Genomic DNA, 54,835 nt, shown 5'->3' with positions numbered 1-54,835 from the left:
GCCAGGGATGGCCCTTCGCGGCGGGCCCCTGAAACTTCGCTTCAACGAGGGAATTTTTCGCCTAAGCGAAAAACCGGATGTCCGGGGCAAGCCTTTTGGTTACTTTTCGGCGTTTGGAAAAGTAACTCGCCCGAGGGGGCGAAACCGAATGCATCCGCGCACGCCGAAGCGGCGCAAAACTCCTAACCCGAAGCAAAAGCATCGCGGACAAAGTCCGCTCCTACGCAACCATGAACTCCGTCACCGACCTGTAGGAGCGAGCGGGACGCCATCGTTATTGCTCGCAAACCGCCAGCCGGCCACGCCGGCATCGCCAGCACAAACGCTGATCACCACGGCGCCGGCCCGCCAAACAGCTGCCCCTGCACGCCCTGGATCCCCATCTCCTTCAGCACGCGGAACTCCCCCGCCGTCTCCACGCGCTCGGCGATCAGCGGCAGGTCGATGCTGTGCGCCGCGCGCTGCATGGCCTCGATGAACAGCCGCTTGTCGTTCTCCTGATCGATATGGCGGATATGGCTGCCATCGACCTTGAGGTACGCCAGCCCCAGCCGCGCCAGGTTGCCGATCATGCTGAAGCGCCCGCCGAAATGCTGCAGGCTGAGGCGATAACCCAGCTCGCCAAGGCGGCGGGTCAGCGCTTCGAGCACCGGTTGCGCCGGCAACTGGTCTTCTTCCAGCTCCAGGGTCAGGCGCCCGGCGAATTGCGGGTGCTGGCGCAGCAGGTCGAACACACGGGTGGTCGCCCATTCATCGCGCAGCAGCGCAGCGGACAGGTTCAGCGCCAGCGGGCGGTTGTGTTTGGCCATGTCGGCCAGCACGCTTTCGAGCATCAGCAGGTCCAGCCGCGCGGTCCAGCCGAAGCGGTCCAGCCAGGGCAGGAAGCGCCCGGCGGCGATGCTGCCGCCCTGCCCGTCCGGCAGGCGCGAAAGCACCTTGTAATGCAGCACCACCTGCGGGTCGGCGCAGGACACCACCGCCTGGAAGTGCAACTGGAAACGCTTGTGCATCAGCGCCTCGTCCAGCAGTTGGTGCCAGCTGTGGCGCTCCTCGGCAACCGGCTTGGCGCCACCCTGGAGGAAAGCCCAGCAGCTGTCGTTCTGCCGCTCGGCCTGCACCAGCGCCTCGTCCGCGCGCTGCAACAGCACCTGCGCCGACTCACCGGAAACGAACGGCACCAGCCCCAGGCAGGCCACCGGGCTGACATCGCTGGCACCGGTGGTGACCAGCGCAGCAAGCATGCCTTCAAGGCGCATTGCCAGCGCTGGCGCGTCCTCGGGCATCAGCCCCGGCGCCAGCATCACGAACTCGCCGCCACGGCTGCGCGCCAGGGTCAGACCGGCGCCCAGGCCCTGCCCGGACAGGCGCAGCTGGTCGGCCACCGCCTTGAGCAACTGGTCGACGCGCTGGCCACCCAGGCGCTGGTTCAACCCGGCCAGATCGTTGACCCGCAGCACCAGCAGCACGCCGCTGCTGACCTGGTCCTCGGCACTCAGCCGGTTGTTCAGCTGCATGTCGAAGAAGCGTCGGTTGCCCAGCCCGGTCAGGCTGTCCTGGTAGGCCTCGTCGCGCAGGCGTTCGCTGCGCTGGGCCTGCTCCTGGAACAGCGCCTTGAGTTTCTCCACCATCTGGTTCATGGCCTGCACCACGCGGCGCAGCTCGGGGGTGCGCGGCAGTTCCGGCAGGCTGAGGAATTCGCGACGGGCGATGGCGTGGGACTGCTCCACCATATAGTCCAGCGGCTTGAGCTGGCGGCGCAGCAGGAAGGCGCCGAGCACGGCGCTGGCGATGCCGCACAGCACCAGCCAGAGCAGGCTGCCCAGGGCACTCTGCCAGAGCTTGGCGATGGCGAACATCGGGTGGCTGAGCACCTCGACCCGCGCTGCCTGGGTCCAGCCGCGGCTGACAATGGCGTCGCCACCGGCCGAGTGCAGGTTGATCAGCGCGATGAACCACTGCGGCACCTTGGCCGCCACCGCGTCGGGCACCCCGGTGCGCTCCACCATGACCTTGCCGGTGGCCAGGTCGATCACCCGGATGCTCTCGAAGTAGCCGCTGTCGAAGATCGAGCTGACCATCAGCTCGACCATCGCCGGGTCATCGATGTTCGGCGTCAACGACAGGCCCAGCGCGGTGGCCGCGTCCTGAGCGTGGGAGCGCAGCTGGTTGCCGTACTGCTCGCGCGAGCTTTCCAGGCCGACCATGAAGCTGCCGCTGAAGGCGACCACCAGGAACAGGCAGATGGCGATCAACAACTGTTTGAACAGGGACATCGTGTCTCCAGGCTCCCCCCGCGGGAGCTATGCGTGTCGGTGCAGCTATGGATTCCGCGGCTACTCGTCCAGAGGGAAGCCTTCGGCCTTCATCTTCTTCAGCAGGTCCTGCCAGCGCGACAGGCGCTTGCTGTCGCCCACCTGCTTGCCGCCGCCCGCGCCATTGCCGGCGAGCCACAGGCCCTCGCCGTTGAACGCGTAGACCGGCTGCAGGTCGCTGCGCTGGCTGGCCGGCAGGATGCTGCCGATCAGGTTGTCCAGCACCAGCGGCACGGCGTCGGGCCGTGGGTAATACGTGAGCACCATGTGCGCCTGGTTCAGGCGCAGCGCCTTGACGTAGGTAATGCGCAGCTTCTGTGCCGGCACGCCCAGGTGTCGCAGGCTGATGTACTTGGCGATGGCGAAATCCTCGCAATCGCCGGCCCCCTTGAGCAGCGCCTCCACCGGCGTGGCCCAGTAATCCACTTCGTGCCAGAGGCTCAGGTCATCGGTGAAGCGCAGCTGGTCGTTGAAGAAGCGATTGACCGCCTGCAGCTGGTCGCGTTCCGAAGAAGCGGACTGCTGCGCGAGCAGCTTCTGCCAGGCATCGATGCGCACCTGGCCATCCCCCAGCGGCCCGTAAAGCCGAGTGGATTGCTGGCTGATCAGGTTGAAGTCCCACTCGACCTGCTGCGCCCCCGCCAGGACGCCGAGCGACGTCACCAGCACCAGGACCAACGGCCCCGGCCAGCAACGACGCAACACCCTGGAACAACGGCTGAGCACGATCGCGACTACTCGACTGCGAGCGCCGGCAACCAGCTGCGGGCGCAGGGGTGGCATGGTGCAGACTGAGCGCGAAAAAAACAATGGCACAATGCAATCATCGCATTGTGCCATCCAGGAGAAACGCGGTCTGGCGGGGACAGGCCGCGCGGGTCAGGAAGGGATCAGCTCTTCTGCGGCGGGGTGACGATGTCGAACCAGAAGTTGAAGTCTTCCAGCATGCCGAACAGCTTGGCCAGCAGCAGCGGGTTGCCCGAGCTCTTGAGCTTGCCCTCGAACACCAGACGCACCGGCGAGACCTGCTTGAGCATCAGGCGGTTGAGGTCGGCGCGGTCGATGGTCACGGTCTGCCCGGCGTTCTCGCTCTGCACGCCCCTGATGTTGTTCAGGTGCGAGTTCTTCAGCTCCAGCAGGTACTGCTCGTTCTTGTCCGGCAGCACCAGGTTGATGGCGAAGTCCTCGCCCTCGGCCTTCTCGGCGTTCAGGCGCACGCCGAGGTAGTCGAACAGCAGGCCGGTATCCATCGCCGCCAGCGCATCGGGGCTGCCCGATTTCATGGTCGGCATGTCGCGCGGCACGCCATTGCGCAGTTCCTGCGCGGCCGTCAGGTAGCTGTTGCGCCAGCCGGCGTTCTCCGCCTGGTAGCCGAGCTGCTCCAGGGCATCGGCCTGCAGGTTGCGCGCGGCCTGGTTACCCGGATCGGCAAAGACCAGCTTGTTGACCACTTCCACCACCCAGCGGTACTCGCCCTTGTCGAACGAAGCCCTGGCCATCTGCAGCAGGTGATCGGCGCCGCCCATGAACTCGACGTACTTCACCGCCGAGTCCTCCGGCGCCAGCGGGTTCAGGGTCGCCGGGTTGCTGTCGTAGTAGCCCAGGTACTTGTTCACCACCGCGCGCACGTTGTGGCTGACACTGCCGTGGTAGCCGCGGTTGAACCACTCGTTGGCCAGCTCCGGCGGCACTTTCAGGCGCTCGTGGATCTGATTGATGGTCACCCCGTTGTTGGCCAGGTGCAGGGTCTGGTCGTTCAGGTAGCCGTACATGTCACGCTGCTTTTCCAGGGTGCGGACGATGTCCTCGTGCCCCCAGCGCGGCCAGTTGTGCACGGCGAACATCACCTCGGCCTTGTCACCGAAACGGTGCAGCGCCTCGTTGATGTACTTGCTCCAACCCAGCGGGTCGCGGGTCTCGGCGCCGCGCAGGGTGTAGAGGTTGTGCAGGGTGGCGGTGACGTTCTCGGCCATCAGCAGCGCCTTCTGCTGCGGCAGCCAGACGTTCATCTCCGCCGGCGATTCGGTGCCCGGGGTGTTCTGGAAGGTGAAGGGCACGCCATCGATGTCCATCTCCACCAGCGAACCGTCGACGGTCTTGGTCGGCGCGATGATGGTCATCGGGCCCTTGGCGACGGCCTTGCCGATGGCCATGTCGACGTGGCCTTCCGCGCCCTGCGGCAGCATGGTGCCGTACTGGTAGGTGGCGCGACGCAGCATGGCGTTGCCGGCCAGCACGTTCTCCTTGATCGCCGCCTCCATGAAGCCCTTGGGCGCGATGATCTGCACCTCGCCCTTGTCGACCTGCTCCTGGGTCACCAGCCCCTTCACCCCACCGAAATGGTCGATGTGCGCGTGGCTGTAGATGATCGCGCGGATCGGCTTCTGCCCCAGTTCCTGGCTGACCAGGGCGTAGGCAGCCTTGGAGGTCGCCGGGGTGGTCAGGGTGTCGATGACGATCCAGCCGGTCTTGCCTTCGATGAAGGTGGTGTTGGCCAGGTCAAAGCCGCGCACCTGGTAAATGCCGTCGGTGACCTTGAACAGACCGTAGCTCAGGTTCAGCTGGGCCTGGCGCATCAGGCTCGGGTTGACGCTGGCGACGTCCCTGGCGGCCTTGAGGAAGTCGTAGCCGCCCAGTTGCCAGGCGACGCTGCCGTCCTCGTTCTTGATCACCAGGTTCTCGGGGCGCTTGATCAGGCCCTTCTCCACCCGCTCGAAATCGGCGCGGTCACTGAACGGCAGCGACTGACGCACCTGCTCCTGGGCGGTCTGGGTGAAGGAAGTCGGCGGCTTGGGCTGTTCGGCGGCGAGCAGCAGGCCAGGGCAGAGGCTGGCGAGCAGCACAGCAGCGGAAAGACGGGACATCGGAGAGCTCCGGTAATTGTAGTTGTGCTCGCACTATGCCGGCCGTCGCGCTAATAATTCCAATGCATTCCAATTTCACAATCAATGCAGGAAGCGCATGAGCGATCTCCGTCAGCTACGCCACTTCGTCGCCCTTGCCGAGCACGGTCACTTCGCCCGCGCCGCCGATGCGGTGAATCTCAGTCAACCCGCTCTGTCACGCAGCATCCAGGCGCTGGAAGGCCAGCTGAACTGCCAGCTGGTGGACCGCAACCCGCGCGGCGTCACCCTTACCGCCCACGGCCGGCTGGTGCTGGAGCATGCGCGCCGGTTGCTGGCCGGTGACCGTGCGCTGAAGAATGCGGTGCTGCAACTGGCCGACCTGGAAACCGGCGAACTGCGCCTGGGCGCCGGCCCCTTCCCCGGCGCGCGGCTGATGCCGCAGGTGCTCGCGCGCTACAGCAGCGCGCACCCGCGAGTGTCGATCCTGCTGTCGATCGAGAACTGGAGCGAGCTGCACCAGCGCCTGCTGGACGACGAGCTGGAACTGTTCATCGCCGACTACCGCGAACTCGAAGGCGACAGTCGCCTCGACATCCTGCCGCTGCGGGTGCACCGCGGCGTGCTGTTCTGCCGGCCAGGGCATCCGCTGATCGGCAGCGTACCGTCGGTGGAGCGCGTGCTCGACTATCCGCTGGCCGGACCGCGCCTGCCTCGCGACGCCCACCAGGGGCTGGCGCGCACCCTCGGCCGCGAGCAGCCGCTGAGCGTGCAATGCGATGACGTGCTGATGCTCAAGGAGCTGGTCAAGGGCAGCGACGTGCTCTGTCTGGCCACCTGGGATGTGGTGGCCGCGGAGGTGCAGGCCGGCAGCCTGGCAGTACTGCCCTGGCCGGGCAGCGGCGAAATCGCCGGGCGCGGCTCCGCCTATGCCCTGGTTCGCCATGCCAGCCGCAGCCTGTCGCCTGCGGCCAGCCAGTTCGTCGAGTTGTTGCTGGAGGAAGACGCGGCGTTCAACGCCGCGTCGTGAGCGCTTTGGGTGGGCTGGCGTGGAGCCAGGCGATATCCATCAGGACCCTGCCTCAACGGCGCCAGCCCTGGTACGGGCCACCGTAATAGGCCGGCGGCGGCGCCGGACGGTAGTAGTGCGGCCGGTCGTGCCAGCCACGATCGTGGTCATGCTCGTAGACCACGCAGCCGGTCAACGGAAGGATCATCAGTACAGCAGCGAAGAAACGACGCATGGCGCCTCCATCAGGCGAGCCGGCCGCCCCGCCGGGATGCGGGGCGTACATTCTTCCGGTCTCACAAGATCAGACACATCTGTCAGACAGCGGTGCCGCGTCGAAAGGTAAAGCTTGGGTAAATCAGCCGTTTACCGTGGCCAGCCGGCGAACCTTGCGGCTCTGCAGGTGCAGCACGCCGAACAGCAGTACCTGCACCTGCTCCAGCCAGGAGCGCCGGCGCGCCAGCAGCAGCACCTCGCCCACGTGCACCACCAGCAGGATTGCGGACAGCCACAGCAGCGGGCGATGCAGCTCGCCGAAGGGATAGATCAGGTTGAGCACGGCGGCGACCCAGAACATGGACAGCGCGCCCTTGGCGAAGCTCAGCAACTCGGACATGGCGATGGATTCCTCGAGGATGAAGGTCGCTGCAGTCTGCCGCCCGGCGCGTCCGGCACGCTCCTGCCTTTCGACTGGCCCCGCGCACCAGGATGCGGCGTGACGCTTCATTTGAGGGCGGACGAACGCCCCGGCATGCAGCGAATTATCCGCCGCGATCCAGCGCAGCCCTTCTGTCCCGGCACTTTCGCCAACTTGGCACGCCGCTCGCTTTGCAAGTGCTGTGCAGGAGAGATCCGAACCATTCGGACAGCGGCACCACAATCTGACAATGGATGACTAGGGTTCCGGCTCGCGCAGCGAGTGACTGGTCCGAGAGTCATCGACCTCCAGCGAGGTTACACGGCGGGACAAAAGCCCGGGAGACGAGAGCGACAAGTGCCGCCCGACTCCTGCCTGCCCGCCAATCGACTGGAGATGCTCCATGCGCAAGCCCCTTCTGACCGCCCTGTTCGCCGCCGGCCTCGCCGCCTTCAGCCTCTCCGCCCCTGCCGCCGCGAAGAACAGCTTCAACCTATGCTGGACCCTCTACGCCGGCTGGATGCCCTGGGAGTACGCGGCCAGCCACGGCATCGTCGACAAGTGGGCGAAGAAGTACGGCATCGAGATCAAGGTCACCCAGCTCAACGACTACATCGAGTCGATCAACCAGTACACCGCGGGCCAGTTCGACGGCTGCACCATGACCAACATGGACGCCCTGACCATCCCCGCCGCCGGCGGCGTCGACTCCACCGCACTGATCGTCAGCGACTTCTCCAACGGCAACGACGGCATCGTCATCAAGGGCGAAGGCAAGACCCTGGCCGACCTCAAGGGCATGAACGTCAACCTGGTGGAGCTGTCCGTCTCCCACTACCTGCTCGCCCGCGCCCTGGAGAGCGCCCGCCTCAGCGAGAAGGACGTGAAGACGGTGAACACCTCCGACGCCGACATCGCCGCCGCCTTCAACACCGACGACGTGCAGGCCGTGACCACATGGAACCCGATGCTCGCCGAGGCCCGCGCCAAGCCGGGCACCACCGAGGTGTTCAACTCCAGCCAGATCCCCGGCGAGATCATGGACATGATGGTGGTCAACAGCGCTGTCCTGAAGGACAACCCCGCCCTGGGCAAGGCGCTGACCGGCGCCTGGTTCGAGACCGTGGCGCTGATGCAGGGCGAAAGCGCCGAGACCCGCGCCGCGCTGGAACACATGGCCAAGGCCTCGGGCACCGACCTGGCCGGCTACCAGAGCCAGCTCGCCACTACCAAGCTGTTTGCCACGCCCAAGGAAGCACTGGCCTTCGCCACCAGCCCGAAACTGCCGGCGACCATGGACAAGGTCGCGGCCTTCTCCTTCGCCCACGGCCTGCTCGGCGAGGGCGCGAAAAGCGCCGAAGCGGTCGGCATGAGCTTCGCCGCCGGCCTCACCACCGGTGACGCGCAGAACCTCAAGCTGCGCTTCGACCCGACCTACGTGCAGATGGCGGCGGACGGCAAGCTCTGAGGCGCCTTCATATGGCATCTCATTTCACTCCTGAAGCCCCTCTCCCCCGCCCTCTCCCTGAAGGGAGAGGGAGCTGTCCGTGCCGGCTGACGCCATGGTTTCAACCTGCACAGAACGGTCCCCTCGCCCTTCAGGGAGAGGGTTAGGGAGAGGGCGCTTCACACGGAAAACCACTGGTACGACCCATGCGCCTGATCAACCGAACCCCCGACCGCAGCGGCCGCCTGTTCCTGGTGCTGCTGCCCTTCGCCCTGCTGCTGTTCGCCTACTTCGCAGGCTCCACCTCGCGGCTGGCGGAGAACCCCAACGACAAGCTGCTGCCCAGCGCCGCGCAGATGGCCGACGCGGTGAACCGCCTGGCCTTCAGCGAAGACAAGCGCACCGGCGAAGTGCTGTTCTGGCAGGACACCGGTGCCAGCCTGCAACGCCTTGGCATGGGCCTGTCCATCGCCGCCCTGCTCGGCCTGGTGCTGGGCATCGCCGCCGGCAGCGTGCCGCTGTTCGGCGCGCCGCTCTCGCCGCTGCTCACCGTGCTGTCGATGATCCCGCCGCTGGCGATCCTGCCGGTGCTGTTCATCGTCTTCGGTCTCGGCGAGCTGTCCAAGGTGGTGCTGATCGTCATCGGCGTCGCCCCCTGCATCGCCCGCGACATCGAACAGCGCGCCCGGGAAATCCCCCGCGAACTGCTGATCAAGGCGCAGACCCTGGGCGCCAGCACCTGGACGCTGATCCTGCGCGTGGTGCTGCCGCAGCTGATGCCGCGCCTGCTGATCTCCCTGCGCCTGATGCTCGGCTCGGCCTGGCTGTTCCTCATCGCCGCCGAGGCCATCGCTTCCACCGACGGCCTGGGCTACCGCATCTTCCTGGTGCGCCGCTACCTGGCCATGGACGTGATCCTGCCCTACGTGGTGTGGATCACCGCGCTGGCCTGGCTGATGGACTGGGCGCTGCGCGCGCTCACCCGGCGCGCCTTCCCCTGGTATGAAGGAGGCAGGGCATGAGCTTCATCCAGGTGAAGAACGTCTGGCAGGAATACGACGGCAACGTGGTGCTCGAACGCCTGAACCTCGACGTGAAGGAAGGCGAGTTCTGCACCCTGGTCGGCGCCTCCGGCTGCGGCAAGTCCACCTTCCTGCGCCTGCTGCTCGGCCAGGAGCGTCCCAGCCGCGGGGAGTTGTTGCTCGAAGGTCAGCCGCTGGCCGCCGAGCCCGACCCTAGCCGTGGCGTGGTGTTCCAGCGCTACTCGGTGTTCCCGCATCTATCCGTGCTCGACAACGTCGCCCTCGGCCTGGAATTGCCACGCTCGCCGCTACTCGGCCGGCTGTTCGGCAGCGCCAAGCGCGAGGCCCGCGAGCAGGCCGCCGAGCTGCTCCAACGCGTCGGCCTTGGCCATGCACTGCAGCAGTACCCGAGCGCCCTGTCCGGCGGCATGCAGCAACGCCTGGCGATTGCCCAGGCGCTGGTGATGAAGCCACGCGTGCTGCTGCTCGACGAACCCTTCGGCGCGCTGGACCCGGGCATCCGCAAGGACATGCACGCCCTGCTGCTGGAGCTGTGGCAGGAAACCCGGCTCACCGTGTTCATGGTCACCCACGACCTCGCCGAGGGCTTCAGCCTGGGCACCCGCCTGCTGGTCTTCGACAAGGTCCGCCACGACCCGCAGGCGCCCACTGCCTACGGCGCCCGCATCACCTACGACATCCCGCTCAACGCCGACCGCCGCGCTGCCCGCGCCGCCCTGCCGGCCACGCTCGCCGCGCGCCTGCAACCGGCCGCCGAGCCCGCGATCACGCCGGCCTACCAAGGAGCCCGCCATGAACGAACTGCGCACCACCCTCTATGAAGAAACCGTCCCCGGCGGCGGCCACACGTCCTTCGTCCTCAAGCGCGGGCAACTCCTGCGCCTGACCGACCTGGAAGGCGGCGGCAATGTCAGCGTGCTGCTGTTCAACGCCGCCGAGAAAAGCGAGCGGCTGAACCTGCCCGACAGCCTCAAGTGCCAGCACACCGCACGCCTCGGCGCCGGCCACTGCCTGTACTCGGACATGGGCCGCGTGCTGGCCGCCATCACCGCCGACACCTGCGGCTGGCACGACAGCTTCGGCGGCGTGCTCAACGCCGCTGAAGTGCAGGAGAAATACGGCGCCGGCCGCTACCAGGAACTGCGCAACGGCTTCCACCGCAACGGCGTGGACAACCTGCTGGTGGAAATGGGCAAGTGGGACATGCGCCTGCAGGACCTGCTGATGTGCCTGAACCTGTTCAGCCGCGTGGACGTCGACGCCGACGGCTGCTTCCGCTTCGCCCAGGGCAACTCGAAGGCCGGCGACTACGTCGAGCTCTACGCGCCGATGGACACCCTCGTCGTGCTCACCGCCCTGCAGCACCCACTGGACCCGAACCCGCAATACGCGCCCAAGCCCATCGGCCTGACCTGGCAGCAGGTCGCCGCCGATGGCATCAGCGTGCTCTGCCGCACCTCGCGCGCGGAGAACGGCCGCGGCTTCCACAACACCGAACGCCAGTACCTGTAAGGAGCGCGAGCATGCCCATCGTCCCCAGCGACAAACACCCCGAAGCCTGCGTCTCGCGCACCCTGATCCCCGCCGGCGAACCCAGCCTCACCGAGCTGAAGGCCGGGCAGACCCTGCGCATCCTCGACCTGGAAGGCAACCAGGCGGTGGACACGCTGTTCTTCAGCGCCGCCAACCCGCGCGAGCGCTACGACGTGCAGCGCACCCTGCGCAAGCAGGGGCAGGTCTACCTCAGCGCCGGCAGCGTGCTCTGGTCCAACCTCGGCAACCCGATGCTGACCCTCACTGCCGACACCTGCGGCCGCCACGACACCCTCGGCGGCGCCTGCGCCCAGGAGAGCAACACCGTGCGCTACGCCCTGGACAAGCGCTACATGCACAGCTGCCGCGACAACTTCCTGCGCGCCAGCCTGCACGACGGCCGCCTGACCAAGGCCGACATCAGCCACAACATCAACTTCTTCATGAATGTGCCGGTCACCGCCGAAGGCGGCCTGACCTTCGAGGACGGCATCTCCGGCGCCGGCAAGTACGTCGAGCTACTCGCGCACATGGACGTCATCGTCCTGATCTCCAACTGCCCGCAGCTCAACAACCCCTGCAACGGCTGGAACCCGACCCCGGCGGAGTTGCTGGTATGGGACTGACCTTACGCGTGCGCCAGTGGCTGTTCGCGCTCTGCCAGAGCCGCAGCGCCCAGTGCAGCCCGACGCTCCGAACAGCCCCCTCTCCCGCTTGCGGGAGAGGGCGGGGGGAGAGGGAACGCCCAGCGCCATAGCAAGGGCCCCTCTCCCCAACCCTCTCCCTGAAGGGAGAGGGAGCAGTACGCAGCAGGGCCCAGGCCCCGGCGGTGGACGGCCACCGCCAGATACGAATTCGACAGGACGACCTGTCCCGCATGGGGAAGCCTCCATGTTCGACAAACTGCTCATCGCCAACCGCGGCGCCATCGCCTGCCGCATCCTGCGCACCCTGCGAGAGCTGCACGTAGACGGCGTGGCCGTCTACTCCGAAGCCGACGCCGCCAGCCTGCATATCCAGCAAGCCGCCCAGGCCATCAGCCTTGGTGAAGGCCCGGCGTCGAGCACCTACCTGGTGGTCGAGAATATCCTCGCGGCCGCCCGCGACAGCGGCGCGAAAGCGATCCATCCCGGCTACGGTTTCCTCTCCGAGAACGCCGCCTTCGCCGAAGCCTGCGAGGCTGCCGGCATCGCCTTCGTCGGCCCGACGCCGGAACAGCTGCGCCTGTTCGGCCTCAAGCACACCGCCCGCGCGCTGGCCCGCGAACAGGGCGTGCCGATGCTCGAAGGCACCGACCTGCTGGAAGACCTCGACGCCGCCCTGCGTGCCGGCGAGCAGGTCGGCTACCCGGTGATGCTCAAGAGCACCGCTGGCGGCGGTGGCATCGGCATGCGCGTGTGCCGCTCGGCGGACGAACTGCGCGACGCCTTCGACGCCGTGAAGCGCCTGGGGCAGAACAACTTCAGCGACTCCGGCGTGTTCATCGAGAAGTACATCCAGCGCGCCCGCCACCTGGAAGTGCAGGTGTTTGGCGATGGCCAGGGCGAGGTGATCGCCCTCGGCGTGCGCGACTGCTCGGTGCAGCGGCGCAACCAGAAAGTGCTGGAGGAAACCCCGGCGCCCAACCTGCCCGCCGGCATGGCCGAGGCTCTCTGCGCAGCGGCGATCCAGCTGGCGAAAGCGGTCAGCTACCGCAGCGCCGGCACCGTGGAATTCGTCTACGACAGCGAAGCGCAGCGCTTCTATTTCCTCGAAGTGAATACCCGCCTGCAAGTCGAACACGGCGTCACCGAGCAGGTCTGGGGCGTCGACCTGGTGCGCTGGATGATCGAACTGGCCGCCGGCGACCTGCCGCCCCTGGGCGAGCTGGCAGCCTCGCTGAAACCCAGCGGCCACGCCATCCAGGCGCGCCTCTATGCCGAAGACCCGGGCCGCGACTTCCAGCCCTGCCCCGGCCTGCTCACCGCCGTGCGGTTCCCGCCGGCCGACGGCAAGGCGCTGCGCATCGATACCTGGGTCGAGGCCGGCTGCGAGATCCCGCCCTACTTCGACCCGATGATCGCCAAGCTCATAGCCTGGGCGCCGACCCGCGAGCAGGCCAGCGCCGACCTCGACCGCGCCCTCGGCGAAAGCCAGCTCTACGGGGTGGAATGCAACCGCGACTACCTGCGGCAGATTCTCACGGACACTCCCTTCGCCAGCGGCTCGCCCTGGACCCGCTGCCTGGAGGGCCTGCGCTACCACGCGCAGACCTTCGAAGTACTCAGCGCCGGCACCCAGACCAGCGTGCAGGACTACCCCGGCCGCCTCGGCTACTGGGCCGTGGGCGTGCCGCCGTCCGGGCCGATGGACGACCGCGCACTGCGCCTGGGCAATCAGTTGCTGGGCAACCCCGAAGGCGCCGCCGCGCTGGAAATCACCATGAGCGGCCCGACCCTGCGCTTCAACACCGACGCAGTGGTCGCCATTACCGGCGCGGCGCTGCCGATCAGCCTGGATGGCGTCGAGCAGCCGATGGACACCTCGCTGTTCATCGCCGCCGGCTCCACCCTCAGCCTCGGCACCGTTGGCGGCGCCGGCACACGCAGCTACCTGTGCCTGCGCGGCGGCCTGCAGGTGCCGGACTACCTGGGCAGCAAGAGCACCTTCACCCTCGGCCAGTTCGGCGGCCACGGCGGCCGCGCCCTGCGCGCCGGCGATGTGCTGCACCTGGTCGAACTGGCAGACGACAGCCACGGCGCCAGCCTGCCTGCCGAACTGCGCACCGAGCTACCGGCCGTGCGGCAAATCCGCGTGGTCTACGGCCCCCACGGCGCGCCGGAATACTTCACCCCGGCCTACATCGAGACCTTCTTCGCCACCGATTGGGAAGTGCACTTCAACTCCAGCCGCACCGGCGTGCGCCTGATCGGCCCGAAGCCGGAATGGGTGCGCGAGAGCGGCGGCGAGGCCGGCCTGCACCCGTCGAACATCCACGACAATCCCTATGCCATCGGCGCGGTGGACTTTACCGGCGACATGCCGGTGATCCTCGGCCCGGACGGTCCCAGCCTGGGCGGCTTCGTCTGCCCGGTGACAGTGATCGAAGCCGATCTCTGGCAACTCGGCCAGCTCAAGGCCGGGGACAAGGTGCGGTTCCTGCCCGTCGACATCTCCACCGCCCGCGCGCTAGCGGCTCTTCGTAGGACCGAGGGGGGCGCCTCAGCCCTTGCTCGCGAACCGCATGCCACCAGAATGCCAAGCGAAACTCCGTTCGCGAGCAAGCTCGCTCCTACAGGTGTACAAGCCAGCTCTGCAGCCACTGGACTCACCTCCCCCATCGTCCTCGACCTCGGCCAGGACGACACCCGCCTGGTCGCGCGCCTCTCCGGCGACACCCACCTGCTGCTGGAAATCGGCCAGCCCGAACTGGACCTGGTCCTGCGCTTCCGTGCCCACGCGCTGATGCAGGCGCTGGAGGCGAAGGACTTGGCCGGGGTGATCGACCTCACCCCCGGCATCCGCTCGCTGCAGGTCCACTACCAGCCGGAAACCCTGCCGCTGCAGAGCCTGCTGGAAACCGTCGGCGGCCTGTGGGACGCCGTCTGCGCCGCGCAGGACCTCAAGGTACCGTCGCGCATCGTGCACCTGCCGCTGTCCTGGGACGACCCGGCCTGCCAGCTGGCCATCGAGAAATACATGACCACTGTGCGCAAGGACGCGCCCTGGTGCCCGAGCAACCTGGAGTTCATCCGCCGCATCAACGAGCTGCCCGACCTGGAGGCGGTGTACCGCACCGTGTTCGAGGCCAGCTACCTGGTGATGGGCCTGGGCGACGTCTACCTCGGCGCGCCGGTGGCCACGCCGCTGGACCCGCGCCACCGCCTGGTGACCACCAAGTACAACCCGGCGCGCACCTGGACCGCGGAAAACTCCGTGGGCATCGGCGGCGCCTACATGTGCGTCTACGGCATGGAGGGCCCCGGTGGCTACCAGTTCGTCGGCCGCACCCTGCAGATGTGGAACCGCTACCGCGAGGTCGCCGCGTTCGACGGCAAGCCCTGGCTGCTGCGTTTCTTCGACCAGGTGCGGTTCTACCCGGTGTCCGCCGAGGAGCTGTTGCGCATCCGCCGCGACTTCCCGCTCGGCCGCTACCCGCTGCGCATCGAGCACAGCGAACTGCGCCTGGCCGACTACCAGCAGTTCCTCGCCGAGGAAGCGCAGAGCATCGCCGCCTTCCGCAGCCATCAGCGCGCCGCCTTCGATGCCGAGCGCGAACGCTGGATCGCCTCCGGCCAGGCGCACTTCGAGAGCGAGGAAGCTGCCGTCGACACAGGCGAGGACGCCCCGCTCAGCGCCGGCCAGCACGCCGTCGAAAGCCACATCGCCGGCAACCTCTGGCAGGTGCAGGTGGAAGCCGGCGCCAGCGTGAAGGCCGGCGACATCCTGGTGATCCTCGAATCCATGAAGATGGAAATCCCCCTCACCGCCCCGCGCGACGGCGTGGTGCGCGAGGTCCGCGTGCAGCCCGGCTCGCCGGTGCGCGCCGGGCAGCGGGTGGTGGTGATGGAGGAGGCATGAGCATATCTGCCAAGAACACAGAGCCCCTCACCCCAACCCTCTCCCGCAAGCGGGAGAGGGAGTCGTTCGGAGCGAGAGGCAACTTCCGACTTCTCCTGAAAACTCATCGTTAGACCGCGCGCCGGACCGCTCTTCCCCCTCTCCCTTCAGGAAGAGGGCCGGGGAGAGGGCAGCCGCCCAGCACAGGAATCCCAACCATGCCCAGCACCTTCGACCTCCGCCTCGCCAGCCTGCGCACCGCCTACCGCGAAGGCCGCGCCACGCCGCGCCAGCTGATCGCCGAGCTGCGCAACAAGGCCGCCGCGCTGAACCCCGACTACCACCTGTTCATCCACCTGCTCAGCCTGGAAGAACTGGAGCCTTACTTCGCCGCGCTGGAGGAGAAGTCCCCCGAAGCGCTGCCGCTCTACGGCATCCCCTTCGCCATCAAGGACAACATCGACCTCGCCGGCATCCCCACCACCGCCGCCTGCCCGGCCTTCGCCTACACACCGGAGGTCTCGGCGACGCTGGTGCAGCAGCTGGTCGACCTGGGTGCCATCCCGCTGGGCAAGACCAACCTCGACCAGTTCGCCACCGGCCTCAACGGCACCCGCTCGCCCTATGGCGAATGCCGCAACAGCGTGCTGCCGGAGTACCCCTCGGGCGGCTCCAGCGCCGGCTCTTCGCTGGCCGTGGCGCTGGGCGTCGCGAGCTTCGCCCTGGGCACCGACACCGCCGGCTCCGGCCGCGTGCCAGCGGCGCTCAACGGCCTGCTGGGGCTCAAGCCGAGCAAGGGCCTGCTGTCCAATACCGGTCTGGTGCCGGCCTGCCGCACCCTGGACTGCATCACCTACTTCACCGCCAGCGCCGCCGAGGCCAGCGAGCTGCTGGGGCTCACTGCCCGGCTCGACCCGCTGGACGGCTACAGCCGCGCCAATCCCGCCTGGAACGACGCCAGCGCCTTCGGTGCGCCCAAGTCCTTGCGCTTCGGCGTGCCCCGTGCCGACCAGCTGGAATTCTTCGGCTGCCACGAAGGCCCGGTGCTGTTCACCGACGCCCTCGACCAACTCAAGGCGCTGGGCGGCGAGGCTCGGGAGATCGACTTCGCCCCCTTCCTCGAAGCCGCGCGCCTGCTCTATGAAGGCCCATGGGTAGCCGAGCGCTACAGCGTGGCGGGCGAGCTGATCGAGCGCGACCCGCAAGCCGTGCTGCCGGTAATCCGCGACGTGCTGGCGAAGGCTCCCGGCGCCACCGCCGTGCAGGCGTTCCGCGCGCAGTACCGGTTGCAGGAACTCAAGGCGCAGTGCGACGCGATACTCGCCGACCTCGACTGCGTGCTGACGCCCACCATCGGCCGCCCGGTGACCCTCGACGAACTGCACGCCGAACCGGTGCAGCGCAATGCCGAGCTGGGCTACTACACCAACTTCATGAACCTGCTGGACTACGCCGCCGTCGCCGTGCCCAGCGCGATCATGGTCAACGGCCTGCCTTGGGGCGTGACGCTGTTCGGCCGCGCCTTCACCGACCAGTACCTGCTCGGCGTGGCCGACGCCCTGCAGCGCCGGCACAACCTGCCGCTTACCGGCGGCAATGCGATCGTCCCGTCTTCCTCCGCCACCCCGGCGCGCAACGACCGTGCACGCCTGGTGGTGTGCGGCGCGCACCTCGATGGCCTGGCGCTGAACTGGCAGCTACGCCAGCGCGGTGCGCGCCTGCTGCGCGCCACCCGGAGCGCCCCGGCCTACAAGCTCTACGCCCTGGCCGGCGGCCCGCCGCTGCGCCCCGGCATGCTGCGCGTGGCCGACGGCGGCGTGAGCATCGAAGTGGAAGTCTGGGAGCTGCCCAGCGCCGAACTGGGCTCCTTCCTCACCGGTATCCCGGCGCCGTTGGGGCTGGGCAAGGTGCAGCTGGGGGACGGCAGCTGGGAGACCGGTTTCATCTGCGACGCCTGGGGCCTGGACGACGCCGAGGACATCAGCCATTTCGGCGGCTGGCGCGCCTGGCTGCAGAGCCGGAGCTGATTGTTGCAGGGTCTCGTAGGGCGCATAACGCGCCAGCGTTATCCGCCGCGCAAGGTCGGCGGATAACCTGTTCCAGGTTATTCGCCCTACGTATCTGCGACGCGCCGCAACCCGATCCACGCGCAGGAGCGGACTCCGTCCGCGATGGCCCGTCCCGGCGCAAATGGTTATCGGGATACCCATGGAACCCCGCCCCGCCACCAGCTAGAGTCGAAGCATCACCCGCCGCAAGGACCGGTCATGCCCGACCTCAGCCACCAGCAGGCGCAGCACCGCGTCGACGATATCCTGGCCTTCGACCGCGAGCTGCGCCGCCTGCACGACGAAGGCGCCCTCGTCCTCGATACCAACCAGCGCGACCGCCTGCATGACCATCAGCAACGCCTGCTCGCCGACTACCGCGCGCGCTTCGACATCGACCGCGACAGCCAGGACCACCGCCTTTCCCTGGGGATGCGCATCGCCTCATTCCTTGGTGCGCTGGCCCTGGCGGCGAGCCTGTTCTTCCTGTTCTACCAGTTCTGGGGGCTGTTCGCGGAAACCGCCCAGGTCGTCACGCTCATCGCCGCCTCACTGATCAGCCTGCTGCTGACCCTGTTCCTGCAACGCCGCGATGCCTCCGGCTACTTCGCCAAGCTCGGTGCCATGCTGGCCTTCGCCTGCCTGGTGCTGAACGTCGTGATGATCGGGCAGATCTTCAACCTCACGCCCTCGGACAAGGCCCTGCTGCCCTGGGCCGCCTATGCCCTGCTGCTGGCCTACACCTGCAATACCCGCCTGCTGCTGGCCACGGCGCTGATCTGCGTGATGGGCTACGTCGCCGCGCGGGTCGGCACCTGGAGCGGCGTCTACTGGCTGGATGTGGGCGAGCGCCCGGAGAACTTCTTCCCCGCCGCGCTGCTGATCTTCCTCGTCCCCTCGTTCATCACGCAGCAGCGCTTCGACGGTTTCGCCGCGATCTACCGGGTATTCGGCCTGCTCGGGCTGTTCCTGCCGATGCTGGTGCTGGCCAACTGGGGCGGCAGCAGCTACCTGCCGCTGGGCTTCGCCACGGTGGAGAACCTCTACCAGGTGCTCGGCTTCATTGCCTCGGCGCTGGTCATCTGGCTGGGCGCGCGCCGCGAGTGGCCGGAAGTGGTGAACACCGGGCTGACCTTCTTCGTGATCTTCCTCTACACCAAGTTCTTCGACTGGTGGTGGGAGGTGATGCCCAAGTACCTGTTCTTCCTCGTGCTGGGCCTTTGCGCCGTGCTGATCCTGCTGGTGCTGCGGCGCCTGCGCCGTGCCCACGGCCTGCTGGGAGGGACCTCGTCATGAACTGGACGCGCCCCCATGCCCTGGTCGGCGGCGTCGGCCTGATCCTGCTGGTCAACGCCGTGGCCCTGGGCGGCGTCGCCTGGAACCGTTCGGCCGAGCCCGAGAGCAGACTGCCCCTGAGCCAGCGCGAGCTGATCCGCAACACCACCTGGCACAACGAGAACAGCGGCCTGAGCCTGCGGTTGCGCTGGCGCACCCCCACCCGTGATGAAGGCACCCGGCACAACCGCGGCTGGCTGCCGGCCATCGACGGGCAGAAGATGGCCAGCCTGGGCTTCAGCATGCCCGCGCAGGTGGACGACGACAGCGCCCGGCGCTTCGGCCGCCAGCAGTCGCGCGACGCCCTGCTGGTGCTGGAACTGGCCGGCCCGCTGTACGAGCGCGAAGTGCAACTGACACGCAAGCGCCTCGACGAGGCCCGCCAGGCCGCCGACGCCGCGCCGCAGAATGCGCGCCTGGCGGACGAGCGCGACTTCATCCGCCGCGAACTGGACAGCGAAGAGAAGAGCGACACGCGCCTGCTGCTCAAGGACGTCGGCCTGGACCTCCAGGCTCTGCGCAGCCGCTATCCCGACCGCGAGCGCTACCTGATCATCCATGGCCGCGTGCGCCCCATCGCCAACTACTACCAGCACATCTGGACGCTGGGCGGCACCGCCAGCGACATCGGCTCCGACAGCATCAACGTGCCCTACCAATGGCGTGAACGCCTGGACGAGATCACCGCGCAGCCGCACCGGACGGCGGATGGCCTGCCCCAGCCCTTCGTCGCCGACGTCGCCTTCGGCCGGCGCCTGGAGCCCTGGATCGAACGCATCGACATCCCCTGACCGGCAACCGCCGCGCCGATCCGAATCCGCTTGCGCGATACGGGTCGGCGCTGCACCCTGTGCGCCCGCCTCACCGCCGACATCCGCCCTGACCGGCCATGAACGACATCACTCCCGACCCCAGCCGCTGCCCGCTCTGCGGCCAGTCCAACCGCTGCACCCAGGCCGATACGACGCTGCAGGGCCAGGACTGCTGGTGCTTCAGCGCGCCCATCGAACGTGCGGCGCTGGAGCGCATCCCGCCGGAGCTGGTCGACCGCGCCTGCCTGTGCCCGCGCTGCGCCGCCGGGCTGAAGGACGCCGGAAACGCCTGATGCGTCTGGACCGTTTCATCGCCAACCTGCCTCACCTGAACCGCCAGCAGGCCCGCCAGCTGCTTGCCGAGGGCCGCCTGCGGGTGGATGGCCAGGTGGTACGCGATGGCCGCCACGAGGTGCGCGAGTTCTCCCGCGTGGAGTTGGACGATGACCTGCTGCAGGCCGGCAAGCCGGCGCGCTACTTCATGCTGCACAAGCCCGCCGGCTGCGTCAGTGCCACCCGCGACGCCGAGCACCGCACCGTGCTCGACCTGCTGGACGAGCCGGACAAGCACGAACTGCACATCGGCGGCCGCCTGGACTACAACACCACCGGCCTGCTGCTGATCACCAACGACGGGCAATGGTCGCGGCGCATGACGCTGCCGGGACGCAAGCTGCCCAAGGTCTACTACGTCGAGACCGAAGACCCGATCGAGGAGCGCTACATCGCGACCTTCGAGCAGGGCCTGTACTTCGCCTTCGAAGACCTCACCACCCTGCCCGCACAACTGCAGATCCTCGACACCCATGCCGCGCGCCTGACCCTGCACGAAGGCCGCTACCACCAGGTCAAGCGCATGTTCGGCCACTTCCAGAACAGGGTGACGCGGCTGCACCGCGAAAGCATGGGCAGCCTCGCCCTCGATCCGGACCTGCAGCCCGGCGAATACCGCGCACTGAGCGCCAGCGAAATCACCGAGCTCGACCTGTAGGAGCGGACTCCGTCCGCGCTTGGCATCCGCGCTGAAGAAATCGCGGATGAATGCGCTCCTACAATCCACGCCTCATCCAACGTTCCGAAAAGTCCTACGCGCGCCGTTCAGCCCGGCGGTTTGCAGCCTTCGTCACCGCTTGGCTAAGCTCCCAGCCATGCCGCTTTCCAAGGAGAGGTAATGAAGAAGCTGTCGGTTGCCCTGCTGATCGCCCTGAGCGCCAGCGTCGCCTTTGCCAATCCGGGCAAGCCCTCGCCGCTCTCGGACCTGCAGGCCGCGCTGAAGACACTCAAGCCCGGCCAGTTCCTCTGGTACCCGGAGATCTCCCCGGCGGGCCCGGTGACCCTGGTGGTCAGCCTCACCGAGCAGCGCGCCTACGTGTACCGCAACGGCATCGCCATCGGCGTGGCCACGGTGAGCACCGGCAAGAAAGGCAAGGAAACCCCCACCGGCGTGTTCTCCATCCTGCAGAAGAAGGTCGAGTACCACTCCGACCTCTACAACAGCGCACCCATGCCCTACATGCAGCGCCTGACCTGGGACGGCATCGCCCTGCACGCCGGCAACCTGCCGGGCTACCCGGCCTCCCACGGCTGCATCCGCCTGCCCATGGCGTTCGCCAAGAAGCTCTACGAAGTCACCGGTTTCACCTCCACCACGGTGATCATCTCCGACGCCAAGAGCTCCCCCGTGGAGGTCTACCACCCCGGCCTGCTCGCGCCCATCGTCAGCGATGGCCGCCCCGCCGGCCCGCACGACGACAGCGGCATGGTGGTGCCCTTCTGGAGCGACCCGGGGGCGGAAAAAGGCCCGGTCTCCGTACTGGTCAGCCGTGCCGACCGCCGCCTCTACGTCTACCGCGGCGGCCTGCAGATCGGCACCGCACCGGTGGCTTTCGAACACCCGGAGGAAAAGACCGGCGTCGCCGCCTTCTCCCTGATGGAGAAACCCTCCCAGGCCGAGATCGACAGCGAAAACCCTAACCTGCGCTGGACCAGCGTGCAGGTCAGCGACCCGCAGCGTGGCCTTTCACCCGCCGAGCAACTGGGCAAGTTCAGCCTCGACCGCGAGTTCCTGCGCAACCTGCTGGCCAGCATGGACGTGGGCAGCACCCTGGTGATCACCGACCTGCCCTCCACCCGCGACATGCGCAGCAGCGACCCCGGCTTTACCGTGATCACCACCAACGACCGCAAGGCCGAACAGAAACCGGTGAAGAACCAATCGCTGGAATGAGCAGGGCCTGCGTAAGACAGATTCCGCCCCTCCGGATTTCCCCTACAACGCCCTCATCTTTCTATGGCATCCCGCGGATGCCTTCCTCGCTAATCTGTGGTCCTCACCAGCGGACAGACGGTCTCAAGCCAACCGTGCAAGCCGCCGAAGAATCTCGCAACACGAAGAGTCAAGGCGCCTGTCCGCGGTGAGATCTCTTCGGCGTCCTTCCCCCGACACCGGCGCTGAGCAGCAGTTTATCGCGCCGGAAAGTTCGTATTTACCGACGGGCGGAACCATACTTGATTAAAAAACAGACACATCACTGGTCAAAAATCGCGCACAATGCGGCGTTTCCCAGAAAAAACCATATCGATTCAACGGGAATGTTGTATTCATGCTGACTTTTTTGAAGTTACGGGGGTTCTTCCGGATTTCGCTCGCCAGTGCCGCGCTCTTCGCGATCGGTAGCTGGCAGGCCGTGTCCGCTGCCGCCCTGCCCAGCGCCGAGGAACTGCACCGCCTCGCGCCGGCTACCAACACCGAAACCCTGCGCCTGGCGCTCAGCGCATTGCAGTGCGCCAGCACCCAGTTGGGTGGCCAGAACCGCCTGCTGACGGTGATCGACTATTCCAAACCGTCCCGCGACAAGCGCCTCTGGGTCTTCGACCTGAAGCAGCGCAAGCTGCTCTTCGAGGAGTGGGTCGCGCACGGCAAGAAGAGTGGCGACGACATGGCCACCTCCTTCTCCAACCGCCCCGAGAGCTTCCAGTCCTCGATCGGCCTGTACCAGACCGGCCAGACCTACAACGGCAAGCACGGCCGCTCCCTGCGCCTGCTGGGCCTGGAGCCGGGCTTCAATGACAACAGCGAAGAGCGCGCCATCGTCATGCACGCCGCCGCCTACGCCGACCCCAAGGTCGTCCCCGGCCTCGGCCGCCTCGGCCGCAGCCTGGGCTGTCCCGCCGTGCGCCCGCAGGTAGCGCAGAAGCTGATCGACACGGTAAAGAACGGCAGCTACGTGTTCGCCTACTACCCGCAGCAGCGGTACCTGAAGACCTCGCAGTTCCTCGCCGGGCAGAGCTGCACCGTGGCCAGGAATCCGCAGATCAACCGCTACGCCACCAACCTCGCCAAGCGCTGATCGCAACCCGCAAACGCAAACGCAAACCGCCGGCATCAGCCGGCGGTTTGCGTTTCAGAGCCCTGTGCAGCCCAGCTAGGCCTTCACCCCGTCGAGAATTTCCAGAATCGCCCGCACGTCCACGGTATCCATCTGCTCCGGATTGAGGAAGCGCTCGCCGTACTCGCGGTACACACCCTGGCTGATGAACAGGCGGAACAGGTCGGCGTCGATGTGCTGGTCGCGGGCCATGAAGGCGAGGATCTTCAGCGATTCGGACAGCGTCTTCGGTGCCTTGTACGGGCGGTCCGCAGCGGTCAGCGCCTCGAAAATATCGGCTATCGCCATCACCCGCTCGGGGATGCTCATCTGCTCGCGGGAGAGTTTGCGCGGGTAGCCGGTGCCGTCCATTTTCTCATGGTGGTTGGCCGCGATGGTCGGCACGCGGCGCAGGTTGCGCGGCAGCGGCAGGGTAGTAAGCATCATCAGCGTCTGCACGATGTGCTCGTTGATCTTGAAGCGCTCCTCGTCGTTCAGCGTGCCGCGGCGGATGCCCAGGTTGTACAGCTCGCCATAGTTGCTCGCATAGGGCGGCAGGCGCATGTCGAAGCCCCAGATATTGCGCGGGTCGTCCTTCGTCACCGGTGGTTTGCGCTCGCCCCACATTACGCGGTGCTCGGCCTTGTCGGCGAGGAGGAACTCCTCGGCCGGCAGCGGTTGCGCCGGTCGCCCCTGCAGGCGCTCGGCCTCGTCGTGGGATATGCCCAGGCGGTCGTCGAAATAGCGCAGCCAGCGGCGCTCGCCGATCTGCCTGAGGCGTTCGATGTCCTCGTCCTTCATGAACTCACCGCCGACGTTGGCCTGGGCGACGAAGGCATAGTCGTCGCGCAGCGATTCGTGCAGTGCGTCGCGGCGGGCGGCGAGCAGGCCGATGTCGCTGCCTTCGGCGATGCCGCGCCAGTAGTCCAGTTCGATGTCGCGCCAGATCACCTCGAAGCGCGTGCGCACTTCGTGCAGGCGGTTGTACAGGGTCTCCAGCTTGGTCGCCTTGTCCACCACGTACTCGGGGCTGGTGATCTTGCCGCAGTCGTGCAGCCAGGCGGCGATCTGGAACTCGTAGCGCTCCGCATCGCTCATGGTGAAACCGGCGTACTCGCCATCGTGCGATTCGATGACCTTCTGCAGCAGCAGGTCGGCCAGTTGCGGCACGCGCTCGCAGTGGCCGCCGGTATAGGGGCTCTTGGCGTCGATGGCGTCGGCCAGCAGCTTGATGATCGCGTCCAGCAACCGCTGCTGGGCTTCGATCAGCTGGCGGGTCTCGATGGCCACGGCGGCGGCGCCGGATAGCTCTTCGACGAAGCGCTTGAACGGCTTGCGCGGCTGGCGGCTGTGGACGCCTTCCTGGGCCAGTTGCAGGACCAGGATGCCCAGCAGCTCGTCCGAACGGTTGCGCAGGGAAACCTCCAGGTACTGCCCGCGATTGGCCAGCGCAAGGTCTACCCGCTCGGCCAGCTCCGCCTCGGTGAAGCCTTCGATCAGCATGGATTGCGGGTACTGCTCACCGTTCACCGAGCAGGCCAGGCGCAGGCGGCACTCCTCGTCGTCGAGCAGGTAGACCGCGCCCCCCATCACACCCGTGGCTTCCACCAGACGCGAGAGCACGCCTTCGAGCATGCTCTCCAGGCGCGTTTCGCGGCTCAGGGTCAGGGTGATCGCCTGGAAGTTGTGGATGGTGCGCGACATGCTGCCCATCACGCTGCTCAAATCGCGAACCTCGGCGATCTTCGACTCCACGCCCACCGGCCGTGCGAAGTCGAAGGCCGCCAGCGCGCCGACCTGATCGGCCAATGCGGTCAGCGGGCGGGCGATGCGCCGGCCGATGTACCAGCCGATCAGCAGCAGGACCAGCAGCAGGGTGCCGCTCCACAAAGCCTGGTTGAACAGCAGCTGCCGTGCGCCGGCCAGCAACTCAACCGCGGGAATGGCGATCAGTACCTTCACCTCGTTGCTGGTGAAGTTCGACAGCGGCACCCAGATGCCGTACCAGTCATCACCATTCACCCGGTAAGACTGAGGCGTACCGGAGGGCACCTTCTCGGCGTTGAGCTCGCTCAGGGCCGGCACCTTCAACTCGGCCAGCGTGGCCAGGCGCAACTCCTTGCCCTCGTGGATCATCAGCCGGGCCAGGTCCGGGTAGGCGATCACCGTACCCTTGCCGTCGACCACCGCCAGTTCCGTATTGGCGGTCTGGCGCAGGTCGCCCATCTCGCCACCCAGGTCGTTGACCGAGGCATCCATGCCGATCACCGCAGCGCCGTCGACGCTGCGGTGTGCCAGGGTCAGGCCGATCTCGCGGGTGGTGAAGAACACGTAGGGCTGGGTCAGCACTGTCTTGCTGGTGAGGCGCGCCTCGTTGTACCAGGGCCGCTGACGGGGGTCGTAGTTGTAGTCGGGCCGTTCCTGCACACGCAGCAGGCGCAACTCGCTGTCATAGAAACGCCACTCGCCGAGCAGCCCGCCCTGACCATTGAGGGTCTGGCTCTGCACCAGGTACTTGGCTGCGTCCGGCGCTTGCAGGGTCTGCCGCACCTCCGGCACGCGCAGCGCGCGGATCAGCAGGAACTCACCGTTCGGGTAGCCGATGTACACCGCGCTCAGAGTGCGATTGGCGCGTAGGTTCTCCACCAGCATCGGCAGACGGTCGAGGCGCGCGGGCAGATTATCGGTCTGCGAGATGGGGTCGTGAGTCAGCAGGCGCAGCGCACTTTCCGCCGGGTCGATCAAGCGCCGGATACGTTCGTTGATGGTCGCCCCCAACTGGCTGGCCGACTCCCCGGCCGCCGTCACCAGCGCGCCTTCCACACCGCGATATCCCTGGATCAGCAACGCCCCCGCCAGCACCAGCATGCTGGCGATGATGGCTCCGGCCACCAGCAGTTGCAGCGGAATACCCCGTTCGAATGCCTTCATCCTTTACCAGCCTCTGTCCGTGGAGCTGTAGCGATAGCCGCTGTCGAGCAGTCCTTCCGCCTGTTGCTGCGGTGCATTCCTACGCATGATCCGGGCCAGGGTGCCATCCAGCCACAATGTCTCCATCAGGCGCATCCATTCGGCGCTTTGCGCCGGGGTGAAGCGCTTGCGCGAGAGCATCAGGTTGTGGGGGGTCGCCGGGCCCGGCATCACATCTATCACATGAAAGCGTTCCCGTTGACGACGATCGCTCACCGCGCCCTCGAGATTCATCTCGTGGCCGATCACCCCCTCCACGTCACCGTTGAGCAACGCGCTGAAACGGGCCGCGTCATCCTTGTATTCCACGACCCGGCCTTCGGCCCTGAGGATGCGCAACATGCCGTCGATGTAGGCGCCATGGCGGTAGCCGGCGATCACTCCCAGGCGCGCACCGGGCATGTCGTGGAAGGTATCCAGGCTGGTCATCTCGCCCAGGTCGTCGCGCACGATCAGCTTGTTGCGCATGTACAGATAGGGCAGCAGATAGGTGTAGCTGCGCCGCTGCGGCGTGGCGACGCCACTGGTGCCCATCTGCAGCTCGCCGCTCTCCAGCCTGCTCCATATCTCGTCGCGCGAGCGGACGGACGTCTCGAACTGGCAGCCAGTGCGCTTGCCCAGCTCGGCGATCAGGTCCGGATCGATGCCGGCATCATCATGGAAAAACACCACGTTGCGGGTGTAGGCGACAGAGATCGGCTGGTCGCAGCCGTAGCGATCCTCGGCCATGGCTTCCGCACACGGCCAGGCGGCCGGAGCCAGGACCAGCAGGGAGACGAACTGTCGGTGAAGTGCCATGGACCCGCTCCGCACGCGGTATCGGCCTCAGGGGGAGCACGGCAGGATCGCTCGTCTTCGGCAGGGGGCTTTACAGCTATCACAAGAGTGTAATCCGGCTTCACCAAAGCGCCGGACAATCGCGCAGAGAAATGTCATTTCGTCGGAATCCGCATCGCCGATGTGACTCAGGCGCCCAGTGGCGGTTGCGCCGCCTGAACGGTGCTGCTTAACTCTGGCTCAAGCGTGACCCATGAGTCACACGCTGCATCCAAGAGAGCTTTTCGCGGCGCGCAGTTCCCCAAGCCGCCCCTTCCCCGCCTGATCAAAAGTCCGAATCCGCGCCTGAAACGGTGCCGGAAATCGTGCCTATTGATGCTCCAACTAGTTGAAAATTAAGAGATTGTTAACTTTCGTCGAGTGACATGAAGCTGTCACGTCAAGACGCTTTCCTCTGCCTGGGTACCTTCTTCGCATCCGATGGTGGATGCGCACCATGACCTGCGTCTGGAGGAATACGACATGAGGCCGGAAACCGCCGTCGTCGAGATTCAGCAACATCGGGTACACACGGAGTTTCACGCCAACAGGGAAGCTCGCCAGACCATCATCCTGGTCAACGGCTCGCTGGCAACCACCGCCTCCTTCGCGCAAACGGTGAAATACCTGCAACCGCACTTCAACGTGGTGTGCTACGACCAGCCCTACGCCGGCCGGTCGAAGGCCCACAACGACTGCCGCGAGTTCATCACCAAGGAATACGAGGCGCAGCTGCTGCTTGGCCTGATCGAGCACTACCGCGCCGACGTGGTGATGTCCTTCTCCTGGGGCGGTGTCGCCACCCTGCTGGCCCTGGCCGAGCGCCCGGCGCGGATCCAGAAGGCCGTGATCAACTCCTTCTCGCCGCTGCTCAACGCCTCGATGCTCGACTACCTGCACCGCGGCCTGGACTACCTGTCCGCCTGCGACCGCACCAACATCGGCAACCTGGTCAACGACACCATCGGCCGCTACCTGCCGCAGTTGTTCAAGCGCTACAACTTCCGCCACGTCAGCGGCCTCGACGAGCACGAATACCAGCAGATGCACTTCCACATCTGCCAGGTGCTCAAGCTCAGCGCGGAAAGCTACATGGAGAAATTCGCGGCCATCGACATCCCGCTGCTGTTCATGAACGGCGAGCTGGACATCTACACCACCCCGGCCGAGGCGAAGCTGTTCCAGCAACTGATCCGCGACTGCGAATTCCGCACCATCCGCAACGCCGGCCACTTCATCGACGTGGAGCACAAGAAGGCCTGGCAGGATACCCAGGACGCCCTCCTGACCTTCCTCCAGCCCCAGCGCCACCCGGTCCTGGCCAACCCCTACCTGCCCAGCAGCCAGGGCGTACCCATCGCCGCCATGGTGGGCTGATGCAGCCAGCGCACACAGCCGGGGGCCGGCCCCAGACCTTCCGCCCCCGGTTTTTCATTGCGCAGATTTCGTAGCAGAAGCGGCACCACCCGCGCAGCTCGCCGGTCAAGGCTTCACTAAGCCCCGCCCTTCTGGTAAAAAGGCACCCCCAAGCGGGCGTCGTATAATGGCATTACCTGAGCTTCCCAAGCTCATGACGAGGGTTCGATTCCCTTCGCCCGCTCCATATCACACCCTGAAACCGCTCTATCTCGCGGGTTTCAGGGCGATCATGGTGGGGGTTCTGATTAGGTCAGTCACGAAATCAACCATTTCGAGGACTGCCCCATGTCACAGCGTACCGCTAACACCCCCCACATGATCTTCAGCCGCGACCGCGGCTTCCAGTACGTCCGTAGCCTCCCCAGGGCTCTCCTCACGGACTCTCGCCTTCCCAAACAGATCCGCTGGCCTCTCGGCCAGAACCATGAGATCGCGCGGGATATTGCGCGCCAACTCAATGAGGCATTCGACGATTTGCTGCAGTTGATCGCCCAGCGCCACCTCGGCGCCGATTACCTGCTGCAGTCACTCGGCCAGATGTATTTGCAACACCAGCGTGTGATGCAAGACATGCGCTTGCCTCTGGGAACCTTGATTACCCCCAACGCCCTGGCAAAGGAGTCTCTGGAGCTGGGTTATGAACGCTTGGCCGATCAAGAGGCTTTGGCCACCGTTCTCTTCGCCGACGCTCAGGGGAATTACACCTTCGCCTTGCTCAACAAAGGGTATGCGGAACGACTGGACATGTTGCCGTTCGATCGCTACGACATCGCCTTGGGAACCAGCGATCTCGCGGCAGCGCGCTGGAAAGCGGCGTTCTTGCTGGAGGCGCTGGAACGTCTCAAGCATTGGAAGCGCGATGGCTATATGCATGTGCTGCATCCGTTGCTTACTCGTACCTTGGCGTGGGAACAGTTTGTTCGCTTCGGCACTGGCGATGCCCTTGTTGCAACTCGGCTGGCACTGGCTTGCCGGTATAGCCGCCCTTCTGGCGCTCATTGCCTTGGCTCTCGGCCAGATACGCAGTAACTAACCGCGGAGATACAAACATGACTACCCAGCTTCCCGCATTGCGTGACAAGCACATCGTCATCCTTGGCGGCTCATCCGGCATCGGCCTAGAAGTGGCCCGGCAGGCTCTGACCGAGGGTGCCAGCGTGACCATCGCTTCAAGCAACCCATTGCGCCTTGAAAGTGCCCTGGCCCGACTTGGCAAAGGTGCCTGTGGCCGCTTGCTTGATCTCGCCGATCATCAAGCCATTGCGGCTTTCTTCACGGAAGTCGGGGCAATTGACCATCTGGTCTACAGTGCCGGCGACCGCTTGCTGTTGAGCCCGCTGGCCGAACTGGATTCAGTGAATGCCCGGCACGCCTTCGAACTGCGTTTCTGGTCGGCACTCGTGGCGATACGTCATGCCGTGAGGTGGATTCGTCCTAATGGGTCAATCGTGCTTTCGGGCGGTATCGCCGGCATCCGACCCAGTTCAGGTTGGAGCCTGGCCGCCAGCGTTTGCGGCGCCATCGACTCGCTCGTGAGGGCCCTGGCCTTAGAGCTAGCACCGTTACGCATCAACGCCGTGGCGCCCGGTCTGGTGCGTACCGAGTTGTGGCGCGACATGGGAGAGAGCGAACGGCAGGCGCTTTACCAAAGCGTTGCCGCTCGCCTGCCGGTCGGGCGAATAGGCGAAGTGGAGGACGTCGCCGCTGCCTACCTGTTCCTCATGCGCAGTGGCTGCGCCAATGGCCAATCGCTGGTGGTGGATGGCGGCAATGTGCTGGTGTGATGGCTCAGGCTTGTAGCGCCTCACCAATCGCGTGGTAATGCCCGCCCGCCACGTGATGCAGGCTGCGCAGGCTCGGGTCGAGCTGCGGTTGAGCAGACAGTGTTCCTTGAACTCCCAGCCAGCGCCGTCGAAACCAAGTAGGGCGGAAGTGTCTGCTTTTGGCCGATTGCAGCCCCTGGGCAAAGGCAGCTTCCGGCCAGAAACAGATATCGATCTCGATGAATAAACGATACCGCCCCATAGCAGCCGATAGCCGAAGCGCTCAATCGTATTATTAAGCCGTTGCGGCATGCTTGAATCTGGCGGTGAAACACCTTAATTCAAGTCGGTGGCAAATGGCCCCTATCCCCGGAGGGGTTAGAGCAGCGCTGGAGGAGCGCGCCCACATCCCGTGCGCTTACTCTTGAGATGCTGATCTGTTTTGAAAGGTGGTGTAGCGTCATCAAATGACGTTACAAAATTTGTCATTTGAGGTGCTGGACATGAACCCTTCGATTGAGTTGACGGCTGCGCCGGGGAAGCGCGAGCGGGAGGGCTATGAAGCTTTCTACCGTTTGGCGCATAGCCTGAGCGAGAAGTCCGAAGCGGATCGCATAGAGGCCATGACGGCGGGCTTCAATACGCAATGGCTGTTTGCGGTGCAGCGTGCCTTCGACGTCAACAAGATTGGCTTAGCCAGGCTGCTTGAGGTTTCGCCCTCAACGATCGACCGTACCGTTAAGGGGGGGAGCACGCTTGGTGTCGTGGCGTCAGAGCGCCTGGACAGGTTGGCGGAGGTCTCGTTGCTTGCCGAGTCGGTGTTCGAGGACAAGGGCGTGGCGACGCGCTGGATGTCGACACCTAACAGTGCCCTAGGGGGCTCAACACCGTTTCAGCGTTGCCTGACCGAACTCGGCGCCCGCCAGGTTCGGCGAATTCTGCATGCCATCGAATGGGGCGGTGTGGCCTGATGCGAGCTTGGCGGATCTGCAAGACATCGCGGGCAAATGACCTATGACACCAGGATGTTTACGCTGAAGAAGTGATGGGTTGCGAGTTCGTAGTTTGTCGTGGTGAGTGGCCGGATGCCTGATGCCGGAGTTCAAGAGCATCGCCAACTTCCCCAAGGACAACGGCAAAGCCATTCGTGGTGTCTGCCGGCAGTTCGTGGTGCAGTGCCTGCAGCTCGATTTGTTCTCCGAAGCGCTGGTGGTTATGGGATCGGGAGGACAGGCACCAGATGATCGTTGTTCTCCATAGTTTTTAACATGGGTATGGGGAGGGAGCTGTCTCCTATGAGAGGCAGCTATTGGCCGATTGCGGATCCAGGTTTGTCTTGCTAAGACGAACCAGGATCATGGTTAGCAGCTTATCCATTATCGGCTGCCCACGGTCGCCAGCATCAGACGCGCTCTTGCCGTAGCTCGATGACCACGGGGGAGAATGCCAATGTGAAACGATGATGAAAGCCGCATGTTTGGCCGCAACTAAAGACCCCCTTAATGCCAATCGCCGCCGTGTGTGTCACTCCGTGGTCTGACCGAACAATGCCTTTTGCCAGTGCTGCTCGCTGATAATCGCAAGCGGCGAACCACCCTCTCTCAACTCCACAGCTTTTTTGATTTTTGTGCCGTAGGTGCTGTGAAGCCATTGGTCGTTACCGATCTCACCCACTACCAGATAGTGAATTTTTTTGCTGATACCGGGAGCTATCTCTCCTCCCCGATCGAGCACCAACGCCTCGCAGTCCTTCCTAGGTCCGTAAGCCATAACGCCAGTGAATACGAACAGTCGCCCCGCCCACACCATCTCCGGTGCCGGGTAACTCAGAGGCAGCCCGTTTGGACGCACAAAACTGTTATCACTCGCCTTCGGCTTAGCTGCGGAGAGCCCTGCGAACGACCGGAGCATCTCGAGCAAGTCTTTAGACTCCTCAGCGTCCAACACGCCGTCAGCAAGCATGTCAGACAGCCGTCGATACAACAGGTTGATCACTGGATCGTCGAGATGAGCGAGGTTTGTCGCGATCCAATTTTGGAGGAATTCAGCCTCCATCTGATTAATGTGCCCATCAGCTGTAATTCCTGCGGCCAGCCCCACCAAAGCGTCCGCAGCTCTGCGGTCGATACGAGCCTCGTGATAGAAGCGGCTTCCCTCAAATTCCCGGTGCAAATCAACCATCAGATCCATCCTCATCTTCAGTGCTTCCAGGGCCTGCGAGCTTCGAAAGGTCAGCCGTGAAGATCACGGTCATTTCTGTCTTGGAGCAGACCAACCTCAGCTCCTAGGAAATGTCGAGATCGAGATCTTCTCCACGTAGCCCCTGCCATTCCGCCAAGTACCTGAACGAGCCGTACTTCTCGAGCTTCTTCAGGCGTTTTGCGACACCTCCTTTCCAACCAAGCGGGGGCAGCTCGCCCAGCAAACATTTAGCTGCGAGCTCCTCTTCAGCAACGGCTCGACGTCGACCAATCTCCCAGCAGTGGATCAAGCCCTTGTCTTCCTGTAACCAGGCTTCTTCACGCGTTAGATTGGGACGTAAAGGCTCTTCTATCGATCGTTTGAGCGGTTTCATCTGCAGACCATCCTTGTTGCGTTATTGGGGCTAACAGGTTCGCTACTCGCTTTCTTGCCCCAGTCTCGCAGCGACCTTCCGAGCGCTTTCAACATCGAGATAGGTTGAGGCGTATGAAGCGGCGAGCAGCTCTGGAGGAAGCACCCAGTCCCATTTCTCGCACATCATGTTTTGCACGTCAGATAGCAGCTCCGGGAACGGCGGAACAGGTGCCTCAGCTATGAGGCGCAACGCCTCTTGGACACGCCCCACACTGCCATCAACCTCAAGCACCAGCCCTGCTCTCTCGCATTTCAAACCTTGCCGTTCGAGCAGTATTGCCAGGGCGTCATTCGTCCAATCGCCGTGCCAAGTAAACACCGCGGTTTCGGCGCCAGCATCAACCAGTCCACGACTCGCAAGTCCAAGATCACTGAAGTAACAGCGCGCCTCGCCCAAAAGGAGCTGTCCCGTCGTATCCACGAACGGACAGGGAGCTTCTTCGCTTAGGAGTTGCCTCATCTCTTGGCGAACATGGTCGTGAACGCGCGCTCCGATACCGTCAAATACGGGAGGGGCGCCTCCTGGTGATGGCCGTACAACTACCACTTTTGCGTTTGCGTCGACATCCGTCACTTGCCACCTGCGTCCCGCAAAAATAATGCGTTGCTCAACAGTCAGCGGACGGGAGACAGGTAAAGACCCAAGCGCCTTACCGTCGCAGATGAGCCGGAACTCCTCATCGCTGATAAAGGCACTGTAGAAGTCATAGTGATTGATGAACCGCTCTCCTGACTCTCCAGGTAGGAGCAGGCCAGAGGACTCTTGGACGACGAGATCGTGTTCACCCATGGCCCGCAGCAGCATCAGGAAGTCGGGCTGAGCTACCGTCGAGAATGGCCCTGTAGCGACGAGGCTGCGCCAGAGTTCACCTGCTGTTGCCCCTCCGCGTTGAGCAATGATCGACAGGATCTGCTGAACGAGAGTCGAGTAATGGCAGCCCTGCACTTTGGGAGGCTCAAACCAGTTAGCCATGAGCAGACGTATCATCGCGACGCTCTGCACTAGCCCCTGACGCAACCGATCAGACAGTGACGAGTCATCGCTCAATGAGCGCTCTTTGCAGTAGCTACGAAGGATGGCTGACTCGCCCTGCCGACGCCCTGAGCGGCCTAGCCGCTGACGCAGGCTTGCCACGCTCGGTGGCGATCCAATTTGCCCGACAGTGCGAATGCTCCCGATATCAATACCCAGCTCAAGGGTCGTGGTGCATACCGCCGTTGCCGGGAGATTGCCAGCTTTCAGGGCCTTCTCGGTCTCCTCTCGGACATCCTTGGAGAGGTTGCCGTGGTGGGGCCAAAACTCGTTCGGAACCCCGTCTCTTTCGCACAACCGACGCAACTGGTCGGCGTACCACTCAACGTTTCCGCGGCTGTTGGGGAAGACGAGATTGTTACTCCCTCGAAGCACTTGGTACAGGTGCGCAGCGATCGCCTGCCCTACGCCCGAGACATCGTCCTGCTGTGTCTCTTCACTATTTGCTGTCTCTTGCTGCGAGAGCGCCTCAACGTACCCTCTGACCTGAACTTTAAGTACCTGCCCAGAAGTCTTTGATTCGATGATCTCAACGCCCTGCTCTTTTCCAGGGCGCAGGAAAGAAGATGCCAACGCCATGTCGCCCAACGTTGCCGAGAGCCCCACTCGGGGCACGGTTCGCTCCACAACCAGTTCAACCCTATGGAGCAGCGACTGAAGCTGCTTACCTCGCTCGCTTCCGATAAATGCATGCAGCTCATCAACGACTAGATACCGCAGGTTGGCGAAAACGCCTGCGAGACCCGTCCCTCGATTCACAAACATCGCCTCGAGCGATTCGGGCGTGATCAAGAGGACGCCGCGAGGAGACTTCAAGAAGCGTTGCTTACGACTCGCAGAGATGTCGCCGTGCCAGGCAATGACAGGGATATCCAGCTCTTGGCAGAGGGCCTCAAGCCGGCCCCATTGATCGTTGATCAGCGCTTTCAAAGGACTGACGTAGATAACAGAGCCTGCAGGGTCATCATGCTTCAGCAGGTTCGTGAGGATCGGAAGGAACGCTGCTTCGGTTTTACCTGCCGCAGTCGAAGCCGCAATGATCACATCGCGATCAGCGTCCAGAAGCGCAGGAATAGCTCGCTCCTGCGCATCTCGCAGTGACGTCCACCCCTCTCGCCAGACCCAACGTTGAATCGCTGGATCTAGCAGACCGAAGCCAGCAGAGTCAGAGTTTGAAGGTGGCAAGCTCATCGTCGGGATCTACCTGCGTGTCAGCTGCACCGCCCTCGTCAGTAGCTACCTCGATCGCACCGAGGAGACTCCTCCAATCCGCGCCTGGGTTTTGTTCCAGTACCGCAAGAAGGTTGATGAAGGCTGTGATCGTCGTCCGCGGCGTACGGAAGTAAGCGTCACCGAGCCGCTGATTGCAGTGAGCCATGAACGCGGGCAGAGCCTCGTCAGGCAGCAGATATCGCGACTGCTCACCGCCAGCGTAAACATGCCGCAACTTCTGCAGCAGAACGTAGAAATCCTCTGGCGACAGACTGGCCAGCCGGATGACTGGCCCGGACAGGTCGACCAGGCCGGATTTCGCGAAAGAGTTCTCGGCTAGGCGCGACTGCAGCGCAGGATAGCTGTAGAGCCCGCGCCGGGTATCCATCAGGAACTCTGGCGTGCCGCCAAGCACGAACCCAAGACCTTCTGCAGCGCCCTGGAGGGAGTCATTCAGGATCCGCAGGATCTGCTCGTAGTTGGCGTTTCGCGCCTGCGTATTCGAGAGCTTGTACAGGTTCACAAGCTCATCCAGGCAAACCATCAAGCCGCTAAATCCCGCGAGCCTCACAAAGCGCGAAAGGAGCTTGAGCTGATCATAAACGGATGCGTCATCGATGATCGTGCGAACGCCGAGGGCAGCCCGGGCATCTGTTTTCGTGGTGAACTCACCGCGCAGCCAACGAATGGCATCGGCTTTAAGTTGCTCGTTCCCTTCTTCAAAGCCTCTGCAGTAAGCCGCGATCACATCGGCAAAATCGTAGCCATTTACCATTTCGGTGAGCTCGTCGAGATGCGCGCGAATGACCTCTTCGCTGCTCTTTCCTGAGCTCTTCGCCTCTGTCTTTGCCTGAGCGATGAACTTCTCCACGATGCCCTGCAGTGCACCACCGTCGGGTTTGGTGCGCGTGGACATGTTCTTGGCGAGCTCGGCGTAGAGCGAACGCGCCTGGCCTCCAGTGGCGTGCAGACGCCGATCAGGGTTGAGATCCGCGTGCATCGTCACGAGCTTCCGCTCCATCGCAATGGCGCGAACCAGGTTCAGGAAGAACGTCTTACCTGCACCGTACTCCCCTATTACGACTCTGAAGGCAGAGCCCCCATCCGATAGTCGTTCGACGTCGCGGATCAGCGATTCAAGCTCACCGACACGCCCTACCTGGATGAGATGCTGGCCGACGCGGGGAACCACGCCAGCACGAAGAGACTGAATGACTGCGTCACGATCTTTAGCTCTGATGGTGCTCATACAGTTAGCTTTTCCCTGATCTCTGAGTTGATCTCGACAGGCTCCTCACCTTCCGTGAGCGGCATGTCAAACAAGTCGAATGCTGCGTCGTTGACGTGCTCTAAAGCACCATCAAGCATCAGCTCCATGTCCGCGGCCGCGGCTTCAAGTTCGTCTCGACTCCACTCGCTGCGCGAGACAAGCAAGCGAAGGAATGCAGAGTGCTCGGCGTCGAGGTTCCAAAGACTTGTATCGCCCGAAGACTCCTCCTCCACCGTAGGTTCCTCGGGCTCGACAACTTGCTCCTCGACGAACACCTGAGCGAGGAGCTTGGAGACTTGCTCCGTCTCCCTCTGCAGTGCAGCAATTCGATCCTGGTCGAGAACAAAACCACCTCCTGCTGTCGGCGCCGGCTCAACTGCTTGAGGCGACGGTGCAGTAGACGGAGTGCTACCAGGCTGGCTGCTTGCTGCGATATGCAAGTCGCTATAGAGCAACTGGGCATCTAGCTGCAGAGATTTATAGACACGCTCTAGCAGCTTCACTTCCGCCGGACTCACTTCCCCATCGGCCTGAGCAAGGTGCGCTAGGAAAGCAACAATCGCTCGTTTCGCCGACGTGTCTAAAGGATCCAGGCGTTTCTTGAGGCTCTGCAGAGTCGGCGGCTGATTCAATTGGAGGCGCAGGTGCGCTTTCAGACGCTTGCGATGAGCGCTGCTCAAGTGGCTCCAGGAATCGATGTGGCGCGAGAGCAGCATGATCTCTTGAGGCGATGTCTCGCCATCAGCGGCGGCAACAGCACAGGCAAGATCAAGGGTTACCGATGCGGCACCGTACGCAGGAGATGATCGCAGGTCACCGTCCTCAGGCTGCGTAGCAAACAGCGCAATCGAGTCTTCTGACTTGGGAATTCGGCTCCCCACGAGAACGTCGGGTTGTAGGCCTATGTGCAGAGACTCAAGCGCCCGCGCAAACGCTAAGACTTTGTCCCTTGAAAGCGCGCCTGCGCTCTTGAGACGGCCAGACAACTCACCAAAACTCATGACGAGCAGTCCATCACCGATCCGTTCCTTCAGCGACTCAAGCTCAGCACGGGAGGTCTCCGGCCACAGTGCAATCGGAAGCTGAAGCACGCCCTCCAGCGCATCAGGATAGTCGGGATTTCGCCCCAGGTACCGACTGTACGAATCCAGTTCCGCCGTGCACTCATCAGTGATCTTCTGCAGCTTATTTCGAGGGCCACTCACCGCAGTCACGTCGGGAAGATTTTCGGTACCGGGAACCTTCAGCGGCTGCAAAGTGCCGGACGCGGGCCGGTACTCGACTTTCACTCGAGTCTTGTTCTGAGGCAGAACGATCCCAGCACCGTGGGCCTCCTCGTACCTCATCTTGAACAGCTTGGCGAACTCCGACTGGCAACGAGTAGCAGGTGTGCGTAGGCCAATGTTGACGTCAGAGAGCACCCAAGCGAGAGCCCATTCTGCCGGCACTGGCTGCTTATCCATCGCCAGCTGGCCTAGCCCCACTCGGAGCTCCATCGCCATGTCGTAAGACGACCGATCTACCTCCGGAGGCTTCTCCAGGTAACGCTTCTCTCGGAAGCCTTCTGTCGTCAGGAACTCCAAGAACCTTCGGGCATACCCCTGGAACGAGTAGTTGTCCTGATAGATGGCCCGTAGCCGTTCAACTTCAGCAATGATTGCCGGTATTTCTGCTGCGGCTTCCGGATCGCTTTTCGCATCAACGAAGGCGCGCCGCTCCAGCCCATAGAAGAAGATGAACACGTAGCCAATGTTCGCGTGTGGCGCCTTCCTACCACTGGACAGCCACTGCAGATATGCGCGCCTCGCCTCGGGCGAAAGGCTGTCGTACCTCGGCCAGTAATAGGTCAGGCGCTCGGCGATATCGACGATTCGACGCGCTACAGGAAGGCTTGGATCGATCATCGACGGCTCGGTCTCGCCGTACGACAGCCCCGTGGTAGTTCCCAGGTAGAACATCCCTCCAGGAATCTTCTCACCCGCAATTTCCATCGCTTCGCCTGCCGGCACCCAATGGGGCTCTATGTCCTCAATCTCTGCTGGACGATCAGGAATCTGGTACGACGACGGCTTGCTGGACCCAATCGATATCGTGAAGAAGTGCGATAGGTCTTTCTCCGGCGGCGGTGGCGGATCAAACCGTGCGGACGTTGAAGCAGCCCGAACGTTAGGTCGAGGCGTCACAGTGTTCGGAGTTTCACGCTTGCTAATCTCACTCCGAGGAATTTCGGCCGCCTGACCTAGGGAAGTTGCAGCAACTGGTGTATCGGTTTTGATTGGGCTGGTGGCGAGCTGAGGCTGGGCTTTCTCGGCCGGCGCCGGCGAACTAACCCGTACTGGTACAGAAGCAGCTTGAACGACACCAGGAGGCGCCTCAGAAATGGTGTCGTCAACCTTTTGGGATCCGTTTTTAGTGCTCTCGGCTACTGCAGCTTGCGGAGTCTCAGGAGCAGGCTCCGGCTCATCAAGCGACAGATTGAAAAACGCCGAAAGGTCAATTTCAGTACGAGGAGCTACTTGCGCCTTCTTAACTGCAGGGGTTGGCTTCGTGACACGAGGGTCTGCAGCAACCGGAGTAGCAGGCTTAGTTGGCTTGGCAGACTTGGAAGGCCTCGCAAGCTTTGCGGGCTTAGTGGGCGCAACCTGATCAACCTTGGCTTTAGGCGCGCGACTAGCGAGAGGCTTCGAGTCAGCGACAAGCTTGGCAATTAGCCAAATGATTCCCCCAAATACCAGCGCGATGCCGATGAGAAACCATACGGTCTTGGGAATCGATGCAATGATCACGACGAAGACGGCGGCTAAAACTAAACCGCCAGAGACGTTCGTCTTCTTCCCTCTGCGCTTCCTTGCCATGAGCCCTAACCCATCCTAGATCCGATACTGGCAGATCGTCAGTATCGGCAATTTGAACTCAGTCGCCAACCATCAGGAGACGCCCGGCAAATTGATCTTGATCGCTTATGAAACGAGCCGAATAGGACCGGCTTGGGAGGCTTTCGGAGATATCAACACGACATCCTCGTCTTGGCCCTCTCCATCGGGTCGCGGCCTTCAATCGGGGAGCGCCGCGACTGATCGGTGGGCATAGCCACAAGGATTGGCTACCTACGTTGCACGCGATGATGTCAATATGATGACGCGCATGGAATCAAAGACGCTCGAAGCAGGCAATGAGGCGCAGCCGGATGCCGTGCTTCTACAAAAAAGGATGTATGGTTTTGGTTTCGATTCAGGTGCGTGGTGAGGACAAGACCGCAGAGATCACCAATTGGTGGATCTGGAGCGATAAGCACGAAGGTCTGCAACTGAGGTGCTCTTATCTTAAAAAGGGCAAGGCGGCACACGCATACGCACTTAATGATTGCATTATCTCGCCCTGCCGTGAGCTCGGCAAAATGTTGCTGATCGAACCCGGTAGCACGATTGTCACTCCCGCCGCCAAGGCGACTATCTACGGCGAACGCTATGCCGTGGTGTTTTATCAAGACTCGGGGCAGCCTTACGTCCGCAAGATGGACGGCATCAGCTTTGCCGAACCGACGGCGATGAAGGATGCACCGGTCTTTCACTATTTCTCAGCGGTAGCCAAAGCCCGACAGGATCGTGCCGAATCGGAGAGTGACCGTAAGATCGCCGCCAATATCGTGCTCCAATTGGAAAAGCTGCCCGCTAGTGCCGACACAGCCTTACAAGCCTATTGCACTGGGCGCATCGGCACGTTAACGCCGGGACAGGGACTGATCTATCCGTTCGGGTTGAACGAGAGCCAGCTCGCTGCAGTCGAGCAAGCCTTCCATGCGCAAGTCAGTGTGATTGAAGGCCCGCCGGGGACCGGTAAGACCCAGACCATTCTCAATATCCTCGCCAATATCCTGTTGCGTAGACAGACGGTTGCGGTGCTATCCAACAACAATGCGGCGGTGGAAAACGTCTACGAGAAGCTGGAGAAATGCGGGCTGGGGCACCTGATCGCCAAGCTCGGCAATAAGGACAACCGCGAGGACTTCTTCGCTGACCTACCTCCCTGGCCATCGAGCGAGTCTGAGCCCGCACCGACGCTGGACGAAATTCAAACCTTGCTGGCCCGTTTGAAGCAACACTTGCACAACCACAATCGGGCGGCACAACTGCAAGTCGAACTCGACGAGCTAATCATCGAGCGGCGTTACCTGCAGCAGTGGCAGGCAGACAACGGCATACAGGCTGCCACCTCGCTGGAGAGGTACGGCTTGTCGCCGCGCAAAACTGCGGACCTGATGGCCTACTTGGCTCATCTAGGTGAGCAGCGCATTCGTCTCAAGGACCGCATCGAGCTGCTGTTCAACTTCAGGATTTTCCGCACCAAAGCATTTGCGCAGGGTGATGCGCGCTTGTCTGTCTTTCATGCCCTACAGATGCACTACTACGACAAGGCGTTGCAAGACACGGAAGCCGAGTTGCAGGCGTGCCGCGATTCGTTGGAGCGCGGCAACTTTATGGCGTTGCTGGATGAGCTGAAAACGGCATCGATGCGCCATCTGAAGCAGCAATTACAGCGCCAGGCGCCGCCGTCGGTCAGCTTCGATGTCAAAACGTACCGTCAACAGTTCGATGCCTTCCTCCAACGCTTTCCGATTCTCGGCAGCGGCACTCACTCCATCGTCAATTCGATCGCGCCAGGAGCAATCCTCGATTACGTGATCATCGACGAAGCCTCGCAGCAGGACATCGTGCCGGGCATTTTAGCCTTGGGCTGCGCGAGAAATCTGATCGTCGTCGGCGACAACCGCCAATTGCCGCATATACCCGTGATACTGGGCCTGCCGGCGCCCGCCGAGGCCTACGAGTGCGAGCGCTACAGTCTGCTCGATTCATGCATCGAAGTGTTCCAGGATGCACTGCCCAAAACGCTGCTGAAAGAGCATTACCGCTGCCATCCTAGAATTATCCAGTTTTGCAATCAGCAGTTCTACGAGAATGCACTGGTGCCTATGACGGAGGACAAGGGCGAAGCTCCACTGCGCCTGGTGGTGACTGCCAAAGGCAACCACGCTCGCCAGAACACCAACCTGCGAGAGCTGGACTCCCTGCTCAAGTTGCTCAACGACGAGGAAGAGGAGAAGCCGGTCGCGCTGCACGATGACGGACGGGGCTTCATCGCACCGTTCAGGGCACAAGTCAACCTCTCCGGAACGCAACTGCCACCGGATTTTGTCAGGGACACAGTGCATAAGTTCCAGGGCAGAGAGTGTGACGAGATCGTATTCTCCACCGTGCTGGACAAGAAGCGCTACAACCAAGTGCGTAAACGCCTAGATTTCGTCGATGACCCAAGCATGATCAACGTGGCGGTGTCGCGGGCCAAGCACCGCTTCACACTAGTAACAGGCGACGAGGTATTCACGGGTAACAACGGACACATCGCGGCTCTGATGCGCTACATCACCTATTACGCGCCGGAGGAGCAGATCGTGCGCGCCCCCGTGGTGTCGGCATTCGACTTGCTGTATCGGGAGTTCAACCTGTCCCTGGCGAGCCTGGACGCCCGTCTGCGGCCTGAAGATTCCCGCTACAAGTCCGAGCAGATAGTGGCGCAACTGCTGCGCGATGCACTGTCCATCCCAGCGTGCCACTCTCTGATGTCCCACTCGCAGATAAAACTAGATCAGATCGCTTCGCCGAATAACCCAGCCTGGACAAACATCGAACGGACCTTCATGGCGCGCGCCAGTTGCGATTTCGTGATCTATTACAAGGTAGGTAAGACCCCCGTGGGGGTGATCGAGGTCGATGGTGGCTCCCATGACCGCCCCGACCAGGCGGCGCGGGACGCCTTGAAAAATGGCATTCTAGAGAAAAGCGGCATTCCCATTCTGCGCCTGCGCACGGTCGAGAGCCGGATCGAGGAAAGAATCGACAGTTTTATCGCTCAGTGGGTTAGTCCTAGGCCTGGGTATAAGGCGGAAGCGCAATGACCGGGGCATGCCCCGCGTTGGCGAAGATACGTTCAGCCTTGAACAGACCGGCCACCGTGCAGTGGCGCAATACCTCATTGCACAGCCTGCGGAACAAATCGATAGCCGACAACGGCCCGCAGCCCGACCTGTCAGTACAATCAGGAGGAGCTAAGGCAGTGCCCGTCGATCCGGCAGCTCCACGATTTCAGCGCCATTTTCTCGCACTTCTCGCATGACGCGAATCCAATGTTCTGGGCATTGTCCTCGATATAAGATCGAGAGCAATTGTAAAGGTGGATGAAAGACTATGACGCGTGCAGATACTGCAGACACCGACTCCACACTTGGAGAGTTCTTAGATCTTCTGGCTGCGGATATCGCTAGCCATCCCGACCGATTGCAAGTCGTTTACACTGAGATAAGAAAGCACGCGCAGTGCTTGGTTGAAGGCATTGAGGTAGATCTTGACTTGCCACTTAGTGAGGATGATGAGTGAGTTGAGTGCAGTTCAGCATTACTGCAGCAGACTTCGCAAATTGCTTCGCTGTGCCATTTTTACCAAGCCAATGGCTGGATGATTGCTTACGGAAGCCGGGAGACCAACCTCAGCGAGCAGGTCAGGTAGCGACATCAAACGATGTGCTTCCTCTCTTAGTTGTTCAAATGCCTCATCTGCAGAAATCCATCGTGATACGGCTGTGCAGACCTGTCGCCAATCAATAACTCCACCTCGCTCAATCGGTTGAGACCAGCGCGTCGATCGACTAATGCCCTCTTCGTCCATAACCATCGGGGCTAAGTCATAGATGGGGGCTAGGCGTAGTACTGGGGCGCGAATCACCGATGTGTTGCGGCCATGGTTGTCGCTGTTCCCTAAAACAACGTTGATCAGATCGCGCCGCACATACTCGAAGACAAGTTTTGGAATCTGCGCTGCTTGTCCTGCCGCAAGCCAAAGCTCTGCTAGCGAATCGAGTACCGAGACATGATCCAGACGGGTGCCTGGAACTGTCACGCCCATGATGGAGTAGATCGACTCGACTGGATGCCTGAGAACTTGCCCCGCTGTCGCATTTCGATCAAAGCGCCTCATCCACAGGCTGGGCTCAGGGCCTTCCTCTAGCCGCATATCGTCAGTGTAAGCCGTTTCTATTCCGAGCTGATGCAGGGCTTTGTAGTAGCAGTACTCCGCTCGAAGAATGTCCCGATCCGTGGCCGTTTTGCGGTTGCGAGCAAATTTGACGAGCCAGTGGTTTCTCGCCTCTGCATCGTTAACCAGCCCATCTGTACTGAATTGATCGTCGGAGACCTCCGCCAATAGCAGCTTAGGCGCTTCACCATTTGCTCCTAGACCGCATGCTAGGACGCTGTCTGGCAGCGCCCACGGAGTACCCCATTGGATGATCTCTTCACGGCGATACGTCGGCTGTGGCAACCCTGGGTTTGGCTCAGAAGGTTTCACCCGGAGGTGGCCTATCGAGTGGGCTGCATAATGCTGCAGTAGGAATACGTCTGTTGATTGTGTCTGCCGCGCTACCTGGTGCGACAGGTTGAGCAATGTTCTGCGCGACGCTCCAGATGGAACCAGATCGTGAAGGAACGCAGGGGCGCTTCTTTCAACATGGACATCCCAGTCCAAGGGGAGGTTTGCGCTGACAGTCGCAGCAGGGGGACTCGCATCGCTCGCGAACTCTATGAGGTATTCGGGCAGGTAATGAAAGCTGCACAGCCCCATCAACCCTCGCTGCGAGTCCAGTGTGATTCTCATCGCGTCATGCCAATTGCCGTTCAGAAACGCCTGCAATGTCAGATGGCTCATCAGCCCTCCTTAGCGATCTGCTGAGTGGTTGGGCGGCACTGCCATTGTTCGGATATGGCGCCAACGCAGTCCTTTGGGGGATCGCTGCATTTGCTCCTTGGCCTTGGCTGCAAATTTTCGCTGTCGTGGGGCTAGACTATATCTGAAATTCGGATACTCTAGCGCAGTGGCTGAGCTAATCAGCTCCTGATAACCTCCGCATCCATATCTCTTGGGATAGCCGGTTATTATGGGGGGAGAGAGAAATGGCTCCATTTCCCTTCGCCCGCTCCAGAACACCCTGCCGAACCCCTGAAATGCCTAGCGTTTCAGGGGTTTTGCGTTTTTGGGGGGCGGGAAGGTGTCGAAAAAGTGTCGAGACTGCACGCTTGCCATCATGGAAGGAGGCACCGCATGCGATACCCCTGTGGTAACCCTGTGAGGATTGGCGATCCTGTGCTGATCGAGTCTGGCCGGACGCCGGGAGTGATTGAAGCAGTCATCGAGACGGCTGAAGACATGCGCGAATGGCATGTCGACGAACCTGGAGTTCTAGTCAGGGCGGAACCGTTTGGCCTCGTGTTCTGGCCTGCGAGCAACAGCGCCCCTGTGATCCTGGCAGCCAGGTAAGCTCAGTGACTGGCGCTCTGTGCGGCTCTTCTCCAGGATGGCTCACAGAGAATTAGCGAAGCTGCCCTGTTGCCCGCAAAGGAACGCAGTATGTTGATTGATGCAACGTTCGTGGACCCTCTTAAAGAGTGCGGCTCATTCGGCGAGACAGTCCAAGCTGCTCAGCAGAAGAACAAAGAAATCGATGCTTCAGGTATCAACGGAAAAATCTTCCACCAGTACGCTTTCAACGGAAGAGAGCTCGTCATCGACGCGGGCGACAACACCTATCTTCACATCTTCTCTGATAACGGCATCGTCAAATGGGAAGTCCAATCAACGCCCCTGTCGATCAACGCCCTCTCTCTGAACGAGAGAATCGCCTTTCGAATCCCCAGCGGCGCAGTGATTCCTTGGAGTTGGAAAGAGACACTCGAAGAGTTTCAAGGAAAGCAGTTCGCCATTTCAGCAAGCGATCAGCATCTGTTTCTTTTTTGGCGTGGAGGCAAAGAGCATATGATTTCGTTGCTAAGAAACACGTCAAATGACGAAATCTACATGTTGATAGATGAAGCGTAGCTTTTGCGGTTTTTTCGCCTGTCCCATCGCTTCAAATTACAAAGGCTCGATTCTCCTCACTCGCTCCAGCCCCTAGCGACCCCATGAAACTATCAGCATCTCTGAGAGGTTGCTCCCTCGAGGCTGAGACGGTGTGCAGAAGTGTCGACACTTGGCTCTCGAGCAATGTCAGAATCCCTCTTCCGCCACTGTAGAAATGGAAGGCTCCAATGCTCGGACGCATTGCCACTGTCTGTTTCGTCATCATGCTGCCATTGAGCTCAGTCCTCGCCGCTTCAGACCCGGACTGCCCGTCTCAAGAATCTGCAATCGCTGAACTCAAGTTGATTTTGAAGAACGATCCGGCAGCCCTGGCAGTAGAAACATCAAAGAAGAAGCCTCCCTACTTCCTGGCCGTCCAGGGCTACGCGACGGAAGTCCCTGGGATTGCAGAGAGCGAGCTGCGATGTGTCTATCTACATGCCTCCGTAAAGTCTCTCCCCGCTACCTCCGATGTCCTTTGTACCGATGAGATTGTGGCGCTTCAGCCTATAGCCAGAGACTTTGCAGCCAAATACAACTCAGCGCTGAAGCAAGCACTCAGCCTGCAGTGTCCCTGACATCGGACTAACGGACTGACTATCAGGGGCACATGCGTCAGCTGCACGACCAGCGAAAGCCGACCAACTCTCACCGTTGGCTTTTTTCGCCCTGTCAGGGTCTTGTAAACTCCGTGGCACACCTACATCCCCGGACCCCGCCGCATGCCCGCCCTCGTCCCGCACCGGCAATCCCTGTCCTGGCTCCTGCTCCCCCTCCTCCTTCTATTGATCCGCCCTGCCTGGGCCGATCAGGTGGTCGACGCTGCCAGCGTCACCACACAGCCGCTCACGCTGACCACCTACGTCTCCGTCCTCGAAGACCCGACCGGCAAGCTGACGCTGGCAGATGTGCAATCCCCCGAGCAGCAGGCGCGTTTCAAGGGCGACCAGCCGTCGGGAAGTGCGCTGGCGATGGGTTTCACTCGTTCGGCGTTCTGGTTGAAGGTGCAGCTGAGCAACTCCAGCGACGCGCCGTTGCAGCGGTTTCTGGTCGTGGAGAACCCTCGGGTGTCCCACGTGCAGGCGAACATCCCGCAGGCGGATGGCTCGTTCAAAACCATCAACACCGGCAGCGATGTGCCGCAGTCGAGCAAGGTCTACCCGAACCGCAATTTCGTCTTCCCGCTGAACCTGCCGGCGCAATCGGAGCAGGTGGTGTACCTGCGGGTGGAGTCGAGCATCGGTTTGCTGGTGCCGTTGCAGTTGTGGCCGGTGAAGGCGTTCCACGCTTACGAACGCGACGATTACACGGGCAAGGCGTGGTACTTCGGCATCGCCATGGCGATGATCCTGTTCAACCTGATGCTGCTGTTCGCCCTGCGCGACCCGATCTACCTGCTCTACGTGGTATTCGTCAGCTGCACGGCCTCGGCGCTGGCGATCAAGAACGGCCTGGCGCCGGACTGGTCGATCTTCGGCGTGCCGCTCAATTCGAACATCGTCTACTACTCGGGCGTGTCGCTGGCCCTCGCTGCGCTGCTGCTGTTCGCGCGGCGGATGATGCAGCTCGAGCGCATCCTGCCGCGCCTGGACTGGGTGCTGCGCGGGATGATCGTGCTGTACCTGCTCAGCCTCGTCGCCTATGCGTTCGCGCTGCCCTATGTGTCCCGCGCGGGCATCCTGCTGAACTTTGCCACGGCAGTGGTGCTGCTGGCCGCGGCCATCGTCTGCGCCTTCAAGCGCCAGCGCAGCGCGCTCTTCTTCCTGGCGGCCTTCGCCCTGCTGATGCTCGGTGGGGCGATGACCTCGCTGCGCGCCATGGGCATCGTGCCGACCAACCTGTTCACCGTGGACGGCCTGCAGCTGGGCTCGGCAATGGAGATGATCGTGCTGGCCTTCGCCCTCGCCGATCGCTTCAACGTGATGCGCCGGGAGAAGGCTCGGGTGCAGGAGGAACTGATCCAGGCCCAGCAGCAGCTTGTGGATAACCTGCGCAGCTCCGAGCACGAACTGGAACTGCGCGTCGCCGAGCGCACCGACGAGCTGCGCGAGCTGAACAACCAGCTGGAAGCCATGAGCCTGACCGACGCGCTCACCGGCATCGCCAACCGCCGTCGCTTCGACCAGGTGCTGGAACAGGAATGGGGGCACGCGCGCCGCTCCGGCGAGCTGCTGGCCCTGGCGATCGTGGATGTGGACTGGTTCAAGCGCTACAACGACCACTACGGCCACCCGGCCGGCGACGCCTGCCTGCGGGACATCGCCCAGGCACTGGCGACGACGGTCAACCGCTCCACCGACCTGGTGGCGCGCTATGGCGGCGAGGAGTTCGTCTTCCTTGCGCCGATGACCGATATCGCCGGTGTGCGCGGCATGGCGAACAAGCTGCTGCAGGCGGTGGAGAACCTAGCCCTGCCCCACGAGCTTTCGCCGCTGGGGCGGGTGAGCGTGAGCATCGGTGTCGCGGCTTCGCTGCCGGGCAAGGAAAGCTCGGCAGATGCACTGGTAGAACGAGCAGATGCGGCGCTGTACGAGGCGAAGAAGCAGGGGCGGAATCAGGTGACGAGAGGCTAACCCCACCGTCACCTGAGAGTCAAAGAGGTGTCGCCAGGAAGAAGTTTCCGAAGTCTTTGGACGTCTGAATGGAGAGCTTCACGTTCCCGTAGGAGCGAACCTGACCGTCGATCATGGCAGAGATGCCATTGAGCACCTCTCGATACTCGACATTGTTGGTCGCCGCTGTCATGGCGGCGGCGCCAAGCATCAGCACATCCACCCCCGATGCCGGGCTACCATCTCCGCTGCCGATCGCCACGACTTCGAGTACCTCTCCGGACTTCGAAAGGGAAGCCAGTACCGATACATACGGACCGACGTTCGCTTTCCAGGAGTCATTGACCGCCCCGCTCTGAACATCTGCCTTGGTAATCCGATATCCCTTGTTCAGGCTGGTCAGCAATTCACCCAACCGCTGCGCATACTGCTGTTGTGCGACATGCCCAGGGTCTTGCGTGCCGGCTCTGCGGCTACCTGCAGAGGAGGACTCTCTTCTTTCGCAATCTCTGCAGAGTTCTCCTGCTGGCTCTGATCACTGATCAGTCCGATAGATGACGCCACAGCAATTGCCAATATCGCCACCACAAAACCTAGGCAGGCACCGGCGATATTGCGCAGAAACCAGTTATGACCAGCACGCTTCATCCGACCGCCAAGCCATGCCCATACAGCCGCCAGAGATCCGAAGAACAATGCCAGGATGAATACATTTTCCATTTCTAAAGCTTCCTTAGGAACGATACTCGAATTGCATCGATGGGGGCCGCAGGCGGACCGGGAAGTAGATCATTGGGCCAAGACGGAGCCAGTTTCGGATCTGGCGCTTTCACTCAGAATCCGCCGGTACTCGCTCTGATACTGCTCATACGGCAGATTGCGCTGCTGCAGTTCAGCGAGCTTCTGCTCAAGGGATGCCTGTTCGGCCGCCTTCGTCGGTGGAATCGGCGCAGGTTCGGATCGGGCAATGGAACTGGCGCCACGCACGTCCGCAACGATGGACTGCGACAACGCTTCCAGCTGCTTGTCCGTCATCGCCGAGAGTATGCCTTCCCACGCACTGGACGACGTGTCGTAGTTGCGCGAGCCCATGAGCTTGCCGGTCTGTGCGTCAAGGTATTGCACCTCGGAATTGACCCAGGCATTACCGACCATCACGCCAAGATTCACCCGCTCCCCGGTGGTCAGGTAACGGAAGTTCGTGACGTTGATCTGGACCAGAGTGGCGGGCGCCTGCGTCAGGCGCGCTTCTCCCACCTGTTCCGAATACTTCAGGCCCGCCGCCGCAGCCTGGCGTTGCATGGCATTCATCCAGACGTTGCGCAGTACGCCCCACTCCGCATTGTTCTGCACCCGCTCGGTGCCCGTGATGTTGAGCACGATGGCGCCACGCGTGTCGGAGTAGAGCGCCAGCGGTTCCTCGGCAGACTTTTTCACGTGCGCGGAACACCCCGTCAGCAACACCATGAGCAATGCAGCGATCAGCCTCATACGACCTCCTTGTCAGCGATGAGCTCATTTTGACATCAGTCGGCCACAGAATGGAAAGGGGCGGATGCACTATCCGCCCCTTCGCTCACTCAGGCCCCCGCCTTCGCCCCATCCCTCTCCTTCAGCAACGCCTGAATCACCTGCTCCTGCTCCTCATACCCACCCTCGCCGATCGACAGGTGGCGAATCCGCCCCTGGGCGTCGATGAAGTAGTGCGCCGGCCAGTACTGGTTCGCGAAGGCGTTCCAGATCCGGTACTGGTTATCCAGCGCAACGGGGTAGTGGATGTCGTGCTGCTTCACCGCCTCGCGGACATTGGCCGGGACGCGTTCGAAGGGGTATTCCGGAGTATGCACGCCGATCACCACTAGGCCCTGGTCGGCGTACTTCTTCGCCCAGGCGTTCACGTACGGCAAGCTGTGCTGGCAGTTGATGCAGTCGTAGGTCCAGAAGTCGACCAGAACCACCTTGCCGCGCAGGTCGCGCAGGTTCAGTTCGGGGCTGTTGACCCATTCCACCGCGCCCTGCAGTTCCGGCGCCGGGCCGAGGTCGGGCAGGCGTTCGGCGCCGTGGGCCATGTCGCCGGGCATCAGTTGGCTGATCAGCGCGGGCACGCCGTCGATGACCTTGCGCTCCAGGCTGTTCACCAGCGTGGATGAGCTGCCGGAAGCCAGTTGCGCACTGGTGCCGCTGGCGATACCGACCACGGCCAGCAGGGCGAGTACGCCGGTGGCGCGGCGCAGGCCTTCGATGACGGCCATGCGCGGGCGCAGGTGCTGCATCAGCCGACGGCCGGCGAAGAGCACAACGCCCAGCACGGTGGCGCTGCCCAGGCCGTAGGCGAACAGCAGCAGGCTGGTCTGCGCGCTCGGGCCTTGCAGCATGGCGCTGGAGAGAATCAGCCCCAGCACCGGCCCGGCACAGGGCGCCCACAGCAGGCCGGCGGCAAAGCCCAGCACCCACGCGGAGAGTGCCGGCGGCAGGCGGCGAGATTCGCCGTGCAGGCGATCGCCGATCCACGCCCAGGGCTTGGCCAGCCAATCACTGAAACGCGGCCAGAGCAGCGCAACGGCGGAAACCGACAGCAGCGCGAGGGCGAAGTAACGGCCCCACTCGCTGGCGGCAATCACCCAGTTGCTGGAGACCGTCGCCAGGCTCGCCAGCACGGCGAAGCCGCTGGCGAGGCCGAGCAGCGTGACCCACGGCGACCACGCCGGGCCGCCGGCGCGCTGCAGCAACAGGGGCAGTACGGGAAGGATGCAGGGGCTGAGCAGGGTCAGCGCCCCGCCGAGAAAGGCGATGAGCAACATGGGCACCTCGGTGGGCCGTCGGCCCGTGGGGTTCACGCTTGGGATAAACGCCGGGGAATGAATGCCGCGGCCGTTCATGGCCGCGGCTTCAGGGGAATCAGCCGCCTTCGTTGCAGTCGGTGGCGAACTTGCGATAGGCCAGGCTGTGCGGCTGGCCGCTGGAATCCAGGTAGTCCATGCGGGCGTTGACGATGCCGCAGTCGAACGGCGAGGCGTTCTCTTCGTGGATGGCCAGGACGCGCTTCACGTCGAGTTTCTGGCCGTAGTGGTAAGGCTCGGCGGGCTGGGTGTCGGCGGCCTGGGCGCTGAAGCTGGCGAAGGCGGCGACGGCTGCGAAGAGGCAAGCGTTGGCGAGTTGGATGGCTTTCATGGGAGTTCTCCTGTCCTGTGTCGGGTTTGGCCGGCGTGGGCTGTGTGCCTCGCCGTTGGTGCCCATTTCACGTTCAGGAGGTATCGGGCTTGTGTCGCGCAACGCCCGGGTTTGCCGCGCCGGGTATCGGCGGCGGCTGTAGATACAGTGGAATACAAAGCACGGCAGGCAAGCGCGGCGCTGCGCTATAAACTCGCCTCAACCCACTACGAACGAGGCACCGGCATGGACCATGTCGATCACGTACTGATCGTCGACGACGACCGCGAGATCCGCGAGCTGGTCGGCAACTACCTGAAGAAGAACGGCCTGCGCGTGAGCCTGGCAGCGGACGGCCGGCAGATGCGCGCCTTCCTCGATGGCAACAGCGTCGACCTGATCGTCCTCGACATCATGATGCCCGGCGACGACGGCCTGAAGCTGTGCCGCGAATTGCGCGTGGGCAAGCACAAGTCCACCCCGGTGCTGATGCTCACCGCGCGCAACGACGAGACCGACCGCATCATCGGCCTGGAAATGGGCGCCGACGACTACCTCACCAAGCCCTTCTCCGCCCGCGAGCTGCTGGCACGGATCAACGCCGTGCTGCGCCGCACCCGCATGCTGCCGCCGAACCTGCAGGTCAGCGAGGCCAGCCGGCTGATCGGCTTCGGCCGCTGGAAACTCGACACCACCGCGCGCCACCTGCTCGATGAAGACGGCACCCTGGTCGCCCTGAGCGGCGCCGAGTACCGCCTGTTGCGCGTGTTCGTCGATCACCCGCAGCGCGTGCTCAGCCGTGAGCAACTGCTGAACCTCACCCAGGGCCGCGAGGCGGACATCTTCGACCGCTCCATCGACCTGCTGGTCAGCCGCCTGCGCCAGCGCCTGCTGGATGACGCCCGCGAGCCGGCCTATATCAAGACGGTGCGCAGCGAAGGCTACGTCTTCGCCCTGGCCGTCGAACTGCTCGAGCCCAACGCATGAAATCCGTCCTGCACTGGCCACGCACGCTGGCCGCGCGCCTGGCGCTGATCTTCCTCGCCGGGCTGGTGTTCGCCTACAGCCTGTCGTTCTGCTCGCAGTTCTACGAGCGCTACCAGAGCGCCCGGAGCATGATGCTGGGCAACCTGGAGACCGACGTCAGCACCGCCGTCGCCCTGCTCGACCGCCTGCCCAAGGACGAACGCGAGGCCTGGCTGCCGATGGTGCAGCGGCCCAACTACCGCTACCGGCTGGATGGCGGTGAACCGGGCGAGCCGATGAACATGGCGCAAGCGCCGATGGCCGCGACGTCCATCGCCGATGCCATCGGCCCGCGGTACGCGCTGCGCTTCGAGGACATTCCCGGCTCCATTCCGCACTTCCAGGCGCACCTCAAGCTCGCCGACGGCATGCCGCTGACCATCGACGTGACGCCCAAGGGCGTGCCTGTGGCGCAGTGGCTGCCCTGGGTGCTGATCGTGCAACTGGCGCTGCTGCTGTTCTGCACCTGGATCGCCGTACGCCTGGCGATCCGCCCGCTGACGCGTCTGGCCCAGGCCGTGGATCACCTCGACCCGGACGCCCCGGCGCCCGAGCTGGACGAACGCGGCCCCAGCGAAGTCGCCTACGCTGCCCGTGCCTTCAATGCGCTGCAGGGCCGCATCGGCTCCTATCTAAAGGAGCGCATGCAGTTGCTCGCCGCCATCTCCCACGACCTGCAGACACCCATCACGCGGATGAAGCTGCGCGTCGAGCAGATGGACGACTCGCCCGAGCGCGAGCGCCTGTGGAGCGACCTGGAGGAGATGCAGCACCTGGTCCGCGAAGGTGTGGCCTACGCGCGCAGCATGGACGGCGCCAGCGAGGCGGCGGTGAAGGTCAACCTCGATTCATTCCTCGACAGCCTCGTCCTCGACTACCAGGACAGCGGCCAGTCCGTGGAGCTGCAGGGCAACAGCAACGCCGTGCTGGAAACCCGTCCCCACGCGCTGCGCCGGGTGCTCACCAACCTGGTGGACAACGCCCTGAAGTTCGGCGGCTCCGCCCAGGTGGAAGTCGAGCGCAGTGCCCAGGGCGTCGTGTGCGTTCGTGTACTCGACGACGGCCCTGGCATTCCCGAGGAAGAACTCACTGAAGTGGTGAAACCCTTCTACCGCGTGGAAAGCTCGCGCAACCGCAGCACCGGTGGCACCGGCCTCGGGCTGGCCATCGCCCAGCAGCTGAGCCAGGCGCTGGGCGGCACGCTGAGCCTGTCCAACCGCACCAGCGGCGGCCTGTGCGTGCAGCTGGAACTGCCGCCCGCCAAGTAACCTACAGAGAGATACAAGACGGCCTTCCCCGGACACATCCGGGATAAGGCCCGACGTCAGGATGGCTCCACGAACAGCGGCGGCACCCCGCCCGCCGCGTTCCCCCAAAGGAGCCCGCCATGACCCGTCCCGCCGAACCTGCCCGCCTGCATGGCTGGCGCCTGTTTTCCCTGCTATCGCTGCTGGTGCTGATCGCCGCCGCGCTGGCCCTGTGGTCACAGCCGCAAGGGGTGGAAGCGCTGCGCAGCTCGATCCGCGTCACCGCCCGCACCTCCTTCGCCCTGTTCCTCGCCACCTTCCTCGCTTCATCCTTGTCAGCGCTGGTGCCGAGCGACTTCACCCGTGGCCTGCTGCGCGAGCGGCGCTTCCTCGGGCTGGCCTTCGCCTTCTCCCACGCCGTGCACGCGGTGCTGATCATCCTCTACGTGAAGTGCTTCCCCGAGACCTTCTGGCACGGCCGTAGCGTCGCCGCGAACATCCCCGGCTCGGTCGGCTACCTGTTCATCATCCTGCTGACCATCACCTCTTTCCCCTACGCGGTGAAGCTGCTCGGCGCCCGCGTCTGGAAAGGTCTGCACAGCACCGGCACCTGGGTGATCGCCGGGGTTTTCCTGCTGTCCTTCTACAAGCGCCTGCCGATGGGCTCCTGGTACCCGCTGGGCTTCGGCCTGATCTTCAGCGCCATCGCCTTCAAGCTCATCGCCAAGCTGGCCGTCCGCCTGCGTCGTAACGCCCGCCCCGCGCTGCCGAACGCCTGATCCCGACTTCCTCCACGACCGATTGCCCACACCATTGCCCACGAGGTGCGCCATGACCCTGCTGACCCTGAACCCGCTCAAGACCGTCTTCGACCAACTCGACCGCCTCGCTGCCTGGGGCTGGGACATTCCACTGCGGCTGTTCCTGGCCTGGGAATTCTTCGAATCGGGCCTGGAGAAATGGCACGGCGACAACTGGTTCGAACAGATCCACGCCAGCTTCCCCTTCCCCTTCAACCACTTCTCCGCCGGCTTCGACTGGCAGGTATCGATGTGGGCCGAGCTGATCGCACCGGTGATGCTGCTCCTGGGGCTGGCCACCCGCTTCGCCTCGTCTTCGCTGATCGTGGTGACCCTGGTCGCCATCGCCGCGGTGCACTGGCCGGCGCAGTGGTCGAGCCTGGCGGAACTGGCCCAGGGCTACTCGATCACCGACCATGGTTTCGGCAACTACAAGCTGCCGCTGATCTACCTGGTGGCGTTGGTGCCGCTGGTGTTGAAGGGTTCGGGCGCGCTGAGTGTGGATGGGGTGGTGCGGCGCTTCCTGGGAGCTGCGCGGAAAGTCTGATCGGCTAGCGACTCGTCTGTTCAACCAGCGACGCCCTCCCCCTTTGGAGAGGGCGTTTTTGTTTGTCTGCGGGAAGCCCGTGCCTGGAGTTGAGCGCGGACTTTGTCCGCTGTTCGCGGGCATGGCCCGCTTCTACAAGGTGCGTATGACCCTCGGGCTTCCCGCCGCGCAGCTGAGACCGTAGGGCGCATAACGCGCAAGCGTTATCCGCCGTCGTGGTATCGGCGGATAACCCGTCCCGGGTTATTCGCCCTACGCAAATCGATGGGTATCGCTGCGCTCCACACCATCCTACGCATGCGTTTTCCGGAGAAAACGGCACAGCTCGGTTCGCGAGCAAGCTCGCTCCTACGAAAAGCCAATGCCTCACCCCGCCCAGGCTCTGGCTCCGGCTCCGGCTCTGGCTCTGGCTCTGAAGACTTCCAGAGAAGTATCCGCACACGCCGAATGCCCCGTTCAGGAGGCCTCGTTGAAGCGGAGTTTCAGGGGTTGAGCGACATGGATGTCGCGAGAGCGCTGTCGGGCCAGGGATGGCCCGTCAGC

General features: G+C 63.3%; 44 protein-coding genes, 1 tRNA gene, 2 pseudogenes and 1 riboswitch. Of the genes and pseudogenes, 29 read left to right on the top strand and 18 right to left on the bottom strand.

Translation table 11 applies throughout. From position 1 onward, the window contains the following. Positions 1 to 329: 329 nt before the first annotated feature. The 3 genes from lapD to J2T47_RS28575 form a co-directional block, all read right to left on the bottom strand. On the bottom strand, positions 330 to 2,273 hold the full coding sequence (gene lapD / locus J2T47_RS28585) for a cyclic di-GMP receptor LapD (RefSeq protein WP_253454069.1): 1,944 nt from the start codon (positions 2,271 to 2,273) through the stop codon (positions 330 to 332). Between the two features lie 60 nt (positions 2,274 to 2,333). Next, complete coding sequence (gene lapG, locus J2T47_RS28580) at positions 2,334 to 3,038, bottom strand: cysteine protease LapG (RefSeq protein ID WP_253454067.1); 705 nt, start codon at positions 3,036 to 3,038, stop codon at positions 2,334 to 2,336. A gap of 164 nt (positions 3,039 to 3,202) precedes the next feature. After that, positions 3,203 to 5,176, bottom strand: a complete 1,974-nt coding sequence (locus tag J2T47_RS28575) for an alkyl/aryl-sulfatase (protein WP_253454065.1) — start codon at positions 5,174 to 5,176, stop codon at positions 3,203 to 3,205. Positions 5,177 to 5,273: 97 nt separating this feature from the next. On the opposite strand from J2T47_RS28575, the gene J2T47_RS28570 reads away from it, so the two are divergent. After that, positions 5,274 to 6,185, top strand: coding sequence for a LysR family transcriptional regulator (locus tag J2T47_RS28570; RefSeq protein WP_253454063.1), 912 nt, complete (start codon positions 5,274 to 5,276; stop codon positions 6,183 to 6,185). 52 nt (positions 6,186 to 6,237) lie between these two features. Here J2T47_RS28570 and J2T47_RS28565 read toward each other — a convergent pair whose 3' ends face one another. Together J2T47_RS28565 and J2T47_RS28560 are read right to left on the bottom strand one after the other, a co-directional pair. Beyond that, the gene (locus J2T47_RS28565; RefSeq protein WP_253454061.1) at positions 6,238 to 6,399 is read right to left on the bottom strand and encodes a hypothetical protein; all 162 of its coding nucleotides are present in this window, start codon (positions 6,397 to 6,399) and stop codon (positions 6,238 to 6,240) included. Positions 6,400 to 6,522: 123 nt separating this feature from the next. Then, positions 6,523 to 6,780: a DUF1145 domain-containing protein gene (locus tag J2T47_RS28560; RefSeq protein ID WP_253454059.1), complete on the bottom strand. Its 258-nt coding sequence runs from the start codon at positions 6,778 to 6,780 to the stop codon at positions 6,523 to 6,525. A gap of 268 nt (positions 6,781 to 7,048) precedes the next feature. Next, a riboswitch (guanidine-I (ykkC/yxkD leader) is annotated at positions 7,049 to 7,147 on the top strand. Positions 7,148 to 7,204: 57 nt separating this feature from the next. Here J2T47_RS28560 and J2T47_RS28555 point away from each other — a divergent pair. The 13 genes from J2T47_RS28555 (at position 7,205) to J2T47_RS28495 (ending at position 22,908) form a co-directional block, all read left to right on the top strand. Further along, positions 7,205 to 8,269, top strand: coding sequence for a putative urea ABC transporter substrate-binding protein (locus J2T47_RS28555; RefSeq protein ID WP_253454057.1), 1,065 nt, complete (start codon positions 7,205 to 7,207; stop codon positions 8,267 to 8,269). Between the two features lie 185 nt (positions 8,270 to 8,454). After that, positions 8,455 to 9,270, top strand: coding sequence for an ABC transporter permease (locus tag J2T47_RS28550; protein ID WP_253454055.1), 816 nt, complete (start codon positions 8,455 to 8,457; stop codon positions 9,268 to 9,270). Further along, entirely contained in the window at positions 9,267 to 10,112 is an 846-nt protein-coding gene (locus J2T47_RS28545; protein ID WP_253454053.1) for an ABC transporter ATP-binding protein, read from the top strand. Before J2T47_RS28550 ends, J2T47_RS28545 begins: the two co-directional genes overlap by 4 nt. Further along, positions 10,084 to 10,803, top strand: a complete 720-nt coding sequence (locus J2T47_RS28540) for an urea amidolyase associated protein UAAP1 (protein ID WP_253454051.1) — start codon at positions 10,084 to 10,086, stop codon at positions 10,801 to 10,803. The genes J2T47_RS28545 and J2T47_RS28540 overlap by 29 nt, the downstream gene beginning before the upstream one ends. Positions 10,804 to 10,814: 11 nt before the next feature. Beyond that, entirely contained in the window at positions 10,815 to 11,450 is a 636-nt protein-coding gene (locus J2T47_RS28535) for an urea amidolyase associated protein UAAP2 (protein ID WP_253454049.1), read from the top strand. A 265-nt stretch (positions 11,451 to 11,715) separates the two neighbouring features. Further along, complete coding sequence (gene uca / locus J2T47_RS28530) at positions 11,716 to 15,384, top strand: urea carboxylase (RefSeq protein ID WP_253454047.1); 3,669 nt, start codon at positions 11,716 to 11,718, stop codon at positions 15,382 to 15,384. A gap of 197 nt (positions 15,385 to 15,581) precedes the next feature. Then, complete coding sequence (atzF, locus tag J2T47_RS28525) at positions 15,582 to 17,390, top strand: allophanate hydrolase (protein ID WP_253454045.1); 1,809 nt, start codon at positions 15,582 to 15,584, stop codon at positions 17,388 to 17,390. Positions 17,391 to 17,630: 240 nt separating this feature from the next. Next, positions 17,631 to 18,707 carry a DUF2157 domain-containing protein gene (locus J2T47_RS28520; protein ID WP_253454043.1) on the top strand — a complete coding sequence of 359 codons (1,077 nt, stop codon included), beginning with the start codon at positions 17,631 to 17,633 and terminating at the stop codon, positions 18,705 to 18,707. Next, positions 18,704 to 19,537, top strand: a complete 834-nt coding sequence (locus tag J2T47_RS28515) for a DUF4824 family protein (protein ID WP_253454041.1) — start codon at positions 18,704 to 18,706, stop codon at positions 19,535 to 19,537. Before J2T47_RS28520 ends, J2T47_RS28515 begins: the two co-directional genes overlap by 4 nt. A 98-nt stretch (positions 19,538 to 19,635) precedes the next feature. After that, entirely contained in the window at positions 19,636 to 19,851 is a 216-nt protein-coding gene (locus tag J2T47_RS28510) for a cysteine-rich CWC family protein (RefSeq protein WP_253454039.1), read from the top strand. Continuing rightward, positions 19,851 to 20,549 (top strand): pseudouridine synthase, encoded by a 699-nt coding sequence (locus J2T47_RS28505; RefSeq protein WP_253454037.1) that lies wholly within the window; start codon positions 19,851 to 19,853, stop codon positions 20,547 to 20,549. The genes J2T47_RS28510 and J2T47_RS28505 overlap by 1 nt, the downstream gene beginning before the upstream one ends. 180 nt (positions 20,550 to 20,729) lie before the next feature. After that, positions 20,730 to 21,785, top strand: a complete 1,056-nt coding sequence (locus J2T47_RS28500; protein WP_253454035.1) for a L,D-transpeptidase — start codon at positions 20,730 to 20,732, stop codon at positions 21,783 to 21,785. Positions 21,786 to 22,161: 376 nt separating this feature from the next. Beyond that, entirely contained in the window at positions 22,162 to 22,908 is a 747-nt protein-coding gene (locus J2T47_RS28495) for a murein L,D-transpeptidase catalytic domain family protein (protein ID WP_253454034.1), read from the top strand. Positions 22,909 to 22,983: 75 nt separating this feature from the next. Here the strand turns inward: J2T47_RS28495 and J2T47_RS28490 are convergent, their stop codons facing one another. Then, positions 22,984 to 25,857, bottom strand: coding sequence for an HD domain-containing phosphohydrolase (locus J2T47_RS28490; protein ID WP_253454032.1), 2,874 nt, complete (start codon positions 25,855 to 25,857; stop codon positions 22,984 to 22,986). 3 nt (positions 25,858 to 25,860) lie between these two features. Continuing rightward, on the bottom strand, positions 25,861 to 26,694 hold the full coding sequence (locus J2T47_RS28485) for a substrate-binding periplasmic protein (protein ID WP_253454030.1): 834 nt from the start codon (positions 26,692 to 26,694) through the stop codon (positions 25,861 to 25,863). A 501-nt stretch (positions 26,695 to 27,195) separates the two neighbouring features. Here J2T47_RS28485 and J2T47_RS28480 point away from each other — a divergent pair. From J2T47_RS28480 to J2T47_RS28455, 6 genes and pseudogenes are all read left to right on the top strand, one after another. Beyond that, positions 27,196 to 28,089, top strand: a complete 894-nt coding sequence (locus J2T47_RS28480) for an alpha/beta fold hydrolase (protein ID WP_253454028.1) — start codon at positions 27,196 to 27,198, stop codon at positions 28,087 to 28,089. Between the two features lie 152 nt (positions 28,090 to 28,241). After that, positions 28,242 to 28,315, top strand: a tRNA-Gly gene (locus J2T47_RS28475). 101 nt (positions 28,316 to 28,416) lie between these two features. Further along, positions 28,417 to 29,160, top strand: a complete 744-nt coding sequence (locus J2T47_RS28470) for a hypothetical protein (protein WP_253454026.1) — start codon at positions 28,417 to 28,419, stop codon at positions 29,158 to 29,160. Between the two features lie 20 nt (positions 29,161 to 29,180). Continuing rightward, positions 29,181 to 29,915, top strand: coding sequence for an SDR family oxidoreductase (locus J2T47_RS28465; protein ID WP_253454024.1), 735 nt, complete (start codon positions 29,181 to 29,183; stop codon positions 29,913 to 29,915). 482 nt (positions 29,916 to 30,397) lie between these two features. Continuing rightward, on the top strand, positions 30,398 to 30,865 hold the full coding sequence (locus J2T47_RS28460) for an antitoxin Xre/MbcA/ParS toxin-binding domain-containing protein (RefSeq protein ID WP_253454021.1): 468 nt from the start codon (positions 30,398 to 30,400) through the stop codon (positions 30,863 to 30,865). Positions 30,866 to 30,971: 106 nt separating this feature from the next. After that, positions 30,972 to 31,142: pseudogene (locus tag J2T47_RS28455) on the top strand (IS5/IS1182 family transposase); the annotation flags it as partial. A 276-nt stretch (positions 31,143 to 31,418) separates the two neighbouring features. On the opposite strand, the gene J2T47_RS28450 reads toward J2T47_RS28455, so the two are convergent. The 5 genes and pseudogenes from J2T47_RS28450 to J2T47_RS28430 all read right to left on the bottom strand — a co-directional run bounded on the left by J2T47_RS28450 (position 31,419) and on the right by J2T47_RS28430 (position 38,406). Then, the gene (locus J2T47_RS28450; RefSeq protein ID WP_253454019.1) at positions 31,419 to 32,075 is read right to left on the bottom strand and encodes a BRCT domain-containing protein; all 657 of its coding nucleotides are present in this window, start codon (positions 32,073 to 32,075) and stop codon (positions 31,419 to 31,421) included. Next, positions 32,068 to 32,469 (bottom strand): annotated as a pseudogene (locus tag J2T47_RS28445) (hypothetical protein). The gene J2T47_RS28450 and the pseudogene J2T47_RS28445 overlap by 8 nt, the downstream one beginning before the upstream one ends. A gap of 42 nt (positions 32,470 to 32,511) precedes the next feature. Continuing rightward, positions 32,512 to 34,734, bottom strand: a complete 2,223-nt coding sequence (locus tag J2T47_RS28440; RefSeq protein WP_253454017.1) for a DEAD/DEAH box helicase — start codon at positions 34,732 to 34,734, stop codon at positions 32,512 to 32,514. Then, complete coding sequence (locus tag J2T47_RS28435; RefSeq protein WP_253454015.1) at positions 34,709 to 36,004, bottom strand: ATP-binding protein; 1,296 nt, start codon at positions 36,002 to 36,004, stop codon at positions 34,709 to 34,711. Before J2T47_RS28435 ends, J2T47_RS28440 begins: the two co-directional genes overlap by 26 nt. Further along, the gene (locus J2T47_RS28430; RefSeq protein WP_437181024.1) at positions 36,001 to 38,406 is read right to left on the bottom strand and encodes a TerB N-terminal domain-containing protein; all 2,406 of its coding nucleotides are present in this window, start codon (positions 38,404 to 38,406) and stop codon (positions 36,001 to 36,003) included. The genes J2T47_RS28435 and J2T47_RS28430 overlap by 4 nt, the downstream gene beginning before the upstream one ends. 839 nt (positions 38,407 to 39,245) lie before the next feature. On the opposite strand from J2T47_RS28430, the gene J2T47_RS28425 reads away from it, so the two are divergent. Together J2T47_RS28425 and J2T47_RS29370 are read left to right on the top strand one after the other, a co-directional pair. Beyond that, positions 39,246 to 41,981, top strand: coding sequence for an AAA domain-containing protein (locus tag J2T47_RS28425; RefSeq protein ID WP_253454071.1), 2,736 nt, complete (start codon positions 39,246 to 39,248; stop codon positions 41,979 to 41,981). Between the two features lie 289 nt (positions 41,982 to 42,270). Next, entirely contained in the window at positions 42,271 to 42,459 is a 189-nt protein-coding gene (locus tag J2T47_RS29370) for a type II toxin-antitoxin system PrlF family antitoxin (RefSeq protein ID WP_367399517.1), read from the top strand. Between the two features lie 18 nt (positions 42,460 to 42,477). On the opposite strand, the gene J2T47_RS28420 is transcribed toward J2T47_RS29370, so the two are convergent. After that, positions 42,478 to 43,782, bottom strand: coding sequence for a type II toxin-antitoxin system HipA family toxin (locus J2T47_RS28420; protein WP_253454012.1), 1,305 nt, complete (start codon positions 43,780 to 43,782; stop codon positions 42,478 to 42,480). A gap of 699 nt (positions 43,783 to 44,481) precedes the next feature. Here J2T47_RS28420 and J2T47_RS28415 point away from each other — a divergent pair. The 3 genes from J2T47_RS28415 (at position 44,482) to J2T47_RS28405 (ending at position 47,543) form a co-directional block, all read left to right on the top strand. Continuing rightward, positions 44,482 to 44,949, top strand: coding sequence for a hypothetical protein (locus J2T47_RS28415; protein WP_253454010.1), 468 nt, complete (start codon positions 44,482 to 44,484; stop codon positions 44,947 to 44,949). 209 nt (positions 44,950 to 45,158) lie between these two features. Beyond that, positions 45,159 to 45,548 (top strand): hypothetical protein, encoded by a 390-nt coding sequence (locus tag J2T47_RS28410; protein ID WP_253454008.1) that lies wholly within the window; start codon positions 45,159 to 45,161, stop codon positions 45,546 to 45,548. A gap of 144 nt (positions 45,549 to 45,692) precedes the next feature. Continuing rightward, positions 45,693 to 47,543: a sensor domain-containing diguanylate cyclase gene (locus tag J2T47_RS28405; RefSeq protein ID WP_253454006.1), complete on the top strand. Its 1,851-nt coding sequence runs from the start codon at positions 45,693 to 45,695 to the stop codon at positions 47,541 to 47,543. A gap of 19 nt (positions 47,544 to 47,562) precedes the next feature. Here J2T47_RS28405 and J2T47_RS28400 read toward each other — a convergent pair whose 3' ends face one another. The 5 genes from J2T47_RS28400 to J2T47_RS28380 all read right to left on the bottom strand — a co-directional run bounded on the left by J2T47_RS28400 (position 47,563) and on the right by J2T47_RS28380 (position 50,693). After that, positions 47,563 to 47,928 (bottom strand): hypothetical protein, encoded by a 366-nt coding sequence (locus tag J2T47_RS28400; RefSeq protein ID WP_253454004.1) that lies wholly within the window; start codon positions 47,926 to 47,928, stop codon positions 47,563 to 47,565. Beyond that, the gene (locus J2T47_RS28395; protein ID WP_253454002.1) at positions 47,922 to 48,242 is read right to left on the bottom strand and encodes a hypothetical protein; all 321 of its coding nucleotides are present in this window, start codon (positions 48,240 to 48,242) and stop codon (positions 47,922 to 47,924) included. The genes J2T47_RS28400 and J2T47_RS28395 overlap by 7 nt, the downstream gene beginning before the upstream one ends. Before the next feature lie 69 nt (positions 48,243 to 48,311). Continuing rightward, positions 48,312 to 49,013, bottom strand: coding sequence for a hypothetical protein (locus J2T47_RS28390; RefSeq protein ID WP_253454000.1), 702 nt, complete (start codon positions 49,011 to 49,013; stop codon positions 48,312 to 48,314). Between the two features lie 89 nt (positions 49,014 to 49,102). After that, positions 49,103 to 50,323, bottom strand: a complete 1,221-nt coding sequence (locus J2T47_RS28385; protein ID WP_253453998.1) for a cytochrome c biogenesis protein DipZ — start codon at positions 50,321 to 50,323, stop codon at positions 49,103 to 49,105. A gap of 97 nt (positions 50,324 to 50,420) precedes the next feature. Beyond that, on the bottom strand, positions 50,421 to 50,693 hold the full coding sequence (locus tag J2T47_RS28380) for a DUF2790 domain-containing protein (protein WP_253453996.1): 273 nt from the start codon (positions 50,691 to 50,693) through the stop codon (positions 50,421 to 50,423). Between the two features lie 225 nt (positions 50,694 to 50,918). Here J2T47_RS28380 and J2T47_RS28375 point away from each other — a divergent pair, with 225 nt between their 5' ends. The 4 genes from J2T47_RS28375 (at position 50,919) to J2T47_RS28360 (ending at position 54,292) form a co-directional block, all read left to right on the top strand. Beyond that, positions 50,919 to 51,659 (top strand): response regulator, encoded by a 741-nt coding sequence (locus J2T47_RS28375; protein ID WP_253453994.1) that lies wholly within the window; start codon positions 50,919 to 50,921, stop codon positions 51,657 to 51,659. Then, positions 51,656 to 52,966, top strand: coding sequence for an ATP-binding protein (locus tag J2T47_RS28370; RefSeq protein WP_253453992.1), 1,311 nt, complete (start codon positions 51,656 to 51,658; stop codon positions 52,964 to 52,966). Before J2T47_RS28375 ends, J2T47_RS28370 begins: the two co-directional genes overlap by 4 nt. A 119-nt stretch (positions 52,967 to 53,085) precedes the next feature. Then, positions 53,086 to 53,724, top strand: coding sequence for a ferric reductase-like transmembrane domain-containing protein (locus J2T47_RS28365; protein ID WP_253453990.1), 639 nt, complete (start codon positions 53,086 to 53,088; stop codon positions 53,722 to 53,724). Between the two features lie 52 nt (positions 53,725 to 53,776). Further along, positions 53,777 to 54,292: an HvfX family Cu-binding RiPP maturation protein gene (locus tag J2T47_RS28360; protein ID WP_253453988.1), complete on the top strand. Its 516-nt coding sequence runs from the start codon at positions 53,777 to 53,779 to the stop codon at positions 54,290 to 54,292. The last annotated feature ends 543 nt before the right edge of the window (positions 54,293 to 54,835 follow it).

The organism is Pseudomonas nitroreducens (assembly GCF_024170165.1).
GTDB classification, from domain to species: Bacteria; Pseudomonadota; Gammaproteobacteria; order Pseudomonadales; family Pseudomonadaceae; genus Pseudomonas; species Pseudomonas nitroreducens_C.
Note: the sequence above shows the minus strand (reverse complement) of the source record. Positions and strands in the feature narration are given on the sequence as shown.

Bases quoted from the DNA above. Each gene is read 5' to 3' on its own strand.
- lapD (WP_253454069.1), bottom strand. From the start codon at position 2,273: ATGTCCCTGTTCAAACAGTTGTTGATCGCCATCTGCCTGTTCCTGGTG.
- J2T47_RS28575 (WP_253454065.1), bottom strand. From the start codon at position 5,176: ATGTCCCGTCTTTCCGCTGCTGTGCTGCTCGCCAGCCTCTGCCCTGGC.
- J2T47_RS28570 (WP_253454063.1), top strand. From the start codon at position 5,274: ATGAGCGATCTCCGTCAGCTACGCCACTTCGTCGCCCTTGCCGAGCAC.
- J2T47_RS28565 (WP_253454061.1), bottom strand. From the start codon at position 6,399: ATGCGTCGTTTCTTCGCTGCTGTACTGATGATCCTTCCGTTGACCGGC.
- J2T47_RS28560 (WP_253454059.1), bottom strand. From the start codon at position 6,780: ATGTCCGAGTTGCTGAGCTTCGCCAAGGGCGCGCTGTCCATGTTCTGG.
- J2T47_RS28555 (WP_253454057.1), top strand. From the start codon at position 7,205: ATGCGCAAGCCCCTTCTGACCGCCCTGTTCGCCGCCGGCCTCGCCGCC.
- J2T47_RS28550 (WP_253454055.1), top strand. From the start codon at position 8,455: ATGCGCCTGATCAACCGAACCCCCGACCGCAGCGGCCGCCTGTTCCTG.
- J2T47_RS28545 (WP_253454053.1), top strand. From the start codon at position 9,267: ATGAGCTTCATCCAGGTGAAGAACGTCTGGCAGGAATACGACGGCAAC.
- J2T47_RS28540 (WP_253454051.1), top strand. From the start codon at position 10,084: ATGAACGAACTGCGCACCACCCTCTATGAAGAAACCGTCCCCGGCGGC.
- J2T47_RS28535 (WP_253454049.1), top strand. From the start codon at position 10,815: ATGCCCATCGTCCCCAGCGACAAACACCCCGAAGCCTGCGTCTCGCGC.
- uca (WP_253454047.1), top strand. From the start codon at position 11,716: ATGTTCGACAAACTGCTCATCGCCAACCGCGGCGCCATCGCCTGCCGC.
- atzF (WP_253454045.1), top strand. From the start codon at position 15,582: ATGCCCAGCACCTTCGACCTCCGCCTCGCCAGCCTGCGCACCGCCTAC.
- J2T47_RS28520 (WP_253454043.1), top strand. From the start codon at position 17,631: ATGCCCGACCTCAGCCACCAGCAGGCGCAGCACCGCGTCGACGATATC.
- J2T47_RS28515 (WP_253454041.1), top strand. From the start codon at position 18,704: ATGAACTGGACGCGCCCCCATGCCCTGGTCGGCGGCGTCGGCCTGATC.
- J2T47_RS28510 (WP_253454039.1), top strand. From the start codon at position 19,636: ATGAACGACATCACTCCCGACCCCAGCCGCTGCCCGCTCTGCGGCCAG.
- J2T47_RS28505 (WP_253454037.1), top strand. From the start codon at position 19,851: ATGCGTCTGGACCGTTTCATCGCCAACCTGCCTCACCTGAACCGCCAG.
- J2T47_RS28500 (WP_253454035.1), top strand. From the start codon at position 20,730: ATGAAGAAGCTGTCGGTTGCCCTGCTGATCGCCCTGAGCGCCAGCGTC.
- J2T47_RS28495 (WP_253454034.1), top strand. From the start codon at position 22,162: ATGCTGACTTTTTTGAAGTTACGGGGGTTCTTCCGGATTTCGCTCGCC.
- J2T47_RS28490 (WP_253454032.1), bottom strand. From the start codon at position 25,857: ATGAAGGCATTCGAACGGGGTATTCCGCTGCAACTGCTGGTGGCCGGA.
- J2T47_RS28485 (WP_253454030.1), bottom strand. From the start codon at position 26,694: ATGGCACTTCACCGACAGTTCGTCTCCCTGCTGGTCCTGGCTCCGGCC.
- J2T47_RS28480 (WP_253454028.1), top strand. From the start codon at position 27,196: ATGAGGCCGGAAACCGCCGTCGTCGAGATTCAGCAACATCGGGTACAC.
- J2T47_RS28470 (WP_253454026.1), top strand. From the start codon at position 28,417: ATGTCACAGCGTACCGCTAACACCCCCCACATGATCTTCAGCCGCGAC.
- J2T47_RS28465 (WP_253454024.1), top strand. From the start codon at position 29,181: ATGACTACCCAGCTTCCCGCATTGCGTGACAAGCACATCGTCATCCTT.
- J2T47_RS28460 (WP_253454021.1), top strand. From the start codon at position 30,398: ATGAACCCTTCGATTGAGTTGACGGCTGCGCCGGGGAAGCGCGAGCGG.
- J2T47_RS28450 (WP_253454019.1), bottom strand. From the start codon at position 32,075: ATGGTTGATTTGCACCGGGAATTTGAGGGAAGCCGCTTCTATCACGAG.
- J2T47_RS28440 (WP_253454017.1), bottom strand. From the start codon at position 34,734: ATGAGCTTGCCACCTTCAAACTCTGACTCTGCTGGCTTCGGTCTGCTA.
- J2T47_RS28435 (WP_253454015.1), bottom strand. From the start codon at position 36,004: ATGAGCACCATCAGAGCTAAAGATCGTGACGCAGTCATTCAGTCTCTT.
- J2T47_RS29370 (WP_367399517.1), top strand. From the start codon at position 42,271: ATGACGCGTGCAGATACTGCAGACACCGACTCCACACTTGGAGAGTTC.
- J2T47_RS28420 (WP_253454012.1), bottom strand. From the start codon at position 43,782: ATGAGCCATCTGACATTGCAGGCGTTTCTGAACGGCAATTGGCATGAC.
- J2T47_RS28415 (WP_253454010.1), top strand. From the start codon at position 44,482: ATGTTGATTGATGCAACGTTCGTGGACCCTCTTAAAGAGTGCGGCTCA.
- J2T47_RS28410 (WP_253454008.1), top strand. From the start codon at position 45,159: ATGCTCGGACGCATTGCCACTGTCTGTTTCGTCATCATGCTGCCATTG.
- J2T47_RS28405 (WP_253454006.1), top strand. From the start codon at position 45,693: ATGCCCGCCCTCGTCCCGCACCGGCAATCCCTGTCCTGGCTCCTGCTC.
- J2T47_RS28395 (WP_253454002.1), bottom strand. From the start codon at position 48,242: ATGGAAAATGTATTCATCCTGGCATTGTTCTTCGGATCTCTGGCGGCT.
- J2T47_RS28390 (WP_253454000.1), bottom strand. From the start codon at position 49,013: ATGAGGCTGATCGCTGCATTGCTCATGGTGTTGCTGACGGGGTGTTCC.
- J2T47_RS28385 (WP_253453998.1), bottom strand. From the start codon at position 50,323: ATGTTGCTCATCGCCTTTCTCGGCGGGGCGCTGACCCTGCTCAGCCCC.
- J2T47_RS28380 (WP_253453996.1), bottom strand. From the start codon at position 50,693: ATGAAAGCCATCCAACTCGCCAACGCTTGCCTCTTCGCAGCCGTCGCC.
- J2T47_RS28375 (WP_253453994.1), top strand. From the start codon at position 50,919: ATGGACCATGTCGATCACGTACTGATCGTCGACGACGACCGCGAGATC.
- J2T47_RS28370 (WP_253453992.1), top strand. From the start codon at position 51,656: ATGAAATCCGTCCTGCACTGGCCACGCACGCTGGCCGCGCGCCTGGCG.
- J2T47_RS28365 (WP_253453990.1), top strand. From the start codon at position 53,086: ATGACCCGTCCCGCCGAACCTGCCCGCCTGCATGGCTGGCGCCTGTTT.
- J2T47_RS28360 (WP_253453988.1), top strand. From the start codon at position 53,777: ATGACCCTGCTGACCCTGAACCCGCTCAAGACCGTCTTCGACCAACTC.